A 57,671-nucleotide genomic window follows, 5' to 3' on the forward strand; every position below is an offset into this window, starting at 1 on the left:
TTTCAGTGATGGGTCGGCGCAAAATTGACGTATCTGAGATGCTCTCTAGCAGTGTTTGTGAAGCGTTCCGCACATTTTATATGTTGCACTTGACGTCATTTGTTAGGTCCGCATTTTATTTTTAATAAGTAATGCAATTTCGCGATATGAAAAGCGGGGTTTTCATGCAGGTGTTTTTGTTTACATCGCGCGCGCTCAGAGCCTATCTGACGCATAAATCAGGCGACACCAATTTGTGTCGTCCTTCGCAGCCATGTCATTCAATTACAAACGGGTATCGGGCATTGTTGACCCGCTGTTGACAGGGGGAATGCAGACTTGTCTTTGTCAGCGGCTTGGGAGCAGCGTCTGACCGCTTCTGCGGCCTTTTTACAGCCTGTGGCTTCCAGCGTGAATGCAAGGTTGTTCCAACCCGCGGCGAGCTCGGGAAAGTCGGTCACCAGCGTGCGGAAGTGCTCCACGGCCTCCTGCTTGCGTCCCTGTGCCCAGGCCACGTTGCCCAGACCGAAACGCGCTGTGGCCTGGTCGGGCCAGCGTTGCAGAGCGAGCTGATAAGCGGTTGCAGCGCTATCAAGCCTGCCTGTCTGTTCCAGGTCGCTGGCAGCGAGAAGGTAGGGCAGGGGTTCGGCAGTAGCGGGAAGTGTGTCTGGCGGCACCATGACAAGGGCCCAGCGGTCGGCGCGCTGCCAGGTACGCATGAATACCTCGAACGGTTCACGCTGTGCTTCATTGAGGCCGCTGTGCACAATCATTTCGCGCTCAGTCAGGTCGTAACCTATGACCACTGCATAGTGCCATTGGGGCAGCCAGTCGAGGGCTAGGTTCTGCATGACCAGCACGGGATTGCCAGCATCGATCTCGGCTATTACGTCTTCTAGTCTCCCGGCCAGGGGATAGACCAGCAGATCGCGCTCGCGGCCGGCTGCGACCAGTTCGACCTGTAGGGTGCCTTTGCGCTCGGGAATGTAAACCCGATCCTTGAGGGCTTCGGGTGTTGCTTGTTCGCCTCGGTGGTTGAGAACCATGGCGAGCGCCGCAGGACCGCACTGATAGGCATCCTGGGCATAAAAGGGAACTTGCTGGAGAAGGCGTTTCGCGGGTAGATCAGCGAAGGCTTCAGGTGGGGGTATTGCTATGGGTCGCCCTGCACAGGCTGACAGCAATGCTGTCAGCCCTAGCAGTACGATCAGATGCCTGATACGTGGCACTGGATCAGCGGTTGATGCAGTTAACGAACTTGTAGACGTTGGTGGCGCACAACAGGTCAGTAATGATGAAGATGACGAGGAACAGTACGATCACACCAAGAATGCCGCCGCCTGCACCAGCTGGAGCTTCGTCAAGCTGGGCATTGAAATAGGCCAGTTCATCAGCGGTGAGGCTGTTGATGCGCTGCTCTACCTGTTCGGGAGAAACACCCATGGAAGCGATTTTTTCCTGCACAGCTTCATCGGACAGCATGCCCTTGAGCGCTTCGCGATCAACACTTGCCTGTTCCTGGTTGATGACATCATGGGTACCGATCATGGATGCCTGGGCATGTACGCTGGTCACGGTAGTGAGCAGGAACAATGCAGTAAGCATGATCGAGAGAAAACGTCTGGTAGATGCGGTAAAAGTCATAGCCTGATCCTCGTTATTATCATTGAGTTCGCGTATTCGCTTGCACAAATCGCTCGCCCGAAAGGGCCGAAAGTTCGGCCCTCATCCGCAGCATACTCTTAAAACCGAGCTGCTATCGTGATGATTGATCCTGTAAATCGGCTCAAGTTCCTTTGCGTTCTTTAAAACGTGAAATATGTCACGCCCGTCTACGAGGTACAGCCGTACTCACCAGCCCATCCGGTCGCGCATCTTGTAGTACAAGGCGCCCATCGCAGTGAAGGGCACACGAAACAGGCGACCGCCGGGGAAAGGGTAATGGGGCAGTGTGGCAAAGGCATCGAAACGTTCAGACTGGCCGTGGATGGCTTCAGCAAGAATCTTGCCTGCCAGGTGCGTGTAGGTAACACCATGCCCGCTGCAGCCCTGGGAATAGTAGATGTTGTTATCCAGGCGGCCAACCTGCGGCAGTCTTGAGAGCGTGAGCAGGAAGTTACCGGTCCAGGCGTAGTCGATCTTGACGTCTTTGAGCTGCGGGAAGGTTTTCAGCATGTTGGGTCGCACCAGGGCCTCAACGTTGGCCGGGTCACGCGCGCCGTACACAACGCCGCCGCCGAATATCAATCGTTTGTCGGCAGACAATCGGTAATAGTCGAGCAGATAGTTGCAGTCTTCCACGCAATAATCCTGGGGGAGCAGGGATTGGGCCAGCGCATCGCCAAGGGGTTCGGTCGTGATCACCTGGGTACCGCAAGGCATGGATTTGGCTTCCAGTTGCGGAATCAGCCCGCCCAGATAGGCATTGCCGGCCACAACCACAAAATCGGCGGTCACTTGCCCCTGTTCGGTGTGTACCACAGGCCTGGCACCCTGAACGACTCGAATTACGCGTGACTGCTCATGGATGACTCCGCCCAGGGACTCGACAGCCGCTGCTTCGCCGAGCACCAGGTTGAGAGGGTGTATATGGCCACCGCTCATGTCGAGCATGCCGCCCAGATAAGCGTCAGTGTCGACTACCTCCCGTATGCGCCGGGTATCCATCAGTTCCAACTGCGTATGGCCATAGCGCTCCCAAAGCGCTTTCTGGGCTTCCAGATGCTGCATCTGTTTTGCCGTAACCGCCGCGAAGACACCGCCGTCTTTCAGGTCGCAGTCAATGTTGTATCGGGCCACGCGTTCACGAATGATGCGGGCACCCTCGAAGGCCATGTCGCCCAGCAGCTTGGCCTGCTTGGCACCGACGCTGCGTTCGATGACGTCGATGTCGCGGCTGTAGCTATTGACGATCTGGCCGCCATTGCGCCCAGATGCGCCGAAGCCGACGCGTGCGGCCTCCAGGATGGTTACCTTGAAGCCTTTTTCGAGCAGAAAAAGGGCTGTCGATACGCCGGTGTACCCTGCGCCGATGATACACACATCGGTTTCGTGGCTGCCCTGCAGAGGGGGACGTTCCGGCGTCGGATTGGCGGAAGCGGCGTAATACGAGGAGGTATGGTTCGTCTGAGCCATGGGTTACCCTTTTAGCGAGGCTATATATTTACCAGCAGATGTAGCATATTTTTTACATCAATTGGCAGATGCTAGCTCCTGTGCAGGGGTAATGCCATAGGGCGATCAAAAAAAATTACAATACTCAGCTGGGATCCTGCGGAGCATGGGGTATCGGGCGCACCATCAGGATAAACACCATGGAGCAGGCCAACATGATGCCGATCAGGTGAAATGCATCGTTATAGGCCATGATCTGCGCCTGTTGATGCACCTGGTTATTGAGAACCATGAAAGCTGCCTGGGGGTCACCGAGCTGACGGGTCAGGAGGTCAAGCCGCTCCTGAACTGCAGGGTTGCCTGGCACGATTGATTCGCGCAAAAAATCGAAATAGTACTTGGCCCGACTGTCGAGAATAGTTGCCAGGGCGGCGATGCCTATGGCCCCGCCCAGGTTGCGCAGGATGTTGTAGAGGCTGGAAGCTGAGCCAGCCTGCGATGGCGGGATCATGGCGGTAGCCAGAATGGACATGGGTACCAGTACCATCGGCTGCCCGATGGCCCGGAAAATCTGGATTCCGATGAATTGTTCGCCCGCAAAATCAAGACTCAGGGAGCCGCTGAAGAAACTGGCGAAGGCGAATAGCGAGAAGCCGGTTGCACAGATCAGACGAGCATCCACATGCCGCATTAACATTGGCACCAGGGGGATGATCATTAATTGAGGTAGTCCCATCCACATCAGGACCTGACCGATTTGCAATGCGTTGTAATCCTGAATCTGTGCGAGATATACGGGTAACACGAACACTGTGCCATATAGGCCTACGCCGAGACCGATATTGGCCAGACTGCCAAACAGGAAGTTGCGGTCCTTGAACAGTCGAAGGTTGACCAGCGGGTTGGGTCGGGACAGCTGCAGAATCACGAAGGTCACCAGGCTCATGAAGGCAATGACGGCCAACGCCAGCATCAGGTTCGATTCCAGCCAGTCCTTGCGATGACCTTCCTCCAGAAACACCTGCAGGCAACCGAGGCCCAAGGCCATGGTCAGAATGCCAAGATAATCGCCCTGCTTGAGCAGTTCCCAGCGCGGTGGTGACTTCTCCAGCCCGTAGAGAAGCCCCGCGATCATCAGCAGACCAGGGACGATGTTGATATAGAAGATGTATTCCCAGCCGTAATTCTGCGTCAGCCAGCCACCAATCGTAGGTCCGATCGAGGGGGCGAATGTCGCCGTAATGGCGAACATGGCCATGCCCTTGGGACGGTCTGGCGGAGGCAGCTTGGTCAACACCAGCATGAATGCAAAGGGAATCAATGCCCCGCCGGCCAGACCCTGCAGGACCCGGAACACCACCATGCTTTCCAGGCTCCAGGCAAGGGAGCAGAGCAGTGAGGCAAGAACAAAACATGAAGAGATCACCACCGCAAAACGCCGTGCGGACATCACCATGGTCAGCCAGGCGGCCAGCGGAATGATGATGATTTCTGCTACCAGATAGGAAGTGGAAATCCAGGACCCTTCCTCGATGGTGGCCGAGAGCGCGCCCTGAATATCCCGCAGGGAGGAATTGATTATCTGGATGTCCAGAATCGCCATGAAGGCGCCCAGAATTGCGCTGAGAATGGCTATCCAGTCACGTCGCGACGGTGGCGGAATGACCCGTTCTACGACAGCTTCAGTCACGCAGTGACACCTTCACTTCGGCTGACATGCCAGGACGCAGATTTGTGCTGAGCGGGTGCGCATCGTCGATCAGGATCTTGACCGGAATACGCTGCACTACCTTGGTGAAGTTGCCGGTGGCATTGTCCGGCGGCAACAGGCTGAATTGAGCGCCTGATGCCGGGAACAGGCTATCGATGTATCCGGGTACTTCCTGACCGGGAAAGGCATCGAATGTGAGTATGGCCTCCTGACCGGGGCGAATGCCCTCGATCTGGGTTTCCTTGAAGTTGGCCTGGACCCATAAAGCCTGCTGTGGCACCAACGCCAACAGATGGGCGCCCCGTTGGGCATTGAGACCTACGCGCACGCTACGCTGACCAATACGGCCCGCAATGGGGGCGCGGATCTCGGTACGTTGCAGGTCCAGCTCTGCACCGCGAATGTCCGCTTCAGCGGCCGCCACCATGGCATCCAGGCGGGCGATATCAGCGTTCAGGCTGTCCTTGGTCAGGGTCTGAGTCTGAGCATCGGCAATTGCTCTGCGCACCTGGGCCCTGGCGACGTCCCGTTGCGCCCGATAATTGCTCAGCTGTTCTTCGGAAGCAAAGCCCGATTGACGCAGCGGCGTGATCCGGTCGATATCCAGCTGTATGCGTTTCTGCTCTGCCTGGCGGGCTTCTATATCGGCCTTCGCGGAGGCGATCAGGCTATCTTGCTGCGCCAGTCGTGACTGGGCTTCACGCTGCTCTGCCTGGCGTGTGGCGAGATTTGCCTGTGCATGGGCAAGCGCAATCTCGAAATCCCGCGGGTCCAGGCGGACTAGCAGATCACCGGCTGCAACCAGTTGATTGTCGGCAACCAGTACCTCGATTACCTGGGCATCCAACTGGCTACTGACGCGGGCGATCTCGGCGTGAATATAAGCGTTGTCGGTGCTCTGGTAATGTCGCCCGACAAGCCACCAATTGGCAAAAAAGGCGCCACCAACGAGCCCTGCGACGAGGAAGAATAACAACAGACGCGTGCGCACTCGGGCTGACATGGTTTTTCCTCATTTTTATTCTTGGCCAGCACTCTAGCACTGTTGCACCTCGCTAGAGAGGGGGTAGAATCCGGACACTTTGTTGCACTACAGGAACAGTTGAAAATGGGATTGGATGACGCACTTATTTTTACCCGCGTAGTGGAATGTCACAGCTTCACCAGTGCTGCGCTGACGTTGAACATGCAGAAGTCGACAGTCAGCCGCCGTATAGCCCAGCTGGAAGAGCGCCTGGGTGTGCGATTACTGAACAGAACTACCCGCAAGTTACGTTTAACCGAGGTAGGCCAGGCCTACTATGAGCGCTGCAGGCAGATCATGCAGGAGTTCGCCGAGGCCGAGCAGGCCATCATGCAGTTGCAGAGTGAGCCGACGGGGTTGTTACGAGTCAGTTCGCCCATCGAGTTTGGCCAACTGTTTCTCGGGCGGGTAGTGGGCGAATTCATGTGCCGCTATCCGGCGATTCAGGTGGAAGTGGAGCTGACCACGCGTACTATAGATCCGGTTGAAGAGGGTATTGACGTGGTGATTCACCGTGGACGGCTTCAGGACTCCAGTCTGGTTGCCCGACCGATGATGACCAGCCCTCGACAGCTGTTTGCCAGCCCCGATTATATTGCTCAGCACGGCATGCCCAAGCGCCCCGAGGATCTGACCCAGCATCGTTGCATCAATACCCTCATGGATGGCGGTCGCAAGTGGCATTTCAACGAGCCAAATGTCAGTGTCCAGATAACACCGGTACTCACCGCGAACAATATTACCTTTGCCCGCGAGGTGGCGATCGCCGGAGCAGGCATCATCAATGTGCCAGCTTTTATAGCCGAGCCTTACGTTGAACAGGGCCAGCTATGCCGGGTTCTGGAACAGGTTGTATTGCCTTCGACTGAACTCTACGCCCTTTATCCCTCGCGTCGCTTCCAGGCTATGAAGGTCAAAGCGTTTATCGATTTCATGATCGAGAGTCTGGAGAAATACCTGAGTGAGGAAGTAGAGGCCGGGGCCGAGCCGCTGATATTATCTGCAGCCGAGCAAGACGATTTGCAACCCTGATCCCGGTTAGCCTGGCCCTGACAGCAGAGCCGCCCGCGATTCACTATTACGAGAGAATTCATGACTGTCCGTACCCGTATTGCGCCTTCTCCCACTGGCGACCCCCATGTGGGCACTGCCTATATCGCCTTGTTCAATCAGTGCTTCGCGCGCCAGCACGGTGGTCAATTCATTTTGCGCATCGAGGACACCGATCAGGTGCGCTCCAGCGCAGAATCGGAGAAGCAGATTCTCGATTCGCTGCGCTGGCTGGGCCTGGAGTGGGATGAAGGTCCGGACGTCGGTGGCCCCCACGGCCCGTATCGCCAGAGCGAGCGCAGTGCTATCTATGTGGAACATAGTGAGCAGTTGATCAGTGCCGGGCATGCATTCCGCTGCTTTTGTACCACCGAGCGCCTGGATGCCCTGCGTGCGGAGCAGACGGCCAACAAGCAGACGCCCGGTTATGATGGTTTGTGCCTGCACCTGCCTGCGGCTGAAGTGAGTGAGCGCGTTGCCAGCGGCGAGCCCCATGTAGTGCGCATGAAGGTTCCCGAGACCGGTATCTGCAGCGTTCAAGATATGCTGCGTGGCGAGGTCGAGATTCCCTGGGAGCAGGTCGATATGCAGGTCTTGATGAAGGCCGATGGCCTGCCGACCTATCACCTGGCAAACGTGGTCGACGACCACTTGATGGGGATTACCCACGTGCTGCGCGGAGAGGAGTGGATCAACTCTGCGCCCAAGCACATGCTGCTGTATCAGTACTTCGGTTGGGATATGCCGCAGCTTTGCCACATGCCGCTATTGCGCAACCCGGACAAGAGCAAGCTGTCCAAGCGCAAGAATCCCACCAGCATCACATTCTACGAGCGCATGGGGTATCTGCCCCAGGCATTGCTGAACTATCTCGGTCGTATGGGCTGGTCCATGCCGGATGAAAGCGAGAAGTTCTCTCTGGATGAGATGGTCGCGCATTTTGATATCCAGCGCGTGTCCCTGGGCGGACCGATTTTCGACGTGGACAAGCTCGCATGGCTCAATGGCCAGTGGATACGGGAATTATCCGTTGAAGCATTCGCTGAGGCGGTACAGACCTGGGCATTGAACCCCGAGTACCTCAAGCCGATGATCCCACTGGTACAGAGCCGCGTCGAAACGTTCAGCGATCTGGTACCCCTGGCCGGCTTCTTCATGGCCGGCAAGGTCAATCCCGATGCCGTGCTGTTCGAGCACAAGAAGCTCAATGCTGACGAGGTACGTCAGGCTTTGCAGTTGCTGCTCTGGAAGCTGGAAGCCACCCGCCAGTGGGACAAGGAAAATATTACCGCAAGCATCCAGCAGATTGCCGAGCTGTTGCAGCTCAAGCTGCGCGATCTGATGCCGCTGTTGTTCCCGGCCATCACCGGACAGGCCGCGTCAGTGTCGGTTCTGGATGCCATGGCCCACCTCGGGCCGGATCTTACGCGTTTTCGTCTCAGGCAGGCTCTGGAGCTGCTGGGTGGGACGTCGAAGAAGGAAGCGAAGGCTTGGGAGAAACTCCTGGCGCGCTGAGGCGCCCTAGATAAGCGGCAAGCCGCAAGCTTCAAGCCGCAAGCTGTCCGAGCGCTACAACATATTGTTGCCAGGAGACGGCCCAAGGAGCTCGCGGCTCGCCCGCTTGGTTTTAACTTGCGGCTTGAAGCTTGAAGCTTGAAGCTTAAGTCGCTGTTTTGCGTAAAATTCTGTTGACAGTCTGGTGCACGAATCATAATATGCGCCCCGTCCTAGAGACGGGGCTATAGCTCAGCTGGGAGAGCGCCTGCATGGCATGCAGGAGGTCTGCGGTTCGATCCCGCATAGCTCCACCATTACCAAGGGCCGACATTTATTGTCGGTCCTTTTTTTTGCTTCACATTTGCGTTAAACAATCCACGCAGAATACCTTGCCGCCTTCTTTGTCGTGGATGCTGCGCAAGCCGTGGATGTCGCTCTCAAAACCCGGAAAGTGTGTATCCTGGCGCTGAGCTATCTGTAGAAAATCGGTAATAGCACTGCTATCGGCGGGGAAGCGCTCGCCGGGCATGATCACCGGAATACCCGGCGGGTAGGGCACCAGCATCACTGCACTGATGCGTCCCGCCAGTTGCTCCAGCGGCACCATCTCCACCTGCCCGCGCACCATTTGCTGGTACGCATCGGCGGGTCTCACCACCATCTCCGGCAGTTCGGTGTAGATATGCCGCAGCGTTCGCACCATTCGCTGCTCCTTGTAAAATCCGTGCAGTTGCTCGCACAGCTCGCGCAAACCCAGTCCGCGATAATGGCCGGTTGCAGCCACCCCGGGCAGGGTCGCTGTCAGGGGCGCATTGCTGTCATACAGGCGCTTGAATTCCTGCAACTCCGATACCAGCGTGCTCCACTTGCCCTTGGTAATGCCCAGAGAGAACAGGATGAGAAAGGAGTACAGGCCGGTCTTCTCTACCACCAGCCCGCGCTCAGCGAGAAAACGGGTGACCACAGTCGCAGGAATACCGCTCCTGGCCAGGCGGCCGTGCTCCTCGACCCCCGGGGTCAGTAGCGTGACCTTGATCGGATCCAGCAGGGCATAGTTATCGGCCATATCGCCAAAGCCGTGCCACGCTTCGTCGGCATCCAGTGTCCAGTCGCGTGGTTCGAGCGTGTCCGATTCCAGCGCGTCCTCCGGCTCCCACACATCGAACCACCACTGGTCTTCATCCAGCCGCTCTGCTGTCTGCTGCATCGCGCGGCGGAAGGACAAAGCCTCGTCCAGCGTTTCCTGTACCAGGGATCGCCCCGGTTCACCCGCCATCATGCCGGTGGAGACGTCGATCGAGGCGATGATGCCGTAGTGGGGCGAGGTCGAGGTGTGCATCATGAAGGCTTCATTGAAGCGCTCCAGGTCGAGCTGCTGGTCGATGCTGTTTTCGGCCAGAATGATCGAAGCCTGGGACATGGCTGCCAGCACCTTGTGTGGCGACTGGGTGGCAAACACCAGGGGGTGCCTGGCGCGTTCAAAGCCGCGCTTGCTGCCCATGCCATGGCGGCCTGCGTAAAACTCGTGAAACGCTGCGTAGCCATACCAGGCTTCGTCAAAATGCAATACGTCTACCGCGTCTTCCAGTTCGTCCTTGATCAGTTCCGCGTTGTAGCAAAGGCCGTCGTAGGTCGAGTTGGTCAGCACCGCCAGACGGATTTTCGCCTCACGGCCCTGCAGCAGTGGGTGCTCGGCTAGTCGGCGCTTCAGGTTGTCGGGTGCAAAGGAATCCAAGGTAATCGGGCCGATGATGCCGTAGTCATTGCGCGAACCGGTGAGATATACGGGTATCGCGCCGGTCATGATGATCGCGTGAAGTATCGATTTGTGGCAATTACGGTCCACCAGCACCACATCATCCCGGCTGACGAATGCATGCCAGATGATCTTGTTCGAAGTCGAGGTGCCGTTGACCACGTAGAAAGCGTGATCGGCGCCAAATGTGCGTGCTGTGTTGGCTTCAGCGGCGGCAATCGGACCGTTGTGGTCAAGCAGCGAGCCCAGGCCGGGTACGGAGACCGAAAGGTCAGAGCGCAGCGTGTTTTCGCCGAAAAAATCATGGAAGGCGCGGCCTACCGGGCTCTTGCGAAATGCAACGCCGCCCCCGTGCCCGGGAGAATGCCAGGAGTAGCTTGCGCGGCCGGTGTAATCCAGTAATGCCTTGAAGAAAGGTGGCAGCAGATTGCTTAGATAGGCTTGTGCGGTTCGGGCTATCTGGCCGGCAATAAATGGAAGGGTGTCTTCGAAAAGATAGATGATGCCACGCAACTGATGGAGATCGCGCAGCGCGGTCAACTTGTCGTTATCCAGATTCTGACTGGTACTGAGTGCCATGATAGGCAACTCCGGTGAGCGCGAGTGGGCGGCTTGAAATAGGGCGCGCACCTGCTCCAGATCGCCTTCCTGGTCTGCTGTGAACAGGATGCAGGAAAGGCCCCGATGCGCTTCGGCAATCTGCCGGCCTTCATTGGTAGAGGCGGTAGCCAGTACTTCGAAACCTTCAAGGCGCAGGGCGGTGAACAGTTCCGCGAGCTGCGTGCCGGCTACATCGGTACGCCCGATATGCGGATTAATGACCAGAATCGGAAAATGCAGGTGCTTGAACATTTGGGCGCTTCCATCGAATATTCTCCCCAGTGTCGACTCTGGACCGCCAGGCCGCAAGCCAGTATGAGCCGGCAAAAATGCTATGCTTGCGGCTTTACGGAATAACCGGCTGGAGTGGCTAATTGTGAAATGGGACCTGGATAACCCCTATACCCTGGACATTACTGTTCAGGCAGACGACATAGATGCCCTGGGCCATGCCAACAATACGGTCTATGTGCGTTGGCTCGAAGGTTGCGCCTGGCGTCATTCCATGTCGCTGGGCCTCGGTCTGGACGAGTATCGGCAGCTGGATCGGGCGATGGCAGTGGTGCGTCATGAAATTGATTATCTGGCGGCGGGTTACCTGGGCGACGAATTGGTCATGGCTACCTGGATTATCCACTGGGACCGCAAGCTGCGGATGACGCGGCATTTCCAGCTGTGCCGCAAATCAGATGGTGCCACGCTATTGCGTGCTCGCACCACATTCGCTTGCATTGAATTGTCGACGGGCAAACCCCGACGCATGCCACCCGTTTTTCTCGAGAATTATGGCAAGGCTCTGGTGGAGGAGGCGGTCGGCTGAAGACGACCGCTCCTGGTCAGGCAAGACTCAGCGGTACTCGCACAGGTAGGCGGTATCCTGTTCAACCTTGAGGTTGAATTTGCTGTTGGCCGGTACGGTGAATTGACTGCCACCGGCAAAGTCTTCCCACTGCTCGCTTCCCGGCAATTTTACCGTCAGCTGTCCGGTGATTACGTGCATGATTTCCAGCTGGCTGGTTCCGAACTCATATTCGCCCGGCGCCATCACGCCTACGGTCGCCGCGCCTTCGGGTTGCTGGAAACCGATGGATGCAACCTTGCCTTCAAAGTACTGGTTGACGCTGAACATCTTTGAGCTCCTCCGGAGCGTGGTTAGGGCGGGTAGTATGCCGACCTCAGTGTGCACTCGGCAATGCATTCATGCCATGGAATTGCTGCGCGTCAGGCGTCGTCCGAGACCCTCTGCCGTGGCATTGACGATCATGTAAAGGCAGGGTACGACGAACAGCGTCAGGACCATCGACAGCGTCAGGCCACCCACTACGGTCAGTGCCAGAGGACGCATGATCTCGGCTCCTTCACCCAGGCCGATAGCCAGTGGCAGCATGCCCAGAACAGTTGTCAGGGTGGTCATCAGAATCGGACGCAGTCGGGCGCTACCCGCTTTGACTATGGCATCGACTACGGTCAGATCGCTCTCGCGGCGTCCCTGTTCTATATATTCGACCAGAAGGATCGCATTATTGACCACGATACCAATCAGCAGTATCAGGCCTATCAGCACTGGTGATGACACGGGCGTGGATGTGGCCCAGAGGATCAGGCTGACGCCTACCAGAGCCAAAGGAGCCGCAGCCAGAATCACCAGCGGATTACTCAATCGCTCGTATTGCACCGCCAGCACTACAAATACCAGGAAAATGGACAACATGACGACCAGTGCGATTTCCCGGTTGGTCTCCTGTATGGTTTCCCATTGCCCTCCAGTAATAAGGCTGTAGCGCTCGGGAAGCTCGAGATCCGCCAGACGGGCCTCCACCTCAGCCATGACGGTGCCCACATCAGAGATGCTGGTGTTGATATCGCCCACCACCCGCATGACCCTGCTCTGGTTTTCCCGATAGATTTCAGCAGGCCCTTCGCCCAGTTCCAGGGTAGCGACATCACGCAGTAGCACGGGTTCGTCCTGGCCGCGGGAGATTCTCAGGTTTCCCAGGTCCTCGGCGTTTTCAATGGTGTCATAGGGTAGCCGGACCCGGATGTCGTACTCCTGGTCGCCATCTATGTATTGAGTAGTTACCAGCCCGTCTACGGCCTGGCGTATGGCCTCGCCAACCTCGGTTACGCGCATGCCATATTGCGCTGCCCGTTGCCGGTCGACAAACAGGCGTAGCAGAGGAGCCTGATCCTGAGAGCCAGTCTCCAGCCCGACCAGTCCGGGAATACCCTCCAGGCGTTGACCTATTTCACTGGAAATCCGCTGCAGCTCGTCCAGGTCCGGGCCGCTGACGCCAATCACCAGGTCATTGCCGTCGCTGGTGAAGCGCAATCCACGGATCTGTGGTGGCCGCGCGCTGATAGTGGCCCCTGGCAGTTTCAATGCGGCTACAGCCTGTCTGGCTTCGGTTATCCAGATTCCGGCTGATACTCCAGGCCGCTCGCCAGCGGGGATAAGCTGGATCAGGAAAATGGCTGAGCCGGCGCGTTCGCTGACCACGCCTCCCCAAAGGGCGCCCCCTGCCAGCGTAAAGACGGTATCCACGTGTTCGCGCTCAAGCAGTAGTTGCTCTACCTGGCGGGATATCTCCTGGGTTCGGTCGGGCGGCGTACCGGCAGGTAGCGTAATACGTATCTGCACGCTGCCGTCGTCAAGTTGCGGCAGGAATTCGCTGCCCAACTGCGTAAAGGTCCATGCCGATAATGCCAACAACGCGGTTGCCAGAGCCATCACACCCCAGCGCCAACGCAATACGCCAGGGAGTACCCGTGAGTAAGCTGAACGCAGGTACGAGACCAGTCGGCCAAAATGACGAACTGGAGCGCTGGTCTCCAGGCCGCTCTTGAAACTGATTTTCCCCATGAGTGCAGCGAGGGTCGGCACGAGTGAAAGCGCTGCGAGCAAGGTAGCAATGATCGCGAAGGCTATAGTCAGAATCATCTCCCGGAATACCAGCGCGGCAATACCACTGACTAGCAGGAAGGGAAGTACGGCGGCGAGGTTGGTCAGGGTGCCCGCGGTGATTGCAGACACCACTTCGCTGGCACCATCGCTGGCCGCGTCGTCGGGTGACTTGCCAAGGCTATCGCGGTGTCTGTAGATGTTTTCCAGCATGACGATGGCGTTATCCAGCAACAGCCCGACGCCCAGTGCGAGACCACCCATGCTGATGATGTTGAGCGTAAGGCCACTCACTCCCATCAGACTGAAGGTGGCCATGAGTGCGATTGGAATCGACAGGCCGATGACAAATCCCTTGCGCAGGCTACCGAGGAAAAGCAGAACAACAAGCATCGCCAGACTGCCCCCGATCAGCGCCGCGGCGCTGACGCTGGCCAGTGCGCCACGGATGAAATAGGTCGGGTCCTGGGTTGCGCGGAAGCGAATGTCCGGTGGAACGAAGCCGCCGCGCTCCAGGCGGGCGAGCGTATCGCGTACCGAGTCCGCAACGGCTACAGTATTGGCGCCGGGTAATTTGTAGATGGAGACTTGTGATGCGGGGCTTGCGTTCAGTCGAGCGAAAACCCGTTGGCGCCGGCTGCCGTCAAACACGTCGGCTACGTCATCAAGACGAATATTGCTGCCATAACGTGAAACTTCGCGGGGCAGGGGCAGTAACAGGTTCTCGATCTGCTCGAGGGAAGTAAACTGCCCTTCAGTCTTGGCTGCAACGTCAAACAGATCTGACGTCACCCGGCCAATCGCGGAATCCCTGTTCTGCGCCGCCAGACTGGCACCGACGTCGGCCATTGATATGCCGTAGGACAGCAGGCGCTGCTGGTCTACCACGACCTCTATTTCACGCACCATGCCGCCGGTTGCTTCCACTGAGGAAACTCCCGGAATACCGATCAGTTGCGGCGTCAGCGTGTTTTCGATCCAGTCATTCACGGCTGCTTCATTGCGTACGGTCGAACTGAATCCGCCCTGCCAGACAGCCTCCTGGCCGGGGTCGAACTTTCGCACACGTGGCGGATCAATGTTGGGCAGCAACGCTCTTGCCTGTTCCAGACCCCGGGCTACGTCCTGCAGCGCCAGATCCAGGTCGGTGCCGAACTCGAATGTCAGGTCCAGATCCGTCTCGCTATCCTCTACCTCGCTACTGATGCGCACCAGATTCTCGGTCGAAGCCAGACTGCGCTCCAATACCCGTGTCACCTGCTGCTCGATCACTTCCGCCGAGACCCCAGGATACTCAACGCTGACCCTGATCTGCGGATAGTCGATCGCGGGCAGCAGATCAATGGGCAGGCGTTGTAAAAAGTACAGCCCGATCACCAGTACCACTGAAGCGAGAGCCAGGGTGCCAACCGGACGTCTGATAGCCAGGCCGGTTAACCCGGAGCCGCGAGGGGAGTCAGTCATGCTGCGCCACTATCTGTACCTGTTGCCCATCGAGCATGTCGATCGGACTGCTGGCGAGAACCATGTCGCCTGCCTCAACCCCGCCAAGGACCTCGACCCACCTGTCTCGGGTGATGCCGATTTCAACCTCGCGTCTCACCAGGGTGTTATTTTCGATGAGGTAGAGATATTGTTGGATTCCTTCACTGCCAAGTGCCGCTGCAGGAACCACAAGTGTGTTTGGGCGACGGTCAATTGCGCTCTCGATGCGTGCCAGAAAGCCGGGCCGTATGCCCTCATCCCAGGCGTTGCCTGGCAACGTGACCTCCACTGTTATCAGGCGACTGGCGCCAATTGCAGCGGGAAATATGCGCCGTATTCGACCCTCCAGATCCAGCTCGGGCAGGGCATCCACGCTGACGGGCAGTAATTGATCCACCTGCAAGTGAACGACATCCAGCTCGGAGATACCCGGCCGGAGTACCAGGTGATCTAGGTCAGCGAGATCAAATAGGGTGTCTTGCGCTTCGACAGCCTCGCCGGGTTCGATGTGTCGCATGACCACCGTACTGTCGCGTGGAGCTTCGATACGTCCGTAGTCAACGCGGCTCTGCCACAGCTCACGTTCGCTGCGAGCAACCTGCAGTGCCACATCGGCTGCCTGATACTCGATCTGGCTGGCCACACCTCGGCGCTTCAATTCCGTGGCTCGGGTAAAGTCCAGCTGGGCAGACGCCATCACAGCTTTAGCGCGACTGAGCTCGGCTGCGGCTTCGGCGACGTCCAGCTGAGCCATGAGTTGTCCCGCCTCCACCCGGTCTCCTTCCTCAACCAGAATCTCCCGCACGGTACCTTCCGTCCTTGCGGCGAGGCTTATCACTACGGCAGGTTCGACGGTCGCCGCCAACCGGAGGGGCCGAGACAGGTCACGCCTGGTCACTTCAAATGCGGCAATGGGTGTGGCGGTCTGCTTTCGCTGCTCCGGTGGCTCTGGGCTGCAGGCGATCAGGCTAGAGGCAACGATGCCTAGTAGGATGCCCTGGAGCGAGGGAGAGAGGCGGCGCATGAACTAGCCTTTTTTGAGAAATATTCTCATATGGTAGCCTGCAAATCGTGGCGTTGATATGAACAACGGGCGACCTTGGCGTACAGATTGTTAGCAAGACATGTCACCTTCGCAATTTCATTTGCAGTGAACAGCAAAACAGCCGGTGCCCTCTTGTTGACTGCTATCATGCGCAACACAACCTAATATCCCGCAGGGGCGGCCGTGACTTTTCTCCGGCCTGAAACTTGCGGCAATTTCCGGAGGCTTTATGGCCAACATTGCATTCATCGGGCTCGGTGTTATGGGTTACCCCATGGCCGGGCACCTCAAGCGAGCGGGCCATGAGGTCTGCGTTTACAATCGTACAGCCTCCAAGGCTGACGCCTGGGTAGCCGAATATGGTGGTAGAGCTGCTCCGACCCCCGCCGAAGCGGCTGCCGAGCAGGACTTCGTGATGCTCTGTGTGGGCAACGATAATGATCTGCGCGAAGTGATGACGGGGGAGCAGGGCGTTTTACAGGGTGCGCGCAGCGGCACTGTGATTGTCGACCACACTACGGCATCTGCAGATGTCGCGGTAGAGATGGCCGGGTTGGCGCGGGAGCGCGGTCTGGGGTTTCTCGATGCGCCAGTTTCCGGCGGGCAGGCGGGCGCCGAGAGCGGCAAGCTGACGGTCATGGTAGGGGGTGAAGAATCGGTGTTCGATTTTGCCCGCCCGGTGATCAACAGCTACGCCAAAATGCTTAAGCTGATGGGGCCTGCCGGTTCAGGCCAGTTGACCAAGATGGTCAATCAGATATGCATTGCCGGCTTGGTGCAGGGCCTCGCCGAAGCGCTGCATTTCGCCCAGTGTGCTGGTCTTGATGGAGAGGCTGCCATGGAAGTGATAAGCAAGGGAGCGGCGCAATCCTGGCAGCTGGAAAATCGTCACAAGACCATGTTGGCAGGAGAGTTTGATTTCGGTTTTGCAGTGGACTGGATGCGCAAGGATCTTTCCATCGTGCTCGATGAGTCACGGCATAACGGCGCACGTCTGCCAGTGACCGCGCTGGTTGATCAGTTTTACGCTGACGTGCAGGCGATGGGTGGCGGGCGTTGGGATACTTCCAGCTTGATCGCCCGCCTGGATCGGGAAAAGTAAGACTCATGTCCATGCTCTGCCGACCTGGCTGCGGGGCCTGCTGCATTGCGCCCTCGATTACTTCCCCGATCCCGGGTATGCCTGCTGGCAAGCCCGCGGGTGTCGTCTGTATTCAGCTGGATGAGCAATACCGCTGCCGCATCTTCGGTCACCCTGACCGGCCAGCGGTGTGTTCCGGGTTTAAGGCAGATGAAGAGGTCTGCGGTGATTCGCAGGTTGAGGCGTTGCGTATTATAGGATGGTGGGAGTCGCAGACGGGGTAATCCCAGCGGCAAGCGGCAAGCCTCAAGCTTCAAGCTTCAAGAAAAGCAAGCCCCGGCTATTCCACGGACATATGCTTTTTCTTGCCGTTTGCCGCTTGCCGCTTGGAGCTTGGAGCTTGGAGCTTGGAGCTTGGAGCTTGGAGCTTGGAGCTAAAAAAACCCGCCTGAGCGGGTTTTTTTAGCTGCGGCCTACTTCTTTGGGTAGTCGCGCTTGGTGGCGCCGGTGTAGAGCTGACGCGGACGGCCGATCTTGTAGGGGCTGCTGATCATCTCGTTCCAGTGCGCGATCCAGCCAGGCGTGCGGCCGGTGGCGAAGATCACGGTGAACATCGAGGCCGGGATGCCGATGGCCTTGAGGATGATGCCCGAGTAGAAGTCGACGTTCGGGTACAGGTTGCGCTCGACAAAGTAGGGATCGTTACGCGCGATCTCTTCCAGCTTCATGGCCAGCTCCAGCTGCGGATCATTGATGCCCAGCTCGGCCAGCACCTCGTCACAGGTTTCCTTCATGACCTTGGCGCGCGGATCGAAGTTCTTGTATACGCGGTGACCGAAGCCCATCAGCTTGAACGGATCGTCCTTGTCCTTAGCCTTGGCGATGAACTTTTCGATGTTCGATACATCACCGATTTCGTCCAGCATGGTCAGAACTGCTTCGTTGGCGCCACCATGAGCGGGGCCCCAGAGTGCCGCGATACCGGCAGCGATACAGGCGAAGGGGTTGGCACCGGAGGAGCCGGCCAGGCGTACGGTCGAGGTCGAAGCATTCTGCTCGTGGTCGGCGTGCAGAACGAAAATGCGATCCATGGCCTTGGCCAGAATCGGATTAACCTTCTTTTCCTCACATGGCGTGTTGAACATCATGTGCAGGAAGTTTTCCGAGTACGACAGGTCGTTGCGCGGGTACATCATGGGCTGGCCCATGGAGTACTTGTAAACCATCGCTGCCAGGGTGGGCATCTTGGCAATCAGACGGATCGCGGAGATTTCGCGATGATGCGCATCATTGATGTCCAGCGAGTCATGATAGAAGGCCGAGAGGGCTCCGACTACGCCACACATGATGGCCATCGGGTGAGCGTCGCGGCGAAAGCCATTGAAGAATGTCTTGAGCTGCTCGTGCACCATGGTGTGATTCTTGATGGTGCTGACAAATACTTCCTTTTCTGCATCGTTGGGCAGTTCGCCCTTGAGCAGCAGGTAACAGGTTTCCAGGAAGTCGGCATTTTCAGCCAGTTGTTCGATGGGGTAGCCGCGGTGTAGCAGCACACCTTTCTCACCATCAATAAAGGTAATCTTGGATTCGCAGGACGAAGTAGCCATGAAACCGGGGTCAAAAGTGAAGAACCCTTCGGCGGTCAGTCCACGCACATCCACAACATCGGGCCCGAGAGTGCCTGAATATACTGGCAGGTCGATTGGGGCATTGCCCTCGATCATCAACTGCGCCTTCTTGTCAGCCATTTCGGCCTCCTGTTTGCTGGTATCGAAAGGATGCGCCCCCCCTAGGCAGGGCCCGCATCACTATAAGGTGATAAATCGGTTTGTCAATTCTACAGATAGTGAATGGATATCAGGAGGATAAAAAGGTTTTATTTGCGCACTCGAAACATGCGCCCAACGCCGGGAGTGTTGTAACAAGGGCCTTCCAAGGGTGCGGTTGCATTGTAATCAGGGGGTCAAGTCTCTATACTCCACCACCGGCAAAGTGGCTTATTGGCTCTCCTTGAGAGTCATGCAACAGGCCGCTGGGGTACCCATAATAGTGCACCTTCCTATAATCCAGCCCTGAGTTATAAAAGGGCCATGAGTGTGAATATAGCCGTGAATAGCAAAAGACCTGTAAACCTGGATCTCAGGACAATCAAACTGCCTGTCACCGCCTGGACGTCGATTGCTCATCGTATTTCGGGAATCATCATGTTCATCGCCATTGCATTTATGCTGTGGTTGCTGGATGTGTCACTGGATTCCGAAAGCGGATTTGAGCAAGCCCAGTCCATCCTTCAACACCCTCTCGCCAAACTGGTGACCTGGGGTGTGTTGTCTGCGCTGCTTTACCATCTGATTGCCGGTGTTCGTCACCTGGTAATGGATGCGGGCGTGGGTGAGGGCCTGGAGAGCGGCAAGCGCGGCTCGCAGGTAGTTATTGTGATTTCCGTCATCGTGATTGTTCTTCTGGGGGTATGGATATGGTAACCAATGTCACCAACCTGTCGCGTAGTGGTCTGTATGACTGGATGGCGCAACGCGTCTCGGCGGTAGTGCTCGCGCTCTACACGCTGTTTTTGCTGGGTTATCTTGTATTCAATCCGGGTCTTGGCTATGAAGAGTGGCGTGGTCTGTTCAGTCAGAACTGGATGCGCATCTTCAGTCTGCTCACACTGGTGGCCCTTAGCGCTCATGCCTGGGTCGGAATGTGGACCATTTCAACTGACTACCTTACTCCCATGGCATTGGGCAAATGGGCAACGACTGTGCGCTTCCTATTTCAGGCAGTGTGCGGGCTTGCGATGTTTGTCTTCTTCGTCTGGGGCGTACAGATTCTTTGGGGTATCTAAATGGCTAACATTCGTACACTGACTTTTGACGCCATCATCATTGGTGGCGGTGGCGCCGGTATGCGCGCTGCATTGCAACTGGCTCAGGGCGGTCACAAGACTGCCGTGGTTACCAAGGTATTCCCGACCCGCTCGCACACGGTTTCCGCCCAGGGCGGCATCACCTGTGCTATTGCCTCAGCCGATCCGAATGATGACTGGCGCTGGCACATGTACGATACCGTCAAGGGATCCGACTATATCGGTGACCAGGACGCAATCGAGTACATGTGTTCGGTAGGTCCGGAAGCAGTCTTCGAGCTCGAGCACATGGGGCTTCCGTTCTCACGTACCGAGCAGGGTCGTATCTATCAGCGCCCCTTTGGTGGTCAGTCCAAGGGGCCGGACAATCCCACTCAGGCTGCCCGGACATGTGCTGCCGCCGACCGTACTGGTCACGCTTTGCTGCACACGCTCTATCAGAATAACGTCAAGCACAACACCACATTCCTGAACGAATGGTATGCGGTCGATCTGGTCAAGAATCAGGACGGTGTGATTGTCGGTGTGGTCGCTATCTGTATTGAAACTGGCGAGACTGCCTATATCAAAGCCAAGGCCACTGTTCTGGCGACTGGTGGCGCGGGACGTATTTATGCCTCCACCACCAATGCTCTGATCAATACCGGCGACGGTATCGGTATGGCGCTGCGCGCAGGTGTCCCGGTTCAGGATATCGAGATGTGGCAGTTCCACCCCACTGGTATTGCCGGTGCCGGTACGCTGGTAACCGAGGGCTGCCGTGGTGAAGGTGGTTATCTGATCAACAAGCACGGTGAGCGTTTCATGGAGCGTTATGCGCCCAACGCCAAGGATCTTGCTGGTCGTGACGTTGTTGCCCGTTCCATGGTCAAGGAAATCCTCGCCGGTAACGGTTGCGGTCCAGACGGCGATCACGTGATGCTCAAGCTTGATCACCTGGGTGAAGAAGTGCTGCATAGCCGCCTGCCTGGTATCTGCGAACTGTCCAAGACTTTCGCTCACGTGGATCCGGTTACTGCGCCTATCCCCGTTGTACCAACCTGCCATTACATGATGGGTGGCGTTCCCACCAATATTCATGGTCAGGCAATCACACAGGACGCCAACGGCCAGGACCAGATCATCGAAGGTCTGTTTGCGGTAGGTGAAGTGGCCTGCGTATCGGTACACGGTGCGAACCGTCTGGGCGGTAACTCGCTGCTGGATCTGGTGGTGTTCGGGCGTGCTGCGGGTCTGCACCTGGAAAGCGCCCTGAAGGAAGGCATCGAGCATCGCTCCGCTTCCGAGTCTGATATCGAGGCATCACTCAAGCGCCTTGATGCACTCAACGGTCGTACCACCGGCGAAGAAGTAGCGCCGCTACGTAAAGAGCTGCAAAACTGCATGCAGAACTATTTCGGTGTGTTCCGCACCGGCGAGTTCATGGAAAAAGGCATCAAGCAACTGGCCGATCTGCGCGAGCGGATCAACAACGTCAAGATCGATGACAAGAGCCAGGCGTTCAATACTGCGCGTATCGAAGCATTGGAACTGCAAAATCTTCTGGAAGTGGCCGAGGCGACAGCTGTTGCTGCCAACCTGCGCACAGAAAGCCGGGGTGCGCATGCCCGCGAAGACTATGAGGATCGTGATGATGAAAACTGGCTGTGTCACAGCCTGTACATGCCCGCGACCAAAGAGTTGAAAAAGCGGGCGGTGAACTTCACACCGAAGACAGTTCCGACATTTGAACCTAAGATCCGGACTTATTAAGGGTGACCGATATGCTGCAAGTAAGCGTCTACCGTTATAACCCCGAGAGCGACAACGCTCCCTACATGGAAGACTTCCAGATCGACACTGGCGGCAAGGACATCATGGTCCTTGACGTGCTGGCACTGGTCAAGGAGAAGGACGTGGGTATGTCCTATCGTCGCTCCTGCCGTGAGGGTGTTTGTGGCTCTGATGGGATGAATATCAACGGCAAGAATGGCCTGGCCTGTATCACGCCGTTGTCTGATGTCGTTAAAAACAACAAGCTGGTGTTGCGTCCATTGCCTGGTTTGCCGGTCATACGTGACTTGGTAGTGGATATGAGCATCTTCTACAAGCAATACGAAAAAGTTCAGCCGTATTTGCAGAACGACACGCCGGCGCCCGCTATCGAGCGCCTGCAGTCGCCTGAAGAACGTGAGAAGCTGGATGGTTTGTACGAGTGTATTCTCTGTGCTTGCTGTTCAACTTCCTGCCCTTCATTCTGGTGGAATCCGGACAAGTTCATCGGTCCAGCGGGACTGTTGCAGGCCTATCGCTTTCTGGCGGACAGCCGCGACACCCATACCGAAGACCGTCTGGCTACCATGGATGATCCCTTCAGCGTGTTCCGCTGCCGTGGCATCATGAACTGCGTCAATGTGTGCCCCAAGGGTCTGAATCCGACCCGTGCTATCGGCCACATCCGCAACATGCTGCTGCAGAGCGGTACCTGATTCTTCAGAGTCTGCATAACGTTGGGCCCAGGCCGGTCTCTGCTACAAGAGGCCGGTCATAATTTAATCGAACCGCAGCTCACAAAGCCGCGGTTTGCGTACCTAAACCAACAGGGGCTATCGGGTAACACCCGAACTATCTGTCGGGGCCGGCAATATTCCGGTTTCGCAGGACATGGCATTTCAGGTCAATTGGCAGCGATTACGCCTCCAGGCCTTCGCATGTTTTGCACGGATGGCAGTTTTCTTGCCAGTTAATGGTCTTTGCGCCAGATGGTATCCCCTTATAGAGGGTGACCAAGCATGCCAGACAGCGAAATGCAGCAGCTGTGGAGCACTTCCCATTTGTCGGGCGGGAATGCCTCCTATGTTGAAGAGCTCTATGAGCTCTACCTGCACGATCCGAACAGCATCGCCGACGAATGGCGCAGCTATTTTCAAAAGTTGCCACAATCCAACGGCTTTGCAGGATCTGATGTTTCTCATTCCACGATCCGCGAACACTTCCAGCTTCTAGCCAAACATCAGCGGCGCCCTGTCGCAGCGGTTGGCGGACAAACCAGCAGCGCTCACGAAAAGAAACAGGTCGACGTACTGCGTCTGATCCAGGCTTTCCGTATGCGTGGCCACCAGGGTTCCAACCTGGATCCTTTGGGCTTATGGAAACGGGATGAAATTGCTGATCTGACTCTTGCTGACTATGGTCTTACCGATGCCGATCTGGACACGTCCTTTCGTACCGGTGAGTTGCATATTGGCAAGGAAGAAGCGCCCCTCAGGGAAATTCTTGACGCTCTGAAGTCGACCTACTGCTCGACCTTCGGTGCAGAATACATGCACATTGTCGATTCCGATCAGCGCCGCTGGTTCCAGCAACGTCTGGAAAGCGTGCGAGGCAAACCTCAGCACTCAGCCACTACCAAGCGGCATCTGCTCGAACGCCTGACAGCGGCTGAAGGCCTGGAAAAATACCTGGGCACCAAGTTTCCGGGTACGAAGCGTTTTGGTGTCGAAGGCGGTGAAAGCCTGATCCCGATGCTCGACGAAATCATTCAGCGTTCCGGCTCCTACGGCACCCAGGAACTCGTTCTGGGCATGGCCCACCGTGGTCGTCTGAACGTGCTTGTGAATATTCTGGGTAAGAACCCCCGCGAGTTGTTCGATGAGTTCGAGGGGAAAAAGAAGATTGATCTGAGCTCGGGCGATGTCAAATACCACCAGGGTTTCTCATCCAACGTGATGACTTCCGGTGGGGAGACGCACCTGGCGCTGGCATTCAATCCTTCGCACCTGGAGATCGTATCTCCGGTGGTCGAAGGTTCGGTGCGTGCCCGACAGGACCGTCGCCGCGACGGCTCCGGTGATCGCGTCGTACCCATCAGCATCCATGGCGATGCGGCCTTTGCCGGACAGGGTGTGGTCATGGAGACATTCCAGATGTCCCAGACCCGCGCGTTCAAGACCGGCGGCACTATTCATATCATCATCAACAACCAGGTAGGCTTCACGACCAGCCGCCAGGATGATGCGCGCTCCACTGAATACTGCACTGACGTTGCCAAGATGATTCAGGCGCCGATTTTCCACGTCAACGGCGATGATCCGGAAGCAGTATTGTTTGTGACTCAGCTGGCGGTCGACTATCGCATGCAGTTCAAGCGTGATGTGGTGATCGACCTGGTTTGCTATCGCCGTCGTGGCCACAACGAAGCTGACGAGCCTTCCGGCACCCAGCCGCTGATGTATGACAAGATTACCAAGCATCCAACCACTCGTGAGATCTATGCCGAACGTCTGGTGAACGAGGGGACCCTCAGTTCCGATGAGGTGCAAGGGCAGGTAGAGGAATACCGGACAGCTCTGGATAACGGTGACCACGTGGTCAAGAGCCTGGTCAAGGAACCCGATACCAGTTCGTTCGTAGACTGGGCTCCTTACCTTGGCCATACCTGGACAGCACGCCACGATACGCGCACCGATCTGAAGACTTTGCAGGATCTTGCGAACCGTCTTAATGATCTGCCCGATGGCCTGGTTATCCAGCGCCAGGTCGGCAAGATCGTCGAGGATCGCCGCAAGATGGCTGCCGGCGCTTTGCCGCTGAACTGGGGCTTTGCCGAGACAATGGCCTACGCGACGCTGTTGCATGAAGGCCATCCGGTGCGTATCACCGGCCAGGACGTGGGCCGCGGTACCTTCTCGCACCGCCATGCGGTTCTGCATAACCAGAAGGATGGATCCACCTACATTCCGCTGGCCAACCTGGCAGAGAACCAGCCGCGTCTGGATATCTACGACTCCCTGCTATCGGAAGAAGCTGTATTGGCATTCGAATACGGCTACGCGACCACCACGCCTAATGCGCTGGTGTTGTGGGAAGCCCAGTTCGGTGACTTTGCCAATGGCGCCCAGGTGGTGATCGACCAGTTCATTACCAGTGGCGAGCACAAGTGGGGCCGTCTGTGTGGCCTGACCATGCTGTTGCCACACGGTTATGAGGGGCAGGGGCCAGAACACTCTTCTGCCCGTCTTGAGCGCTTTCTGCAACTTAGCGCCGAGCACAATATCCAGGTATGCGTACCCTCCACGCCGGCACAGGTCTACCACATGCTGCGCCGTCAGGTGATACGCCCGCTGCGCAAGCCGCTCATTGCTCTTACGCCAAAGTCGCTTCTGCGTCACAAGTTGGCCGTATCCAGCCTCGAAGATCTTGCAGATGGCTCCTTCCAGACGGTAATTCCAGAGTACGACAGCCTGGATCCCAAGAAGGTCGAGCGCGTCATCCTGTGCAGTGGCAAGGTGTATTACGATTTGCTCGAGAAGCGTCGCAAGGATGGTTTGGAAGATGCTGCAATTATTCGTATCGAGCAGCTGTACCCGTTCCCGGAAGACGATCTTGCTGAAGTGCTGGCACCTTACAAGGCATTGAAAAAAGTCGTCTGGTGTCAGGAAGAGCCGATGAACCAGGGTGCCTGGTACTGCAGCCAGCACCATATGCGTCGGGTGGTTGCCCAACATAAGGTCAAGAATTTGTATCTCGACTACGCTGGACGTGAAGCCTCTGCATCACCTGCTTGTGGTTACCCGTCCCTGCATGCCGAACAGCAGGAAAAACTATTGCAAGACGCGCTTACCGCTTGAGCATCTGGCAGATAACAGAGAATTAATTTAAGGATCGACAATGGCTATTGAAATCAAGGCCCCCACTTTTCCCGAATCGGTTGCCGACGGCACCGTAGCAACCTGGCACAAGCAACCTGGCGACGCGGTCAAGCGCGATGAGCTGATCGTCGACATCGAAACTGACAAGGTTGTGATGGAAGTTTTGGCCGAGGCTGATGGCGTACTCGGCGATATCGTCAAGGGCGAGGGCGAAACCGTGCTCAGCGGAGAGCTGCTGGGCTCGTTGAATGACGGCGCCAGTGCTACTCCGAAAGAGTCGGCCAAGGAAGAGCCTAAGGCGGCCAGTCAGCCTGCCGATGCAGAGAAATCAGCAGCGCAGGATGCCAAGCCAAGTGGCGAAGAGCCGATGCTGTCGCCTGCTGCGCGCAAGATTGCAGAGGAAAACGGCCTGGCTCCAGCTGATATCGAAGGCACTGGCAAGGGTGGTCGCGTCACCAAGGAAGACGTGATGAACGCGGTGGAGGCGAAGAAGAACGCACCGGCCAAGGCACCTGCCGAGGCTGCCAAGCCTGCCGCCAAGGCCGGCGCTGTTGACAATGCGGCGTTGGCTGAAGGTGATCGTGTCGAGAAGCGCGTACCCATGACCCGTTTGCGTGCCCGTATCGCTGAGCGCCTGGTTGATGCCCAATCGAGCATGGCCATGCTGACCACGTTCAACGAAGTCAACATGAAGCCAATCATGGACTTGCGCAGCAAGTACAAGGAACTGTTCGAGAAGAAGCACAATGGCGTCCGCCTGGGCTTCATGTCTTTCTTCGTCAAGGCCGCTACCGAGGCGCTCAAGCGCTATCCAGCTGTCAACGCGTCAATCGATGGCGGCGATGTTGTGTACCATGGATACCAGGACATCGGCGTGGCTGTATCCAGCGATCGCGGTCTGGTTGTGCCGATCCTGCGCAATACCGAATACATGAGTCTTGCGACTATTGAAGGCACCATTGCCGACTTCGGCCGCAAGGCGAAGGATGGCAAGCTGTCGATGGAAGATATGACCGGCGGTACTTTCACCATTTCCAACGGTGGCGTATTCGGCTCCCTGCTCTCATCACCCATCGTTAATCCGCCCCAGGCGGCCATTCTGGGCATGCACAAGATTCAAGAGCGTCCTATGGCCGAGAAGGGGCAGGTCGTGATCCTGCCCATGATGTATCTGGCCTTGTCCTATGATCATCGTCTGATTGACGGCAAGGAAGCGGTGAGCTTCCTCGTAGCGATCAAGGAACTGCTGGAAGATCCGGCCCGCTTGCTGCTGGATATCTGATTTAACAGCTGCACGCTTCAAACGGCACGCGGCGAGCTGCCCCTGAACGTCACGAGCGTTGGGGCAGCGACACCCTAACAGCTGCAAACAGAGGAATTGGGTTATGAGTGATAAATACGATGTGATCGTCATCGGAGCAGGCCCTGGCGGCTATGTTGCCGCTATTCGCGCCGCCCAGCTTGGTCTCAAGACCGCCTGTATCGAAAAATACGTAGGAAAGGATGGCAAGCAGGCACTCGGTGGAACCTGTCTGAACGTGGGTTGCATACCCTCCAAGGCTCTGCTGGACAGCTCCTGGAAATTCCATGAGGCCCAGGAAGGCTTCAAGATTCACGGTATCGAGACCAAGGGCCTGAGCATCGACATCAAGACGATGATCGAGCGCAAGGACAAGATCGTCAAACAGTTTACCGGTGGTGTTAGCGCGCTGTTCAAGGCCAACGGTGTAACCAGCATCGAAGGGCACGGTAAGCTGCTGGCAGGCAAGAAGGTCGAAGTGACCGATGCCGAAGGCAAAACCACTGTGTACGAAGCCGAGAACGTGATTCTGGCGTCTGGTTCACGCCCGATCGATATTCCCCCTGCGCCCCTGACCGACGACATCATCGTAGATTCCACTGGTGCTCTAGAGTTCACCAGCGTGCCGAAGAAACTCGGCGTGATCGGCGCAGGTATCATTGGGATGGAGCTGGGCTCGGTCTGGCGTCGCCTGGGTGCCGAGGTCGTGATATTCGAAGCCCTGGACAAGTTCATGGTCGCTGCGGATGATCAGATCGCCAAGGAAGCCTTCAAGACCTTTACCAAACAGGGTTTGCAGGTGCGCCTGGGTGCCCGGGTAACCGGTACCGAGGTCAAGCGCAAGCAGGTAACTGTGTCCTTTACTGATTCCGAAGGCGAGCAACAGCTGACCTTTGACAAGCTGATTGTCGCTGTAGGTCGTCGCGCCTATACCGAGAATCTGCTGGCAGCCGACACGGGCGTGGACATGGACGAGCGTGGCGTAATCTTCGTTGACGATTACTGCACTACCAGCGTCCCGGGCGTATATGCCGTTGGTGACGTAGTACGTGGCTCGATGCTCGCGCACAAGGCTTCGGAAGAGGGCGTCATGGTCGCCGAGCGTATCGCCGGTCACAAGACCGCGATGAACTACGATCTGGTACCTGCCGTTGTCTATACCCATCCGGAAATCGCCTGGGTCGGCAAGAACGAGCAGCAGCTCAAGGCTGAAGGCGTTGAAGTCAATGTCGGTGTCTTCCCCTTTGCCGCCAACGGCCGAGCGGTCGCAGCCAACGAGACCGGCGGTATGGTCAAGGTGATTGCCGATGCCAAGACCGATCGGGTACTTGGCGTACACGTTATCGGTCCCGGCGCAGCCGAACTGGTTCAGCAAGGCGCAATCGGCATGGAGTTCGGCACCAGTGCCGAAGATCTGGGCATGATGGTGTTCTCGCATCCGACCGTTTCCGAAGCTCTGCATGAAGCAGCGCTGGCGGTGAATGGTCACGCAATACATGTCGCCAACCGTAAGAAGCGGTAATATAGCGTCCCCGTGACTGGCAGGTCTGCTTTGTACCTGTCAGTCCCCCGGACATTATTTCGAAGCGGCAAAACCGACCGAGTAATCGGTCTGGTCACCAGTGGCGGTTCTGAACAGGGCGCGGGTAGTTTCGGACGCAACGGCGCGATTCCACGACCCAGGCAACTGTTCAGAGCCCCCATACCGGTGATAAGGGTAATGCAGGCAGGCGACCGGATTGTTTCCGGTGGTAGTCCCGCGTTATGAACGCAAGTCCTACACGATCAAAACGGTAGATACGCATGAATCTTCACGAATATCAGGGGAAGCAGCTGTTCGCTGAGTACGGCCTTCCTGTTTCAAAAGGCTTTGCAGTAGACACTCCCGAAGAAGCAGCTGAAGCCTGCGACAAGATCGGCGGTGACATGTGGGTTGTAAAAGCCCAGGTTCACGCTGGCGGCCGCGGTAAAGCTGGTGGCGTCAAGCTGATCAAGAGCAAAGAGGAAGCCAAGGCATTCGCCGAAAAATGGCTTGGTCAGCGTCTGGTGACCTATCAGACTGATGCCAGTGGTCAGCCGGTCGCGAAGATCCTGGTTGAGTCCTGCACCGATATCGCCCAGGAGCTGTACCTGGGGGCGGTCGTCGACCGCTCCAGCCGTCGTATCGTTTTCATGGCGTCTACTGAAGGTGGCGTGGAAATCGAGAAGGTGGCGGAAGAGACCCCTGAGAAAATCATCAAGGCGATCGTTGATCCCCTGGTCGGTCCGCAGCCTTACCAGGGCCGCGATCTGGCATTCCAGTTGGGCCTGAAGGGCGACCAGATCAAGCAGTTTACCCAGATCTTCGTTGGTCTTGGCAATCTGTTTGCCGACTACGATCTGGCTCTGCTGGAAATCAACCCGCTGGTGATCAAGGAAGACGGTAATCTGCATTGTCTGGATGCGAAGCTGGGTATCGATGGCAACGCCATGTACCGTCAGCCCAAGCTGCGCGCTATGCATGATCCGTCCCAGGACGATCCGCGTGAAGCCCACGCGGCCAAGTTCGAGCTCAACTATGTTGCGCTGGAAGGTAACATTGGCTGCATGGTCAACGGTGCTGGTCTGGCCATGGGCACCATGGACATCGTCAATCACCACGGCGGCAAGCCGGCCAACTTCCTGGATGTGGGCGGCGGCGCGACCAAAGAGCGCGTGACCGAGGCCTTCAAGATCATTCTTTCCGATACCAATGTGAAGGCCGTTCTGGTCAACATTTTTGGCGGCATCGTTCGTTGCGACATGATTGCCGAAGGCATCATCGGCGCGGTGAAGGAAGTCGGTGTAAAGGTACCTGTCGTCGTCCGTCTGGAAGGCAACAACGCTGAACTGGGCGCCAAGGTACTGAAGGAAAGTGGTCTGAACATCATCGCAGCAACCAGTCTGACCGACGCTGCCCAGCAAGTCGTCAAGGCCGCGGAGGGTAAATAATGAGCATCCTGATCAACAAAGACACCAAGGTTATCTGCCAGGGCTTTACTGGCGCACAGGGTACTTTCCACTCTGAGCAAGCGATCGAGTACGGCACCAAGATGGTTGGCGGCGTAACGCCGGGCAAGGGTGGTACCACTCACCTGGGCCTGCCGGTATTCAACACCGTGCGTGAAGCAGTCGAGCAGACTGGCGCCACCGCCAGCGTGATCTATGTACCGGCTCCGTTCTGCAAGGACTCGATCCTGGAAGCGGCCAATGGCGGCATCCAACTGATCGTGTGCATCACCGAAGGCATCCCGACTCTGGACATGCTCGACTGCAAGGTCGTCTGTGATCAGCTGGGTGTGCGCCTGATCGGCCCCAACTGCCCGGGTGTTATCACCCCCGGCGAATGCAAGATCGGCATCATGCCCGGTCACATTCACCAGCCTGGCAAGGTGGGTATCGTTTCCCGCTCCGGCACCCTGACCTATGAAGCGGTCAAGCAGACCACTGATTCCGGTTTTGGTCAGTCTACCTGCGTAGGCATCGGTGGTGACCCGATTCCGGGTTCCAACTTCATCGATATCCTGCAGATGTTCCAGGACGATCCGAAGACCGAAGCGATCGTCATGATCGGCGAGATCGGTGGTAGCGCGGAAGAAGAAGCAGCGGCCTACATCAAGGCCAACGTGACCAAGCCGGTTGTGTCCTACATTGCTGGTGTTACCGCGCCTGCGGGCAAGCGTATGGGTCACGCTGGTGCGATCATTTCCGGTGGCAAGGGTACTGCGGACGAGAAGTTCGCTGCACTGGAAGACGCCGGTGTCAAAACCGTACGTTCGCTGGCAGACATCGGTTCGGCTCTGGCTGAGCTGACTGGCTGGCCACTGAAGTAACGCTTCACTGGCTGTCCAATAGAAACCCTGCTTCGGCAGGGTTTTTTGTGTCTGCTGCCGGAACAAGCGATGCTGGCTATACTGCTAAACACGGTATGCGAATCTATTGTACCGTGCTGATAACTTTGGTTCTGAAAAGGTGCCTGAATGCTTTCGCAACTTTCCCTGCCTGATGCCGGCTCTACATGGCTCAACATGCTTGCTTTTGTCTGGTTTCTGCTGTGCTGGGTGGGCTATACCCATTATGCGCGTCACAGGGCCCGGGATACGGCTTGCCTTGCCAGCGTCCTGCATCTTTATCGCCAGGACTGGATGTCACGGCTGTTGATGCGTGAGCAGCGCATTGCCGATGCCAGCGTAATCGGCAACCTGGAGCGCAACACGGCGTTCTTTGCTTCCAGTACCCTACTAATCCTTGCCGGCATTATTACGGTAATGGGGGCTACTGATCGGGCTCAGAATCTGCTCCATGATATCCCCTTTGTTGCCAACGTCAGTCGACAGATGTCCGAGATGAAGCTACTGGTTATGCTAGGCATCTTCGTCTATGCCTTTTTTACCTTCTCGTGGGGAATGCGCCAATACAACTTTGCCTCGGTGTTGCTTGGATCGGCGCCTCTGGTAGGAGAAAAGCAGGTATCCGAGATAGAGCGCAAGGCCTATGCAGCGAGAGCGGCCACAGTTCTTTCGATGGCAGGGAACGAGTTCAACCTGGGGTTAAGGGCCTACTATTTTGCCTTGGCTGGCCTCACCTGGTTTATCAATCCGCTACTATTCATGCTCACCAGTGCGGGCGTTGTATGGGTGTTATACAAGCGGGAGTTTCATTCGCGGATACTTGCGGCAATGATGTACAGCCCAACGGGTGGCTTGCTGCAGCAGGACAAAGTGGACTAAACGCAGGCAGAGCCAAGAATCGCAACGCAACGAAAGCGTGAAAAAAAATCAAGGCTGATACATAGACGAGAGGCGCGCCAGTGCAGGCGCGCCTCCTACAGCGTCAGAGTGCAAGCTGTAAAAACGCGGATCAGGTCTGCGGGCATCCTGATCGGTCGTGACCTCGCAAGGTCATAGGTGTGATCAGTTCACTGCATCATCGTAGGCTTCGCCCATTTCCTCGCCAGCGTCTTCCATGCCGTCTTCCATTTTCTCGCCAGTGGTACGCTCATTCCCCGTAGCCTCGCGGGCCTTGAGTTCAATGGCTTCGCCGGCTTCTTCAGCGGCATCACCCATTGAGTCTGCGGCTGATTCCATCTTGTCTTCGGGCTCCTGTTCGCACGCGGCCAGTAAACCCAAGCTCGCCAACAAAACCGCTGTCATGGCTATCTTCTTCATTACAATCTCCTTGATTTGAATGTGTGATATTGATTTCACACCTCTGGTTTGGGGGGTACAGTCTGTGAGCTACAGTGTCTCCCTCATATGCGTGAGAAGGCCTGGTAGCCCTGGCTTTCCCCTGTGCTAGCGAGTGAAGCGGGGTCGATTATGCGCGTACCCCCTCAATCTCCAATTTATTCCAACTATTAGTCACATATGTCAGGGAATAGTTCCGTTGCGGTATGGCGGCTACAAAGATTCCCCGCGCTGGAGTCTATGCTGCGTTATGGGTACTATGCCGCCCATTCCCTGTGCTCAGATTGAGAATCCGGATGACTGATATCGAAAAACGTTGCCAAAACTTCCTGTCGGTACTGCGGCATTGCCAATTGCTGGGTATGAGTGTCGAACATGCCGATGAGAAAGGCCTTGTTCTCAAGTTGCCGTATAGCGACTCGATCATTGGCAATCCCGTTACCGGTGTTGTCCACGGGGGTGCGATTACTACCCTCATGGATACCTGTTGCGGGATTTCGACCGTGTGTTTTTTGCCCGACTTCGAGATTTGCCCGACGCTTGATCTGCGCATTGACTACATGCATCCGGCTGAGCCGGGAAAGGATATATTCGGCTTTGCAGAGTGCTATCGACTCAGCCCAACCGTTATTTTTACTCGTGGCATAGCTTATCAGGACGACCGCGAACAGCCGATTGCTCACGTGGTAGGCACCTTTATGCGCATGGGTAGACCGGCCTCCGACGGAACGCTGGCTCGCAGCATCGATGGAGAAAAGGTATGAGCGACCAGCCGGTTCACATAGAACAGTTGATGCGTGAAGGACATGATTCTGGCGACTACGCACCCTTGATCGAAGCCATTCCCTATGCGCGGATGATTGGCCTGGAGCTCAAGCACCTCGGTGAGGAAGTGATTTTTCATCTGCCGATCAGCAAGGACAATATCGGTAACCCGGTCTTGCCTGCGCTGCATGGTGGAGTAATTGCGGGTTTCATGGAGCAGTCGGCCATGCTGCACCTGATGATTGCGATGAACAGTTCTGTTTTCCCCAAGATTATTGATTTTTCAATTGATTATCTGCGTGCAGGACTGTTCAAGGACACTTATGCCACCTGCCAGGTATGGCGTCAGGGGCGGCGAGTGGGTAATGTGGCGATAACGGCTTGGCAAACCCGATCGAGTGAGCCCATTGCGACTGCAAGGGCGCATTTCAAACTGGGTTGACCGGGTAGCTGGTCTTCGAATTTCTGGTCCGGAGCGTCACGTATTCATGCCAGCCTTGTTGATCATCAGCGGTCTTCTCTTGATAGTGCTTGGCTGGCTATGGGTGGCGGTGGCTGCCAGAAAGCTCCCCATTGGTCGCCTTTTGCTGGCAATACTGGCCGCTCCGCTAACATTGATCATGCGTGGCCGTGGATATGCGCGTACGCCGCGGTTGCTCATGTTATCGGGGCTGCTACTGGTTCTTGCTGGCGCTGCCTTGTTGCAGCGCGAGCAACCGGAGCGCTTCGCTCAGTTGCTGGCAGGCGAGTGGGCGACGCCGACCAATAAAGGCGCAGGTATCGAGGGGGAGTTGATGGGCCAGCCTTTCAACCCCGAACGGATCTTCTGGCGCGGCAATGACCTGATCATGGAAGAAGGCCCGCCACAGCGCATACGTCGTGCGCTGACAGTGCGCTTCGACCCTGCCACGCTTCAGGCCGGTCTGCGAACCATCGATCGCTTACCGGGGGATACAGGCCCCTGGCCCGAACTACTGCTGCAGTGGCATACAGGCGCGTTGACCCAGCCGGGCCTGCTCAGGGTTACCGAGGATTACACCCTGAGCCTGGACTTGATACCTCTGCCTGGAGAAGCAGTGCAATTAGGGTTACGTCTGCACCTTCCTACCAAGCCCGCTACGCTGCTCAACGGCGAGGCCAGGCTGACCGCAACACCCGACTGGTTAGCTCGTCTGCAGCAGCCTGCAGCGGTTCCAGCGCCCGCTTCACAGCCCGAATTGACCATTACGCGGCCGCTTCAGGATGTGCAGAACAGCCCGCAATGGCAGGATGTCAGCGTACTGGCGGTGCTGGATGAGCCAGAATTCTTCATTGGTCAGCAACTGCGGCTGACTACCCAGGCTGGACGTCGCTACGAAGGGCGTTTGAAGGCGGTCAGCGATGACCGACGGATAGTGCTGGCGCAGAACAGTGGCGCCAACCAGGTGGATTATCATTTTCGCCCGACGGATGTTGCCCAATTACAAGTTCAGTACAGATCCTCCCGATAGTCGCCCCGACCTTGAAATCCTCGCCAATGTCCCCATTAAAGGCACATCGGCGCGACCCTGCCGTCGCGCGTTTTGCCTGAAGCCTTGCCAGTAAGGTTTCTAATCGATCTATAGGGAGACAACCAAAGATGACTGTGGAAGCCCAGAAGGAAACGCTTGGATTTCAGACCGAGGTCAAGCAGCTGCTGCATCTGATGATCCACTCGATGTATTCGAACAAGGAGATTTTTCTCCGGGAGCTGATTTCCAATGCGTCCGACGCTTCGGACAAACTGCGTTTTGAAGCCATTGCCAAGCCGGAGTTGCTCGAAGAACAGCCAGACACCGTTATCCGGATCAGTTCTGATGAAACGGCCAATACGCTGACAATCGAAGATAACGGCATCGGCATGTCCCGTGACGAAGTCATCGAAAATCTGGGTACCATTGCCAAGTCGGGCACCGCTGCGTTCATGCAGCAGCTCACCGGTGACCAGAAGAAAGATGCCAGTCTGATTGGTCAGTTCGGTGTGGGTTTCTACAGTGCCTTTATCGTTGCCGACAAGGTTGAAGTCTTTACCCGCCGTGCCGGTGCCGACAAGACCCAGGGCGTGCGCTGGGAGTCGGCGGGTGAGGGCGAGTTCACCATCGAGACCGTAGAGAAAGCCGAACGCGGTACCCGTATTGTGCTGCACCTCAAGTCGGCCGAGTCCGAATTCGCCGATGGTTTCCGTTTGCGTAATGTGGTCAAGAAATACTCCGATCATATCTCCCTGCCGATTGAATTGCCCAAGCAGAAACAGGGTGAGGACGAGAGCCAACCGGCCGAGCTGGAATGGGAAACCGTCAACCGTGCCAGTGCGCTCTGGACCCGTCCGCGCACCGAAATCAAGGATGACGAGTACCAGGAGTTCTACAAGCACGTAGCCCACGACTTCGAGAATCCGCTGAGCTGGAGCCACAACAAGGTCGAAGGCAAGCTGGAGTACACCAGCCTGCTGTATGTACCTGCCCGCGCGCCCTTTGACCTGTACCAGCGTGAAGCGCCCCGCGGTCTGAAGTTGTATGTTCAGCGTGTCTTCATCATGGATGAAGCAGAGCAGTTTCTGCCCCTGTATCTGCGCTTCATCAAGGGCGTTGTCGACTCCAACGACCTGTCACTGAACGTATCGCGGGAGATTCTGCAGAAGGATCCGGCCATCGACAGTATGAAGTCGGCGCTGACCAAGCGTGTACTCGACATGCTTGAGAAGTTGGCCAAGAAAGAGCCTGAGCAGTACGCCACTTTCTGGAAGAACTTCGGCAGTGTGATGAAGGAAGGCCCGGCTGAGGACTATTCCAACCGCGAGAAAATCGCCGGCTTGTTGCGCTTCGCCTCGACGCAGCAGAACGATGACTCCGAAGTCGTCAGCCTGGATGCATATATTGAGCGGATGCAGGAAGGCCAGGACAAGATCTACTACCTGACCGGAGAGCGCTACAATCAGGTGAAGAACAGCCCGCACCTGGAGATCTTCCGCAAAAAGGGTATCGAAGTGCTGCTCCTGACTGACCGCATCGACGAGTGGTTGATGAGTCATCTCAACGAGTACAGTGGCAAGGAGTTTGTCGACATTGCCCGTGGCGACCTGGATCTGGGCAAGCTGGATGCCGAAGAAGACAAGCAGGCTCAGGAAGAGGCCGCCAAGGCCAAGGCCGATCTGGTCCAGCGTATCAAGGATGTGCTCAAGGACAGCGTTGATGACGTCAAGGTCTCCCATCGTCTGACTGACTCTCCGGCTGTTCTGGTGGTCACTGAAGACGGCATGGGCCTGCAGATGCGCAAGATACTCGAAGCGACTGGCCAGAAAGCGCCCGAGAGCAAGCCGATCATGGAAATCAATCCGGCGCACCCGCTGTTGGAGAAGCTCGATCAGGAGCAGGATGAGGCGCGCTTTGGCGATCTCAGCCACATCCTGTTTGACCAGGCAGCTCTTGCTGCCGGAGAGAGCTTGCAGGATCCCGGCGCCTACGTGCGTCGCTTGAATGCGCTGCTGGTTGAACTCAGCAAATAGCATTTGGCACTCGTCAAAAAACCCCGTCTGATCACATCAGACGGGGTTTTTTGCTGTCTGGACGGATAACAAATAGTTTTCGACATTATGTGAAAACCTCCATCAGTCGGCCTTCACAGGCTATCCTCTTGCGATGCTTATATTCCGTCCAAGGAACTGACCGATGAAAAAGACGCTCAGCACGCTAATGATTGCTTCTGCCGCAGGTATGGCAGCACACGCCAACGCCGAAATGGTGTCCACGCCTGTCGCCTATGAAATCGGTGGTCAGGCTTACGAGGGTATGCTGGTGTATGACGACTCGGTAGATGACAAACGTCCGGGTTTGCTCATGGTACCCAACTGGATGGGCGTGACCGAAGGCGCCGTAGAGAAAGCCCAGCGTGTGGGTGGCAGTGAATACATAGTCTTTGTTGCCGATATGTACGGCAAAGACATTCGACCGCAAAATGCCGATGAGGCCGGAAAGGCTGCCGGTAGTGTTCGGGCTGACCGGGCAATGATGCGTGATCGGGTCAATGCTGCTCTGGATGTGTTCAAGGCTCAGGCAGATGGAGTCTCGCTGGATGTGGACAATATCGCGGCGATCGGTTTCTGCTTTGGCGGAGGCACGGTACTGGAGTTGGCGCGCTCAGGCACACCAGTGCAGGGTGTGGTTTCGTTCCATGGAAACCTGGATACCCCCGACCCCGAGAATGCCAAGGCTATACGTACCCCGGTGCTGGTCCTGCATGGCGCTGATGATCCCTATGTGCCGCAAGAGCAGGTACAGGCTTTCCAGGAGGAAATGCGCAATGCTGGCGTGGACTGGCAGTTGAACAGCTACGGCGGTGCAGTGCATTCCTTTACAGACCCCACTGCAAAGATGCCTGGCAAGGCCGAGTACAATCCCGTTGTAGCAGAGCGTGCATTCGGCGCAATGCATCGTTTTCTAGCCGAGAGCATGGATAAATAGTTCAAGCGCAGACGAAAACTCCAGGCAACTCAATTAAGACAGGAAATACAGGATGTTGACTCTCAGACAGACAGTGCTGGCGATTCTGACCAGCGTCTGGTCTATGGCCGGTTTTGCCCAGCAGGCGCCCTTGCCGGTGATAGCGGTGAAGGCAGAAACCCGGCAGATCGCCAACCCCATCGAGGCGCTTGGAACACTCAATGCCAATGAGACGGCCGTGGTGAGCGCGAACATTACCGCCACAATCTCACGCATTCGCTTTGAGGATGGCCAGCGAGTCAAGGAAGGCGATGTATTGGTCGAGCTGACTAATCGTGAGCAACTCGCCCAACTGCAGGAGGCCGAAGTCAGCCTAGCCGATGCGGAGCGTCAATTGGCACGGGCCAGGCAACTGGTCGAAAGCCGGGTACTGTCCCGGCAGGAGCTGGATGATCGCACTCGTACCGTGGATATAGCGCGGGCTCAGCTGCAGGCCGTCCAGGCGCGACTGGCAGACAGATTGATTCGCGCACCCTTTGACAGCGTGGTTGGTCTGCGGCAAGTCAGTGTAGGTACTCTGGTGGCCCCGGGTATGCAGGTCGCAACACTGCATGACGACTCTGTTATGAAGCTCGATTTCAGTGTTCCGGAGACGCTGATGGCCCAGATTGCCCCTGGTCAGAAATTGGCGGCAACCAGTCGTGCCTATGGCGATGAGCCTTTCAGGGGTGAAGTGGCCAGTCTCGATAACGAGGTTGACCCGGTTACTCGTTCTATCCGTGTGCGGGCCTTGATTGACAACGCTGACGGCCGGCTCAAGCCAGGCATGTTGATGACCGTCGACCTGCGCAGTGACCCGCGTGATGCGGTCATGATCCCCGAAGAGGCGTTGCTGCCCTTGGGGCGTGATCAATTCGTGATGATTGTCGAAGCGCAGGATGACGGTTTCGTGGCGCGCCGCCAGCAGGTGCAGACTGGGCTCCGGCAGCCAGGCCTGGTTGAGATTGTCGAGGGTCTTGATGGTGGTCAGAGCGTGGTGACGCATGGCAATTTCCGCCTGCAGCCGGGACAGGCGATCAGCATCAAAGCCGAGCTTGAGCCTGGCGAATCTCCCCGGGCCGTGATTTCGGCCGCCCCCTGATCCTCCCCGGAGTCCTGCAATGATTCTTTCTGATACATCGGTCAAGCGGCCGGTATTTGCCAGTGTTCTGGCGCTATTGCTGGTAATCTTCGGCCTCGTTGCGTTCAGCATGTTGCCACTGCGGGAGTATCCCGACATCGACCCGCCGGTCGTCACAGTGGAAACCAACTACCGGGGCGCCGCGGCCAGTGTCGTGGATTCACAGATCACCCAGATCGTTGAAGAGCGAATCGCTGGCGTGGAAGGTGTCGAGTACATCGAGTCCCAGAGCCAGGACGGTCGTTCACAGATCACCATCCGTTTTGCCATCAACAAGGATGTCAATGAGGCCGCCAACGACATACGTGATCGAGTATCGGGCATCCTTGACGACTTGCCCGCCGAGGCCGATCCACCTGAAGTGCAGAAGCTGGATGCCAACCAGGAAGTCATTATCTGGTGGAACCTGACCAGTGAGCGCCTGACCCTGCCGGAACTCACCGATTACGCAGAGCGCTATCTGGTAGACCGTTTCTCCACCCTGGAAGGGGTTGCCCGCGTGCGTGTGGGCGGGTCACAGCGCTATGCGATGCGGGTCTGGCTGGATCGGCAGGCGCTCGCAGCAAGGGACCTTACGGCCTCGGATGTAGAGGCCGCGTTGCGCGCCGAAAACGTCGAGCTGCCAGCCGGTTCGATCGAATCCCGTACACGTCAGTTTACCGCGCGGGTGGCGCGCTCCTTTCAGACCGCCGAGGATTTCGGTCGGCTGGTCATCGCGCGGGGGCCAGATAATTATCTGGTGCGTCTGGGCGATGTGGCGCGGGTTGAGCGCGGCACCGAAGAGGATCGCAACCTGTTTCGCGGCAACACGGTACCTATGGTTGGTATCGGTCTGGAGCGCCAGTCCACGGCCAACACCCTGGAGGTGTCCCGTGTCTCATCGGCTCTGGTAGAAGAGCTCAATGGCACGCTACCCGAGGGCATGCAGATTTTGCCCAGCTTCGACAGCTCGGTATTTATCGAGGGTGCGGTAAAGGAGGTTTACACCACGCTGGGCATTGCGCTGGTGCTGGTGGTGCTATCGATTTTCGTGTTTCTGGGTAGCCCACGGGCCATTCTGATTCCCGCGGTCACAGTTCCGGTGTCAATGACGGCTACCTTTATTGCATTGTTGTTTTTCGGCTTCACGGTCAACCTGCTGACGTTGCTGGCCCTGGTGCTGGCTATCGGCCTGGTAGTCGACGACGCAATCATCGTCCTGGAGAACGTGCGCAGGCGCATTGATGAAGAGGGTGAAACGCCCCTGGTAGCAGCCTACCGGGGGTCGCGCCAGGTAGCTTTTGCAGTAGTTTCTACCACACTCGTTCTGGTGGCCGTGTTTGTGCCGATTGCTTTCCTGCAGGGCGATATAGGTCGGCTTTTCTCCGAGTTTGCGCTGACCATGGCAGCTGCCGTGGCTTTCTCCAGCTTCGTAGCACTGACCCTGTCACCCATGCTGGCCTCCAAGGTATTGAAGTCCCGTGGTAGTGAAAATCGGCTGAGTCGCTGGGTGGACAATACGCTGCTGACCAGCAGACGCCTGTATGCCCGCGTTCTGGTGGTAGTGTTGCGCTGGCGCTGGTTGTCTCTGCTGGGTGTGGTGGCGCTGTTCGGTTTCAGTGGCTGGTTGTTCAGTCAGTTACCGTCGGAATACACACCCCGCGAAGACCGCGGTGCGTTCTTCATTATCGTTAATGGCCCTGAAGGGGCGACCTACGAGTACATGACTGATTACATGGATGAGATCGAATCGCGGATGATGAAGTACGTGGAGGCGGGGGAGGTCACCCGTCTGCTGGTACGCGCACCGCGCTCCTTTGGGACCGTTACCACCTTCAATACCGGCATCGTTATCGTTGTTCTCGAGGACTGGGCGCAGCGACGGGGCGGCTGGGAGATCATGGGCGACGTGCAAAAGGACCTCGCCAACCTCACCGGAGTGCGTGCCTTTCCGGTCATGCGCCAGGGCTTCGCCGGCGGCCAGTCGCAGCCGTTCCAGCTGGTCATAGGTGGTGCCGGAGACTATCAGCAACTAGCGGAATGGCGCGCCACGCTCCTGGAGAAAATAGAAGAAGACAACCCCGGGTTGGTCAATATCGATTCCGACTACAAAGAGACTCAGCCCCAGCTTGAAATAGCTATTGATTACAACAGTGCCGCCGATATGGGTGTCAATATCAGCAATATAGGTCGGACTCTGGAAACCATGCTCGGCTCACGGCGGGTTACGACCTACATCGACGATGGTGAAGAGTACGACGTGATACTTGAGGGCGAGCGCTCCGAACAGCGCAGTGTCAGTTCACTGAGCAATATCTATGTCAGGTCGGATACCACTGGGGAGCTGATACCCTTGTCCAACCTGGTGAGCATTGAAGAGTACGCCGGCTCCACCACCCTCAATCGCTACAATCGCAACCGGGCTATCACTATCGAGGCATCCCTGGCCGACGGTGTTGCACTAGGGGACGCCCTGGATCACGTGGAAGCCTTGGCCCGTGAACATCTTCCCGAAACCCTGGTGATCGATTACAAGGGCCAGTCTCTGGATCTGCGCAAGGCAGGCGGCTCCTTGTTGTTTGTCTTCATACTCGGGTTGTTGGTAGTTTTCCTGGTGCTTGCCGCCCAGTTCGAGAGCTTTGTCCATCCTCTGATCATCATGTTGGGTGTTCCAGTTGCGATCGGCGGCGCGCTTTTCGGCCTGTGGATCACCGATAACAGCCTGAATCTGTATAGCCAGATAGGACTGGTGATGCTCATCGGCCTGGCCGCCAAGAATGGCATTCTGATTGTCGAGTTCGCCAATCAATTGCGCGATGCGGGTCGTTCCTTTGATGATGCCCTGGTAGAGGCCAGCACCCTTCGCTTGCGCCCCATTCTCATGACCGGCGCGACTACCGTGGCGGGCGCAATCCCTCTGGTTATTGCCTTTGGCGCCGGAGCTGAGACGCGCTCGGTCATCGGGATTGTGGTCGTGTCCGGAGTAAGTGTTTCCACGGTGTTGACTCTGTTTGTGATTCCCTTGCTGTACAGCCTGTTGGCCCGCGGCACCAATTCACCGGATGCAGTGCGCCAGAGACTGGAAAAGGAGGAGGCGCAAGCTGATGCGGTGGTCGAGAATGGCCGTTCTTGAGCCCGTAACGCTGTGATATTCATGCTGGTGATGATGCGTGAACAGGCCCGGGAGTCTCTTTGAATTGCCACTCAAACTTCGAGGCTGACGTTGGAGCCTGCATGCTGTGGGCCTTCTAGCGGCAGACGCAACGCAAGCCAACCGACTCTGGCGATTTGTTAGGTTTTTTTTGTAGTGAGTGAAGCTATGCCCATTTTGCAGGAGTGACTGCATAATGGGCACGATACTGACAACGCCCAAGCCGGCGATTGTTGAAAACAATAAAATTCGAGCCCATGGAGTCTGTAATGTCAAAACCCGAACAGCCAGGTTGGCACTGGGGTCCGTTTACCTTTCGCGTGCCGTTCTACCACACACGTTTCTACTGGCAGGAAGCCATGCAGGGGCTATTTGTTGCCGCTGCAACCGGCCTGGCGCTGGTTCCGCTGATGATGGAATTCTTTGGGCTGGGATTTGAAGAAGCCGTTGCCGTCTCGATGATCCACTCCGCGATTATTGCCTCAGCCATCATTGTGTTTGGTGAGCCCTATGCGCCCGGCTGGATCACGCCGGCATTGCCTCTGGTGCTGGCCTATGTGCTGGGTGGCTATGACGATCCGGTCTCTCGCTGGCAGGCAATGACCGCACTGTCGCTCAATTTTGCTGTGTTGTTGTTCTTTCTGGGTATAACCGGCCTGGGCAAGAAGTTCGTACTATGGCTGCCGGACACGCTCAAGGCGGGCATTATTCTGGGCGCTGCGATAGCCGCACTTAAAAGGGTGTTTATCGACGATGCCGAACGCTTTCTCTTGCAGCAACCTATCGCGATTACCCTGGCCTGTGCTGTTTGTCTGATCTTCGCTTTTTCTCTGCCGATGCAGAAACTCAAGTTGAAATACAAGGCATTCGCCATCATTGGTGCGCTTGGCCTGTTGCCAGGCTTTATTATTGCAGCGGTGGTGGGTCCGTTGGTCGGTGAAGTGACCTACGATATCCAGTGGGGCATTCTATTCCCACCGGTAGCTGATGCGTGGGCGCAAATGTCACCCTTCGCAATTGGCTGGCCGAGCCTGGAAATGTTCCTGCAGGGCATCCCCCTGGCCATAATCACCTATGTGATTCTGTTTGGTGACATGGTCACGGGTAATGAAGTCATTCGTGATGGCCTGACCGCCCGGCATGACGAGCATATTGATATCAACCCCACCCGTACGCATTTGTCCGTAGCTATCCGTAATGCGGTAATGGGTATTACTGCACCGTTCTTCCCGACCCAGGGGGCCATGTGGACAGGGGTTCAGGTGATCATCGTGCAGCGCTGGAAGCAGGGCAAGGAGAACATGAATAGTCTCCACAGCGGTCTGGCTTCCTACTATCTGATGGGTATTCCAGTTCTCTTCTTCCTGTTGCCATTGCTCACGGGTCTGCAGCCATTGCTGGGTATCGCGCTCTCGCTGACCCTGGTATTAACCGGCTTCGCCTGTGCCTATGTGGCAATGGCTATTCCGCAGAACAATACTGCCCGGGGTACGGTTGTGCTTATCGGCGCAGCGCTGGCGTTCTTCGAGCCCTGGATAGGCCTGCTGTTCGGTGTGCTTGCCACCATTCTGCTGGTGGGTTGGGACGTTAATCGCGACCCTATTCCGCACGAAGACTGATACAGCAAGCGGCAAGCGGCAGGACTCAAGCCGCAAGCTTCAAGCTTCAAGCGGCAAGTTGTCCGAGTTGTTGAAGTGCTGGGTGTGATGGGTTTGGCTTTCTTGGCTTGAAGCTGGAAGCTAGACCCCTGTTTTGTGTCAGCAGCTGAACTCTCCCACACTCGGACAGCTTCCAGCTTCCAGCTTCCAGCTTCCAGCTTCCAGCTTTTAGCTTGCCGCTTGCCGCTTGAAGCTTGAAGCTTGAAGCTTGCGGCTTGCAGCTTTTACGAAGGAAACCCTGTGCGCCCCAATTCAGATAGCCAATATGCCGGTGGGCCAGTCAACTGGCGGATTATTACCAGTCTGATCCCCTACCTTACCGAGTTCCGGGGCCGTGTAGCGCTGGCGATGGGTTTTCTGTTGCTTGCCAAGCTGGCCGGTGTCGCGGTGCCATGGGCGCTCAAGCTGATTGTCGAGCATTTCGAAGATGCTTCGGATGCCCTGGTGCTTGTTCCTGTGGCCTTGTTGGCAGGCTACGGTTTGCTGCGTTTTGGTTCGGTGTTCTTTTCGGAAATGCGCGATGCGGTATTTGCCCGGGTAGCAGAACGGGCAATGCGTCGAGTGTCACTGCGGGTGTTCGAGCATCTGCACCGGCTGGATCTGGGTTTCCATTTATCTCGGCGCACCGGCGGCCTGGCCCGTGATATCGAGCGTGGTACCAGTGGTATCAGCTTTCTGCTGCGCTTCATGGTCTTCAATATTCTGCCGACATTGCTGGAAATCGGATTGATTGCGGTCATCCTGTTGATCAATTTCAGTCCGATGTACGCATTGACTGTGTTGGGCTCGGTATTGCTGTATGGCGCTTTCTCTATATGGTGCACTGAATGGCGCAACCGCTTTGTTCGCGAAAGTAACAAGCTTGATAACAGTTCCAATACCCGTGCGGTGGACAGCCTGCTCAACTACGAGACCGTAAAGTATTTCGGCAACGAGCGTTTCGAGGCCCGGGAATACGATCACCATCTGGAGGGGTGGGAAGCGGCGCGGATGAAAAACCGCCTGTCCCTGGCAGCCTTGAATTCGGGCCAGGCTTTGATAATTGCGGGTTCGGTAACGCTGATGATGGTGTTGGCCGCCAATCAGGTGGCTGCCGGAGACATGACCCTTGGCGAGTTGGTCATGATCAATGCCTACATGCTCCAGTTGTTCATTCCCCTGGGTTTTCTGGGTTTTATCTACCGTGAAATTCGTGAAGCCCTGACCAATATCGAGCGGCTTTTCGGGTTGCTCGAGGCGCCGGTCAAGGTGGCCGATGCCCCCGATGCGGCCGAGCTTCAGGTGAGCGGGGGAGAGGTCGAGTTTGATAGTGTCAGTCATGCCTATCATGCCGAACGACCCATTTTGCAGGGTGTGAGTCTTCGGGTGCCCGCCGGGCATACTCTAGCCATAGTCGGTCCCAGCGGTGCCGGAAAATCCACTCTGGCAAGATTGCTGTTCCGTTTCTACGATGTTTCCGAGGGTGCGATTCGGATTGATGGACAAGATATCCGTCACGTTACTCAGGACAGCCTGCGCCGCGCAATTGGCGTGGTCCCTCAGGATACGGTGCTGTTTAACGATACTATCGGCTACAACATAGCCTACGGGCGTCCGGATGCCAGCCCAGAGGAAATCTGGCAAGCATTGCGCATGGCGCAACTGGAGGAATTTGTCCGAAGGCTTCCTGATGGCCTCGATACGCAGGTGGGCGAACGTGGCTTGAAGCTGTCTGGAGGTGAAAAGCAACGTATTGCGATAGCCCGCGTGCTGCTCAAGGATCCACCAATACTGATTCTGGACGAGGCAACGTCATCGTTGGATACCCACGCCGAACGACTGATACTGGATGCGCTCAATCTGGTGTCGCGTAAACGCACGACCCTGGCTATTGCCCATCGGCTTTCCACCATTGTGCATGCCGAACGCATACTGGTCCTGGACCAGGGACAAGTGGTAGAGCAGGGCAGTCATGCCCAGTTACTCGCGGCTCAGGGTGCCTATGCCAGACTCTGGGCCGACCAGCAGCGTGAATCTGTCGAAGATGATTCCCCCACAGGTACTTGATAGCCATGCGGCACAGTTAATAGAGAGGAGAAGAGTATGGATACGGTGATTGATCGGTGGCACGCGATCGTGCGAACACAGGATGCTGCAGGGCTGGATACGCTGCTCGCTGATGATGTGGTATTTCATTCGCCGGTGGTGCACACCCCCCAGACCGGCAAGAAAATCACTCGCTTGTACCTGATGGCGGCGATGAAGGTGCTTAACGAGCCGGGTCACTTTGTCTACCTGCGTGAAGTGGTGCAGAACAACCATGCGGTACTGGAATTTCAGACGGAAATTGACGGTGTGACTGTCAACGGTGTAGACATGATCGAGTGGAATGACACTGGTCAGATTACCGACTTCAAGGTCATGGTCAGACCCCTGAAAGCGGTGAATGCGATACATGCAGCAATGGGCCGAATGCTTGAGGCGTTCAAGGCCGGACACTGATAGAGCCTGTTCTGGACAGTGATATGAAAATTATCGGCAAACCCTGAATCATTGATGGCGTCGCTTGATAGCACTTTGGTACATTGGCGGTAATATGGCGTCATAATTTGGTTGGCGTCATTGCCATGCTACCAAAAGCTACTGTTGCAAAGACTGCGGAGTCCAATAATGAAAACTATATCCGCACGCGTGCTCTCGCCCTTGGCGCGGCACCTTGAGAAAGAAACAGGACTGCCCATCGGGAAGTCGCTGTGATCACCCGCGTCATTCTCATCCAGACATACCTTTTCATGCTCGGCTGCGGTCTTGTCGTGCTGGGTATGTTTGCGGGCGGTGATTTTCTACTTCAGTCCGACCCTGGGCTTGCCAGTGTCATGCTGCTACCTGACAGCTCACTCCTGGCAATATTGATTGGTATTCTGCTGCTGGGATGTCTCAGCCGGTCCGTCTGGCTGCAGACTTTGCCAGCGTTAGGTGTTGCAGCGCTGTGCCTTTACACGCTCGCTCACAGCTGGCTTGCTGGGGGGGAGGACCAGGGAGTCTCGGTACTCAGCGGTTTCATGCGTATGCGTAGCGGTCTGGCAATGGTCATGCTGTTGCCTGCACTGGCTATGCTCGTCCGCGGCAATCCGGGCCGCTGGGCCATGCGCGTTACTACGGCAATGATGTTGTTGGTATGCTCATTTCAGATCCTGGGGATGCTCGGGGTCACAGTTATTCCATTCTGGGTCGGATTCAAGTTCTCTGCCAACCTGATGGCAGTGCTCATGACTGGGCTGATCGGTCTGGGCCTACTCGGACAGAGCTTGCTGCCCCCTGATACTTCGCTTTCGTTGTCACGTCTGGGCCTGTTTTTGGGTTTGATCAGTGCGCTCGCCGCCGGAGTTGCCTGGCATCAGACATCCCAGAGTAGTATTCGGCATCTTCAAGCCAGCAGCGAACATCTGCTCGATGCTGCAGAGCAGCATTTGCAGCGTAGCCTCAATGCTCGGATGCGCTTGCTGCAGCGTATGGGCGAGCGCTGGGAGCTACGTGGTGAGCTGCCTTCAAGTGCAGTGTGGGAGCAGGAGGCCTATGGATACCTGCGCGACCATGGGGATCTGAGTCAGATCGCTCTCGTGGACCAGCAATTACGCCCCGTGTTTCTCAAAAGTGCAGTCGGCGGTTCTGCGCCGTCAATTGAACAGATGCTGGCTGATGCGGGGCCGCTGACGCGGCAGCTCAATGGCAGCGGGTTGACCGTGGAGAATCGAGCATTCCTGACGGGTCGACAACCCGAACATGGTGTTCTGATAATGCCGCTAAGACTGGAGGGGCAAGCCTGGCTTCTAACTGCCGGTGTTGCTTTGCGCACTTTGCTCGAAGACGCTCCTACCAGTCATTTGCAGCCTTTTGCGCTGAAGATCGAACGTGCTGGCCATGAACTCTTCGGGCCGCCTGAAAATGGCACGTTAATGCGTATGCATACCCGCACCATCGAGCTGGCGCAAAGCGAGTCGTGGCAATTGCACTCCCTGATCAGCCGCAAATTCGCAATGGATGGCAGCGATGGTCTGGCCGCGGGTGAATTCGTTTTCCTGTTGCTGGTTGGCATGTTGCTGATGGTTACCCAGCGTATGACTAGCCTCGCCATGTATCGCAACCAGCTTCTGCGGCGGCTGACAGGAACACTGCGCAGCAATATGCAGCACCAGGCGGAATTGCACGCGTTCAACGAACAGATCATGCGCCATTCTCTGGATCTACTCTGTGCGCTCGATGCCCAGGGTCGATTCCTGCGGGTCAGTGAATCTGCTGGAATGATTATTGGCCATCAACCCGAGGAGATGCAGGGCCGATCAGTCATGGAGTTTATTGTTTCTGATGATGATGCCCGCACGCTGAGAATGATCAGCAAGATGCATGAGGTCAAAGTGTTGCGTAATTCACGCAACCGCTTCTGGCACAAGGATGGCCGTCAGATTGACATGATGTGGTCTGCAGCCTGGGATTCCGAGTCGGAAACCTTGTTCTGTGTCGGTCGGGATATAAGCACACTGGTTGTAGATGAGCGTTTTGCCCAGGATCAGAAAGAAGTGCTGGGTATGATCTCGGCCCTGCAACCTCTGTCGCAGATTCTCGACGCAGTATGCCAGATGGTCGAGAGGCGTTTGCCGGGCTGCCGTGCGTCCGTAACCATGGTTCGTGCCGAATCCGGCACTCTTGCAGTGCTGAGTGCGCCAAGCCTGCCAGATGAATACCGTTTGATCGTTGATGGCATTGCCCTGGAGGAAGGATCCTGCGCCTGCGCCACTGCGGCCTGGAGGGGTGAAGCAATACGCGTCGATGACGTCGCAGAATCGGAGCTCTGGGCCAACTATCGCGAGGTGGCTCTGAAGGCTGGATTGCGCTCGTGCTGGTGTATGCCAATGATGAGCAAGGACAATTCGGTGCTGGGGACCTTATCGCTTTACAGTGATGAAGTCGGGCTGCTTGGCGTCGATCCAAAAGTCATGCTGGCGTGCACGCAACTGGCAGCTCTTGCTCTTGAGCGTGAGCAGGACCAGTCTCGACTGATGACTAGCGAGCAACGCTATCGCTCGCTGTTTACCCACAACCCTGATGCGGTATTTTCCTTCGATCGTACGGGTGCTTTTACCAGCATGAATGCCGCGGGCCTTGCGCTGACAGGCATGAATCTGGAGAGCCTCTTGGGTGTCCACTTCAGTGGCATCGTAGCGCCGCAGGAGCTGCCAGCATCGCTGCAGTATTTTGACCGCAGCCTGGCGGGCGAGCCCCTGCGTTATGAAACTCGGCTGCTCAGTGAGAGTGGAGAACTGCTCGAGTTGGATATTTCCACGCTGCCGGTGGTTGTTGACGGCGAAGTAGTAGGTGTATTTGGTATCGCAAAGGATCTGCGCGACATCAAGGCCGCTCGATATGACCTGGAGCGGCAATTGGGATTCACTCAAGCGGTCACCGACAGCCTGCAGGAGGGGTTGATCGCTATCAACGTACGGGGCGTCATTGGTTTTGCCAATCCTGCGGCACTGGCGTTGTTGGGAATCTCTGCGGGCAGGGAAATGGCGCTGTTGTCAGAAGTCGCGCCACTTGACCCGGAGAGTTGGGAGCAACTGACAGATGCTGGTCTGAACGGGGAGTTCGAACAGCGAGTCGGGCAAGACATAAGGCATTTTGCCTACCGCGCCGTGCCGCTCCGCGGGCGAGATGACAGTGATGGCTGGGTGATCACACTTCGCGACCGCACGGCCGAACTCGAGGCCGGTCAGGCTCTGGCCGAAAGGGACCAGTTTTTCAGTCTGTCCCTGGACATGTTCTGCATGATCAGCCTCAAAGGCTTATTCGTGCAGTTAAATCCGGCGATGATCAAGGCACTGGGTTACCGCCCGGGCGAAATTATCGATCAGCCGTACATGGATTTTCTGATTGCGGCTGACCGCCCCAAGGCGGAGGTCGCGATAAACCGGCTGGCTCGAGGTGAGCGCGTGGCACATCTGGACTTGCGGGTCAGAAACGCCTCGGGCGCAGTGATGATGCTGGAACTGAATGCCGCTCTCGGCGATGACCGGGTGATTTACGTGGTTGCCCGTGATGTAACCGAACAGCGGGCAATGGACCGGGTGTTTGAACAGCATCGCGTCATGTTTGAAATTGCTGGCAGCATTGCCCGCATCGGGGGCTGGATAATCGACCTGCAGACTAGCAAAGTCGTATTGTCCGACGAAGTGTGCGCTATCCACCAATTGCCTTTTGGCAGCGTCATTGACATAGAGCGAGTAGTTGACCTGTACGCACCCGAATATCACAGGGCACTGCGTGAAAAGCTCAAGCACTGCATGCAGAGCGGAATACCCTACGAGCTGCGCTGTGAGGCGCTTAACGCCTCTGGCGAGCGCATCTGGGTACGCCTTATGGCCAAGGCTCTGCATGGCAGCGACGGTAAGATTTCCCACGTACAGGGTGCGGTGCAGGACATCAGTGATTCAGTGCAGGCCGAGAACGAGCTCAAGCGGTTGGCAGCCCGGATGCGCAGCACCCTCGATAGCATTACTGATGCCTTCTACTCAGTTGATTTCACGTGGCGGTTTACCTACGTCAATCCGCGCGCCGAAAGCCTGTTGGAACATACAGCCGAAGAGCTACTGGGGAACAATTTATGGGAGACGTTTCCTGAAGCCCGTACCTCGGACATATATCAGTATTACCACCAGGCGGTTGAAACCGGCCAGAGTCAACACTTCGAGATCTACTATCGGTATCTCAAACGCTGGTTCGAAATCAGCGCTTATCCATTCGATGAGGGTGTGTCGGTATTCTTTCGCGATATAAGCGAACGCAAACAGGGTGAAGAACGACTGCGTGCAGCCATGGTTGAGTTGGAACGCAGCAACCGGGAATTGCAGGATTTTGCCTTTATTGCTTCCCATGATCTGCAAGAGCCTCTGCGCAAGGTGCAGGCATTCGGCGAGCGCTTGGAAAAGCGTTCCGAGCAGCTTGATGACACCGGCAAAGACTATCTGCAGCGCATGCGACAGGCATCCGGGCGTATGCAAAACCTGATTCAGGATCTGCTCAGCTACTCGCGCGTGACGACTCAGGGCGGAGCCCTGCAGCCGGTATCGCTGGACAGGGTCCTCGATGGTGTTCTGCTCGATCTGGAAGCGGCAATTGAAAGTAGTGGTGGGGTCATCGAGCGCCAACCTCTGGCGCGGGTGCAGGGCGACGGTCGGCAGCTCGGACAAATGCTGCAGAACCTGCTCAGCAACGCCTTGAAATTTCACCGCGAGGGCGAGCCTGCACGGATCAAGGTGTATGGCGAAGCCGGGGACAATGGTAGCTGGACGCTATGTGTTGCCGACAATGGCATCGGCTTTGACGAGAAATACCTGGATCGGATCTTTAACCCTTTTCAGCGGCTGCACGACCGCCAGCAATTCAGTGGTACCGGCATAGGTCTGGCAATTGTGCGCAAGATCGCCGAGCGACATCAGGCGGAAATTACCGCACATAGTCGGCCGGGGGTCGGCAGTATCTTCCGGGTCAGTTTCCGGTCGGAGGACGTTCTGAATGTTGGCGACGAGCAGTCGCCCGATGCAGGAAGGGTATCTTGAGCGCCGTTGCATACCAGTTCCGTGCGAGGAATGTCGGGGCTGAGCCAGCGGACGTCTACACTAAGAGTTTAACGGGCCTTGGAGCTTGCCAACCCATGAGCACTACAGATACAGCCCAGCGACTGCTTCATATCCTCGTGGCCGACGACGACCAGGATGATTGTCTGCTGGTGCGTGAGGCTTTCGCAGAAATCCGGCCCCAAAGCCCTATGAGTTTTGTGCATGACGGCGAGCAGTTGATGGCTTATTTGCTGCGCGAGGCACCCTATGACGACAGTACACGTTATCCGATGCCGGATCTGATTCTGCTCGACCTGAATATGCCACGCATGGACGGTCGAGAAGCGCTCGGTGCTATCAAACAGCATGCGCAACTGCGTCGCATACCGGTTGTAGTTCTGACAACGTCCTCAGCCTGCGAGGACGTGGATGGCAGTTATGATCGCGGTGCCAATTCCTTTGTTACCAAACCGGTGACCTACAGTGAACTAACCGGGCTTGTAGGGAAGCTGGGTGACTACTGGCTGGAGCTGGTTACCTTGCCGGCGTCGCAACGGATCAGGGAGGCTTGATGCTTCAGGGTGAGACCTTAAGGCTACTACTCATCGAGGACGACGAAGATGATTATCTCATTCTTCGTGAGCTTCTTGCGGACGTACCTAATCAGCATTTCCGCCTGGATTGGGTTGCCCACTACGAAGACGGCTTGGCTCGTGGTTTGTCCCGCGAGCATGATGTGTTGCTGGTCGATTATCGCCTAGGTGCAGACTCCGGTCTTGCTTTGATTGGTGACCTGAACGCACGGGGCGTGCAGATACCGATGATATTGCTCACTGGTCTTGCCGACAGTGAGCTTGATGCCCGTGCCATTGAGCTGGGTGCTTCCGACTATCTGGTCAAGGGTGAGTTCAGCGGTCCGATGTTGGCGCGTAGCATTCGCTATGCCCGCGATCGTGCCCAGATCAACAACCGGCTGATCGACAGTGAGGCGCGCTATCGTTTGTTGTTCGAGTCCAACCCCGAGCCGATGTGGGTGTTCGGTCGCGACAACATCCGCTTTCTTGCGGTCAATGATGCCACGGTAAAGTTGCTGGGTTACAGCCGTGCAGAACTGCTCGGTATGAGTATTCTCGACATACGCTCTGAGGAGGAGAAGAAACGCTTCGTCGAACTGTATCCGCGTTTGCGCGACGGCGATCTGACCGGACGGATGGGAGTCTGGAGCTATATTCGCAAGGACGGCTCACTGTTCCATGCGGAGGTACATGCCCACCCCTTCGAATATATGGGCGGTCCGGCCTATCTGGCATTGGCACTGGATGTCACCGGTAAGTTTCGCGCGGAAGCTGCGCTCGAACAGAAACAACAGGCCTTTCATCAATTGCTGGAAGACTCCCGTGATGCCCTACTGGTAGTTGACTCACGGGGTGACGTGCATTACGCCAACAAGTCAGCCGAGAGACTTTTCCTTGGTCGGCCGGACTGTTCTCCTGTTGCGTTGCCCCATGATGGCCCTGTCAGATTCGAGAGCCGGTTGACGCTGGCTGATGGTGACCAGATCGAACTCGAGGTACAACGCTCGCCCACCGAATGGAATGGACAATCGATGGAATTGATATCGCTTCGTGATATCAGCCGTCGCAAACGCCAGGATGAACAGTTGCGCCTACTGAAGCGAGGCCTTGAAGTGAGCATCGACGGCGTCGTCATTGTTGATGCGATGCAGCCGGACATGCCGATCATCTATGCCAATGCAGCTTTCAGTACGCTTACCGGTTATGCCGAGGAGGAGATCCTTGGGCGCAATTGCCGTTTCCTGCAGGGCGACGACCTGCAGCAGCCAGCCCTAAACGAAGTCCGTAGTGCGATTGGCGGGCTGCGAGACGTACAGGTAGTGCTGCGCAATTATCGCAAGGACGGCAGCATGTTCTGGAATGAGCTCTATGTGGCGCCGGTGCCGGATGACAACGGCGTTGTCACGCATTTCATCGGTGTGCAGAACGACCTGACCGAACAAAAGACCTACGAGCAAGAGCTGGCACACAGTGCAAGTCATGATCGTCTGACCGGCCTGGTCAGTCGTCAGATTCTGGAAGACCGACTGCGCCAGAGCGGAGAAATGGTTCAGCGTTACAAACGCAAGATGGCAGTCCTTTTTGTCGATCTGGACAGCTTCAAGCCGATCAACGATTCGCTGGGTCACACTACGGGTGATCAGGTACTGATTCAGGTGGCGCGCAGGCTTGAATCGGCTGTGCGCCCCGGTGATACCGTTGCGCGCATGGGTGGTGACGAGTTCATAGTGTTGCTCCCTGATCTGGCCCATGCGGAAGATGTGATTATTGTTGTTGATCGAATCATGGACCAGATAGCCAGGCCCTTTGATGTCGATGGAGTGCCCCTGCAACTGACGTGCAGCATCGGCATCACGCTGTCTGGCGACAAGGTCAATGACGATCCTCTGCAGCTGATACAGCAAGCCGATCTGGCCATGTACAAGGCTAAACAACACGGCAGAAACGACTATCAGTGGTACACCGACGATCTGACGCAACGGGTGCATGAGCGTCTGATCCTTCGGGGAGACCTGCAGCAGGCCATCGAATTGGGCCAGTTCGAGCTGTATTACCAGCCACAGGTGGCTGTGCACAATGGCCAGATGTGTGGATTCGAAGCCTTGCTGCGCTGGAATCACCCCGAGCGGGGCATGATTTCGCCAAGCATTTTCATCCCTATGGCTGAAGCGACAGGCCAGATAATTGCCCTCAGCGAGTGGGTATTCAAACGGGCCTGCCGGGATGCGGTGATGCTGTGCACAAAGCTGACGGAGGGCGCTGCCGTTGCTATAAATGTGTCTCCGCTGCACTTTCAACGCAGCAGCTTCGTTGCCTTTATCCAGCGCATGCTGGATGACAGCGGGCTGGACCCTCAGTGCCTTGAGTTGGAGGTTACCGAAGGCCTGCTGTTAAACAATATCGAGGATGCCATCGACACCCTCCAGGAGCTCAAGGACAAGGGCATCAAGATTGCAATTGATGATTTTGGCACCGGTTTTTCCAGTCTCAACTATCTCAAACGCCTGCCAATCGACAAGGTGAAGATCGACAAGGCGTTTATTGATGACGTAAACGAAGACGGCAGGGACGCAGCGATAGTGCAGTCCATCATCAGTCTCGCGCACAACCTGCAGCTTACAGTGATCGCAGAGGGCGTGGAGACTGATGAACAGCTGGCTTTCCTGGCCAAACACGATTGTGACGAGATACAGGGTTATCTGTTTGCCAGGCCTATGCCCTTCGGTGACCTGATTCGATGGATCAGTCAGTGGCGGCAGAGGCCAGAGGGCCGGCTTTAGGCCTGGACGATCTAGACGGCCAGGTTATCCGTGCTCAGGCGCTGATTGTCAGCAGCTTCGCGCTTTTAGGGATTATTTCCGATTCTGGGAGCGTTTCTCCAGCGAGCAATGTTGATGCGGTTGATGCGCTAACCACCTCTCCGATTACCAGTACCGCGGGACTTTGGAGATTGAAAACCTCAGCCTGTGCGCACAACTGATCGAGAGTGCACACATGCTGACGCTGGTCAGGCAAACTGGCCCGCTCGATCATCGCTACCGGTGTTGAGGCTGGCAGTCCGCCAGACAGCAAGCCATGCTGGATATGTGGCAGCCTGGCAACGCCCATATAAACCACCAGTGTGGTGCCGCCCTGGGCCAGCCCTTGCCAGTTCAGATCGCTGTCATCACGCGTATGAGCAGTCACCAGGGTGACGCCACGGCTCAAGCCCCGCAGCGTCAAGGGGATACCGCACTGGGTCGCGCCCGCCAGTCCGGCGGTGATGCCATTGACCGTTTCTGATGTTATACCGCGTGCGGCCAGCCATTGTGCCTCTTCCCCCGCACGGCCGAATATGCACGGATCACCGCCTTTCAGCCGCACCAGGCGCTTACCCTGGCGGGCATAACGCAACATCAGCCGGTTGATGAATGCCTGAGGTGTGGAGCGACATCCGCCACGCTTGCCCACACGAATGATCCGGGCCTGAGGGCAGTGCTCGAGTATGGCCGGGTTGACCAGATCATCGACCATGACTACTTCAGCCCGGGACAGAATTCGGGCTGCCTTTAGCGTCAGCAATTCAGGGTCCCCGGGACCAGCACCCACGAGGTGGATTAAAGGCGCTGTGTGGTTCTGTAATGTGGTCATGGCGTCTTCTCTTCGCAGAACAGATTGTCTGGATAAAGGTTCATATGGTTGATGCCGGCGCGTTGGGTGCGGGTAACAACCTGCGGATCTCCGGCAGGCAGGAGCCACATTCAGTCCCGCAGCCGAGCTCGGCTTTGAGGCTGTCGAGGTTCATGCCACTGTTGATAGCTGCCTGAATACGGCTGTGGCTGACGTTAACGCAGTTGCAGATGATCTTTTCCACCGAAGCGGCAGTAGCGCCCGGGGGCGCGCTCAGCGGCGCAAGCAACCAGCGCTGCAGATTCTCGGTTGACTCACCGTTTCGCCACAGGTTGATCAGCCAGTCACGGGCCTTGGTTTCGCCGCACAGGCGAACCGCTCGAATACGGCTTCCCTCGATCTTGATACGTTTGCTCACAGCCAGGTGGGGGTCGTCATAAGCCAATACCGGTACCTGATCGAGCCCGAGTAGAAGGTCCACCTCCGCCAGCCACTCGGTGTTGCGGGGCTGTTCATTGGCGGCCCGGATCAGCAGGGCTGGCTCCTCGCGTCCGGCCAGACTGAAGCTGGCGTAGGCCAGGTCTTCGAACAGGTCACGCAAAGCACTGAAGCGTGCCTGAATGTCGCCTTCCACCAGTATGAACACGTCCCAGGGGAGTGATACCGGTTCGATCCGAATCGCAGCCTGTTTGAGTTCAGGTTGGCCGGACATCGGATCAAAGGCTGGCTGGGTGAGCACATTGACCCCACCGCCACGCAGAAAGCGATCGCCCCAGTGCATGGGAATATAGGCCTGACCAGCCTGAAGCTGTTCATCTGCGACCACGGGTAAAACCAGTTTGCCTCTGCGGCTGGTAACACGCACCAGTTGCCCGTCATGCAGTTCCAGTCGATCGATGTCCGCAGGATTCAGACTGATCTGTGCTTGATCAACATGGCCGAAAAGTTGCGCGGCGGTGCCAGTGCGGCTCATGCCGTGCCATTGGTCGCGTAGGCGGCCGGTATTGAGGATCAACGGGTAATCTGTGCTCTGTTGTTCCTTCACTGTCTTGTAAGTATCGGCAATAAATCGAGCGCGGCCGTCGATAGTCGGGAATAGCTTGTCGGCGTAAAGCCGTGCGGTACCTCGCTCTGCACCGGGTAGAAAAGGCCACTGCTGGGGGCCAAGGGCATCGAGAAGCTGATAACTGAGCCCGCTGTAATCCAGATCGCGCTTGGCAGTCAGGCCGCGAAACTCATCAAACAGAGTCTGTGGCTGATGGAAGCCAAACACGCTTGGTTGATCTGGCTTTAGCTGTTTTTCCAGTCGCTGTGCAAAGTCGCAAGCAATGGCCCAGTCTGCACGTGCCTCACCCGGCGCGGGAATCGCGGATCGTACCCGGCTGACTCGTCTCTCGGAGTTGGTCACAGTGCCATTCTTCTCGCCCCAACTGCTGGCAGGCAGGAGCAGGTCGGCAAACTGGCAGGTCTCGGTAGTGGCAAAAGCCTCCTGCACAACCACGAAGGGGCAGAGCGCCAGTGCCTCGCGGATCAGAGTCTGGTCTGGCATTGATTGCGCCGGATTGGTACAGGCGATCCATAGCGCTTTGATCTTGCCCCGACGCACCGCCTCGAAGAGCTCGATAGCGCTCAGCCCGGGGGAGTCGGGTAAGGCCTCAATGCCCCAGTAGTCGGCAACCTCCGCACGGTCCTTGGCGTTGGTCGCATCACGATGGCCGGGAAGTAGATTCGACAGGCTTCCGGTTTCACGCCCGCCCATTGCATTTGGCTGGCCGGTTAGCGAAAAAGGTCCGCTCCCGGGCTTGCCTATCTTGCCTGTGGCCAGGTGCAGGTTAATCAATGCGCTGTTCTTGGCGCTGCCGGCGCTTGATTGATTCATGCCCATGCACCACAGGGACAGAAAGCTGGGTGCCGTACCGATCATCTGCGCTACTTGACGCAAGGCTTCCGGGTCGATTCCGCAAATACCCGCAACGTGCTCCGGCGTGTATTCGCCAACCAGTGACTGCAGGGCATCGAACCCGCCGGTATGTGTCTGGATAAAGGTTTCATCTATCCAGTCTTGCTGGATGAGCAGGTTCAGGATCCCATGTAGCAGGGCCACGTCGGTGCCAGGCTGAATGCCTAGGTGCACGTCGGCCAGCTCGCAGGTAGCCGTGCGCCGCGGATCCACAACAATAATGCGTTTTGCCGGATCCAGGCTTTTTGCCTGCTCCAGCCGGCGGAAAAGCACTGGGTGCGCATAGGCCATATTGCTGCCAATGATCAGCAGACAGTCGCTCTGCTCGATGTCTTCATAGGAGCAGGGCGGTGAGTCGGCGCCAAGGCTTTGCTTGTAGCCCACCACCGCACTGGACATGCAAAGACGCGAATTACTGTCGATGTTGTTGGTGCCCACCACTGCACGGGCCAGCTTGTTAAACGCGTAGTAGTCTTCGGTGAGAAGCTGGCCCGAGATATAGAA

41 protein-coding genes and 1 tRNA gene (1 of these 42 only partly in view) are annotated in these 57,671 nt (G+C 56.7%); 29 read left to right on the forward strand and 13 right to left on the reverse strand.

The window, feature by feature from the left end:
• Positions 1–260: 260 nt before the first annotated feature.
• The 5 genes from IEV54_RS03560 to IEV54_RS03580 all read right to left on the reverse strand — a co-directional run bounded on the left by IEV54_RS03560 (position 261) and on the right by IEV54_RS03580 (position 5,807).
• A complete protein-coding gene (locus tag IEV54_RS03560) occupies positions 261–1,208 on the reverse strand; it encodes a PA2778 family cysteine peptidase (protein WP_188434306.1) in 948 nt (315 codons plus the stop codon).
• 4 nt (positions 1,209–1,212) lie between these two features.
• The gene (locus IEV54_RS03565; RefSeq protein WP_150277206.1) at positions 1,213–1,623 is read right to left on the reverse strand and encodes a PA2779 family protein; all 411 of its coding nucleotides are present in this window, start codon (positions 1,621–1,623) and stop codon (positions 1,213–1,215) included.
• Between the two features lie 207 nt (positions 1,624–1,830).
• Positions 1,831–3,114: an NAD(P)/FAD-dependent oxidoreductase gene (locus IEV54_RS03570; RefSeq protein WP_150277205.1), complete on the reverse strand. Its 1,284-nt coding sequence runs from the start codon at positions 3,112–3,114 to the stop codon at positions 1,831–1,833.
• Between the two features lie 124 nt (positions 3,115–3,238).
• Positions 3,239–4,783, reverse strand: coding sequence for a DHA2 family efflux MFS transporter permease subunit (locus IEV54_RS03575; protein ID WP_223825414.1), 1,545 nt, complete (start codon positions 4,781–4,783; stop codon positions 3,239–3,241).
• On the reverse strand, positions 4,776–5,807 hold the full coding sequence (locus tag IEV54_RS03580) for an HlyD family secretion protein (RefSeq protein WP_150277204.1): 1,032 nt from the start codon (positions 5,805–5,807) through the stop codon (positions 4,776–4,778). The genes IEV54_RS03575 and IEV54_RS03580 overlap by 8 nt, the downstream gene beginning before the upstream one ends.
• Before the next feature lie 105 nt (positions 5,808–5,912).
• Between IEV54_RS03580 and IEV54_RS03585 the strand changes: the two genes are divergently transcribed.
• From IEV54_RS03585 to IEV54_RS03595, 3 genes are all read left to right on the forward strand, one after another.
• Positions 5,913–6,860 (forward strand): LysR family transcriptional regulator, encoded by a 948-nt coding sequence (locus IEV54_RS03585; protein WP_150277203.1) that lies wholly within the window; start codon positions 5,913–5,915, stop codon positions 6,858–6,860.
• 60 nt (positions 6,861–6,920) lie between these two features.
• Complete coding sequence (gene gltX / locus IEV54_RS03590; protein ID WP_150277202.1) at positions 6,921–8,393, forward strand: glutamate--tRNA ligase; 1,473 nt, start codon at positions 6,921–6,923, stop codon at positions 8,391–8,393.
• A 220-nt stretch (positions 8,394–8,613) separates the two neighbouring features.
• A tRNA-Ala gene (locus IEV54_RS03595) sits at positions 8,614–8,689 on the forward strand.
• Between the two features lie 41 nt (positions 8,690–8,730).
• Here the strand turns inward: IEV54_RS03595 and IEV54_RS03600 are convergent.
• Positions 8,731–10,983: an Orn/Lys/Arg family decarboxylase gene (locus tag IEV54_RS03600; protein ID WP_150277201.1), complete on the reverse strand. Its 2,253-nt coding sequence runs from the start codon at positions 10,981–10,983 to the stop codon at positions 8,731–8,733.
• Between the two features lie 124 nt (positions 10,984–11,107).
• On the opposite strand from IEV54_RS03600, the gene IEV54_RS03605 reads away from it, so the two are divergent.
• On the forward strand, positions 11,108–11,551 hold the full coding sequence (locus tag IEV54_RS03605; protein WP_150277200.1) for an acyl-CoA thioesterase: 444 nt from the start codon (positions 11,108–11,110) through the stop codon (positions 11,549–11,551).
• A gap of 27 nt (positions 11,552–11,578) precedes the next feature.
• Here the strand turns inward: IEV54_RS03605 and ppnP are convergent, their stop codons facing one another.
• The 3 genes from ppnP to IEV54_RS03620 form a co-directional block, all read right to left on the reverse strand.
• Complete coding sequence (ppnP, locus tag IEV54_RS03610; RefSeq protein ID WP_150277199.1) at positions 11,579–11,860, reverse strand: pyrimidine/purine nucleoside phosphorylase; 282 nt, start codon at positions 11,858–11,860, stop codon at positions 11,579–11,581.
• A gap of 69 nt (positions 11,861–11,929) precedes the next feature.
• The gene (locus IEV54_RS03615) at positions 11,930–15,094 is read right to left on the reverse strand and encodes an efflux RND transporter permease subunit (RefSeq protein WP_150277198.1); all 3,165 of its coding nucleotides are present in this window, start codon (positions 15,092–15,094) and stop codon (positions 11,930–11,932) included.
• Positions 15,087–16,139, reverse strand: coding sequence for an efflux RND transporter periplasmic adaptor subunit (locus IEV54_RS03620; protein WP_150277197.1), 1,053 nt, complete (start codon positions 16,137–16,139; stop codon positions 15,087–15,089). Before IEV54_RS03620 ends, IEV54_RS03615 begins: the two co-directional genes overlap by 8 nt.
• Positions 16,140–16,389: 250 nt before the next feature.
• Here IEV54_RS03620 and IEV54_RS03625 point away from each other — a divergent pair, with 250 nt between their 5' ends.
• The gene (locus tag IEV54_RS03625) at positions 16,390–17,262 is read left to right on the forward strand and encodes an NAD(P)-dependent oxidoreductase (RefSeq protein ID WP_150277196.1); all 873 of its coding nucleotides are present in this window, start codon (positions 16,390–16,392) and stop codon (positions 17,260–17,262) included.
• Positions 17,263–17,273: 11 nt separating this feature from the next.
• Entirely contained in the window at positions 17,274–17,525 is a 252-nt protein-coding gene (locus IEV54_RS03630) for a YkgJ family cysteine cluster protein (protein ID WP_150277479.1), read from the forward strand.
• Positions 17,526–17,714: 189 nt separating this feature from the next.
• Here IEV54_RS03630 and gltA read toward each other — a convergent pair whose 3' ends face one another.
• Positions 17,715–18,989 (reverse strand): citrate synthase, encoded by a 1,275-nt coding sequence (gene gltA / locus IEV54_RS03635; protein WP_150277195.1) that lies wholly within the window; start codon positions 18,987–18,989, stop codon positions 17,715–17,717.
• Positions 18,990–19,349: 360 nt separating this feature from the next.
• Between gltA and sdhC the strand changes: the two genes are divergently transcribed.
• From sdhC to IEV54_RS03685, 10 genes are all read left to right on the forward strand, one after another.
• On the forward strand, positions 19,350–19,724 hold the full coding sequence (sdhC, locus tag IEV54_RS03640; RefSeq protein WP_150277194.1) for a succinate dehydrogenase, cytochrome b556 subunit: 375 nt from the start codon (positions 19,350–19,352) through the stop codon (positions 19,722–19,724).
• Positions 19,718–20,086: a succinate dehydrogenase, hydrophobic membrane anchor protein gene (gene sdhD / locus IEV54_RS03645; protein WP_150277193.1), complete on the forward strand. Its 369-nt coding sequence runs from the start codon at positions 19,718–19,720 to the stop codon at positions 20,084–20,086. Before sdhC ends, sdhD begins: the two co-directional genes overlap by 7 nt.
• Positions 20,087–21,859 carry a succinate dehydrogenase flavoprotein subunit gene (gene sdhA, locus IEV54_RS03650; protein WP_150277192.1) on the forward strand — a complete coding sequence of 591 codons (1,773 nt, stop codon included), beginning with the start codon at positions 20,087–20,089 and terminating at the stop codon, positions 21,857–21,859.
• Between the two features lie 11 nt (positions 21,860–21,870).
• The gene (locus IEV54_RS03655; protein WP_150277191.1) at positions 21,871–22,575 is read left to right on the forward strand and encodes a succinate dehydrogenase iron-sulfur subunit; all 705 of its coding nucleotides are present in this window, start codon (positions 21,871–21,873) and stop codon (positions 22,573–22,575) included.
• 303 nt (positions 22,576–22,878) lie between these two features.
• Complete coding sequence (locus IEV54_RS03660) at positions 22,879–25,716, forward strand: 2-oxoglutarate dehydrogenase E1 component (protein WP_150277190.1); 2,838 nt, start codon at positions 22,879–22,881, stop codon at positions 25,714–25,716.
• A gap of 40 nt (positions 25,717–25,756) precedes the next feature.
• Positions 25,757–27,019 carry a 2-oxoglutarate dehydrogenase complex dihydrolipoyllysine-residue succinyltransferase gene (odhB, locus tag IEV54_RS03665; protein ID WP_150277189.1) on the forward strand — a complete coding sequence of 421 codons (1,263 nt, stop codon included), beginning with the start codon at positions 25,757–25,759 and terminating at the stop codon, positions 27,017–27,019.
• A gap of 103 nt (positions 27,020–27,122) precedes the next feature.
• The gene (lpdA, locus tag IEV54_RS03670) at positions 27,123–28,559 is read left to right on the forward strand and encodes a dihydrolipoyl dehydrogenase (RefSeq protein ID WP_150277188.1); all 1,437 of its coding nucleotides are present in this window, start codon (positions 27,123–27,125) and stop codon (positions 28,557–28,559) included.
• Positions 28,560–28,840: 281 nt separating this feature from the next.
• Complete coding sequence (gene sucC, locus IEV54_RS03675) at positions 28,841–30,007, forward strand: ADP-forming succinate--CoA ligase subunit beta (protein ID WP_150277187.1); 1,167 nt, start codon at positions 28,841–28,843, stop codon at positions 30,005–30,007.
• Positions 30,007–30,888, forward strand: a complete 882-nt coding sequence (gene sucD, locus IEV54_RS03680) for a succinate--CoA ligase subunit alpha (protein ID WP_150277186.1) — start codon at positions 30,007–30,009, stop codon at positions 30,886–30,888. The genes sucC and sucD overlap by 1 nt, the downstream gene beginning before the upstream one ends.
• 147 nt (positions 30,889–31,035) lie before the next feature.
• A complete protein-coding gene (locus IEV54_RS03685) occupies positions 31,036–31,785 on the forward strand; it encodes a DUF599 domain-containing protein (RefSeq protein ID WP_150277185.1) in 750 nt (249 codons plus the stop codon).
• A gap of 183 nt (positions 31,786–31,968) precedes the next feature.
• Here IEV54_RS03685 and IEV54_RS03690 read toward each other — a convergent pair whose 3' ends face one another.
• Positions 31,969–32,223: a hypothetical protein gene (locus IEV54_RS03690; protein ID WP_150277184.1), complete on the reverse strand. Its 255-nt coding sequence runs from the start codon at positions 32,221–32,223 to the stop codon at positions 31,969–31,971.
• A 314-nt stretch (positions 32,224–32,537) separates the two neighbouring features.
• On the opposite strand from IEV54_RS03690, the gene IEV54_RS03695 reads away from it, so the two are divergent.
• The 13 genes from IEV54_RS03695 to IEV54_RS03755 all read left to right on the forward strand — a co-directional run bounded on the left by IEV54_RS03695 (position 32,538) and on the right by IEV54_RS03755 (position 54,378).
• On the forward strand, positions 32,538–33,005 hold the full coding sequence (locus IEV54_RS03695) for a PaaI family thioesterase (RefSeq protein WP_150277183.1): 468 nt from the start codon (positions 32,538–32,540) through the stop codon (positions 33,003–33,005).
• Complete coding sequence (locus tag IEV54_RS03700) at positions 33,002–33,448, forward strand: PaaI family thioesterase (protein ID WP_150277182.1); 447 nt, start codon at positions 33,002–33,004, stop codon at positions 33,446–33,448. The genes IEV54_RS03695 and IEV54_RS03700 overlap by 4 nt, the downstream gene beginning before the upstream one ends.
• 46 nt (positions 33,449–33,494) lie before the next feature.
• Positions 33,495–34,496, forward strand: coding sequence for a hypothetical protein (locus IEV54_RS03705; protein WP_150277181.1), 1,002 nt, complete (start codon positions 33,495–33,497; stop codon positions 34,494–34,496).
• Between the two features lie 128 nt (positions 34,497–34,624).
• A complete protein-coding gene (htpG, locus tag IEV54_RS03710; protein WP_150277180.1) occupies positions 34,625–36,529 on the forward strand; it encodes a molecular chaperone HtpG in 1,905 nt (634 codons plus the stop codon).
• Between the two features lie 187 nt (positions 36,530–36,716).
• On the forward strand, positions 36,717–37,484 hold the full coding sequence (locus IEV54_RS03715) for a dienelactone hydrolase family protein (protein WP_373286419.1): 768 nt from the start codon (positions 36,717–36,719) through the stop codon (positions 37,482–37,484).
• 52 nt (positions 37,485–37,536) lie between these two features.
• The gene (locus tag IEV54_RS03720) at positions 37,537–38,604 is read left to right on the forward strand and encodes an efflux RND transporter periplasmic adaptor subunit (protein WP_150277178.1); all 1,068 of its coding nucleotides are present in this window, start codon (positions 37,537–37,539) and stop codon (positions 38,602–38,604) included.
• A 19-nt stretch (positions 38,605–38,623) separates the two neighbouring features.
• On the forward strand, positions 38,624–41,755 hold the full coding sequence (locus IEV54_RS03725; RefSeq protein WP_150277177.1) for an efflux RND transporter permease subunit: 3,132 nt from the start codon (positions 38,624–38,626) through the stop codon (positions 41,753–41,755).
• A 287-nt stretch (positions 41,756–42,042) separates the two neighbouring features.
• Entirely contained in the window at positions 42,043–43,392 is a 1,350-nt protein-coding gene (locus IEV54_RS03730) for a hypothetical protein (protein ID WP_150277176.1), read from the forward strand.
• 279 nt (positions 43,393–43,671) lie between these two features.
• Positions 43,672–45,477, forward strand: coding sequence for an ABCB family ABC transporter ATP-binding protein/permease (locus tag IEV54_RS03735; RefSeq protein ID WP_150277175.1), 1,806 nt, complete (start codon positions 43,672–43,674; stop codon positions 45,475–45,477).
• Positions 45,478–45,513: 36 nt separating this feature from the next.
• Positions 45,514–45,912, forward strand: a complete 399-nt coding sequence (locus tag IEV54_RS03740; RefSeq protein ID WP_150277174.1) for a nuclear transport factor 2 family protein — start codon at positions 45,514–45,516, stop codon at positions 45,910–45,912.
• 251 nt (positions 45,913–46,163) lie between these two features.
• Positions 46,164–51,023: a PAS domain S-box protein gene (locus IEV54_RS03745; RefSeq protein WP_150277173.1), complete on the forward strand. Its 4,860-nt coding sequence runs from the start codon at positions 46,164–46,166 to the stop codon at positions 51,021–51,023.
• A 95-nt stretch (positions 51,024–51,118) separates the two neighbouring features.
• Positions 51,119–51,595, forward strand: a complete 477-nt coding sequence (locus IEV54_RS03750) for a response regulator (protein ID WP_150277172.1) — start codon at positions 51,119–51,121, stop codon at positions 51,593–51,595.
• Positions 51,595–54,378 carry an EAL domain-containing protein gene (locus tag IEV54_RS03755; RefSeq protein ID WP_150277171.1) on the forward strand — a complete coding sequence of 928 codons (2,784 nt, stop codon included), beginning with the start codon at positions 51,595–51,597 and terminating at the stop codon, positions 54,376–54,378. Before IEV54_RS03750 ends, IEV54_RS03755 begins: the two co-directional genes overlap by 1 nt.
• Positions 54,379–54,412: 34 nt before the next feature.
• Here IEV54_RS03755 and cobA read toward each other — a convergent pair whose 3' ends face one another.
• On the reverse strand, positions 54,413–55,228 hold the full coding sequence (cobA, locus tag IEV54_RS03760; RefSeq protein ID WP_150277170.1) for a uroporphyrinogen-III C-methyltransferase: 816 nt from the start codon (positions 55,226–55,228) through the stop codon (positions 54,413–54,415).
• A 40-nt stretch (positions 55,229–55,268) separates the two neighbouring features.
• On the reverse strand, positions 55,269–57,671 hold the 3' portion of the coding sequence (locus IEV54_RS03765) for a nitrate reductase (protein WP_150277169.1). Its footprint extends 306 nt past the window's final position; 2,403 of the gene's 2,709 nt are visible here — the last part of the coding sequence; its start codon lies off the right edge, out of view — the gene reads right to left on this strand; its stop codon occupies positions 55,269–55,271.

It is taken from the genome of Halopseudomonas salina (assembly GCF_014637955.1).
In the GTDB taxonomy this organism is placed as follows: domain Bacteria; phylum Pseudomonadota; class Gammaproteobacteria; order Pseudomonadales; family Pseudomonadaceae; genus Halopseudomonas; species Halopseudomonas salina.

Bases quoted from the DNA above. Each gene is read 5' to 3' on its own strand.
- ppnP (WP_150277199.1), bottom strand. From the start codon at position 11,860: ATGTTCAGCGTCAACCAGTACTTTGAAGGCAAGGTTGCATCCATCGGT.
- htpG (WP_150277180.1), top strand. From the start codon at position 34,625: ATGACTGTGGAAGCCCAGAAGGAAACGCTTGGATTTCAGACCGAGGTC.
- IEV54_RS03705 (WP_150277181.1), top strand. From the start codon at position 33,495: ATGCCAGCCTTGTTGATCATCAGCGGTCTTCTCTTGATAGTGCTTGGC.
- IEV54_RS03660 (WP_150277190.1), top strand. From the start codon at position 22,879: ATGCCAGACAGCGAAATGCAGCAGCTGTGGAGCACTTCCCATTTGTCG.
- IEV54_RS03625 (WP_150277196.1), top strand. From the start codon at position 16,390: ATGGCCAACATTGCATTCATCGGGCTCGGTGTTATGGGTTACCCCATG.
- odhB (WP_150277189.1), top strand. From the start codon at position 25,757: ATGGCTATTGAAATCAAGGCCCCCACTTTTCCCGAATCGGTTGCCGAC.
- sdhD (WP_150277193.1), top strand. From the start codon at position 19,718: ATGGTAACCAATGTCACCAACCTGTCGCGTAGTGGTCTGTATGACTGG.
- IEV54_RS03750 (WP_150277172.1), top strand. From the start codon at position 51,119: ATGAGCACTACAGATACAGCCCAGCGACTGCTTCATATCCTCGTGGCC.
- IEV54_RS03600 (WP_150277201.1), bottom strand. From the start codon at position 10,983: ATGTTCAAGCACCTGCATTTTCCGATTCTGGTCATTAATCCGCATATC.
- IEV54_RS03720 (WP_150277178.1), top strand. From the start codon at position 37,537: ATGTTGACTCTCAGACAGACAGTGCTGGCGATTCTGACCAGCGTCTGG.
- IEV54_RS03570 (WP_150277205.1), bottom strand. From the start codon at position 3,114: ATGGCTCAGACGAACCATACCTCCTCGTATTACGCCGCTTCCGCCAAT.
- IEV54_RS03700 (WP_150277182.1), top strand. From the start codon at position 33,002: ATGAGCGACCAGCCGGTTCACATAGAACAGTTGATGCGTGAAGGACAT.
- IEV54_RS03580 (WP_150277204.1), bottom strand. From the start codon at position 5,807: ATGTCAGCCCGAGTGCGCACGCGTCTGTTGTTATTCTTCCTCGTCGCA.
- gltX (WP_150277202.1), top strand. From the start codon at position 6,921: ATGACTGTCCGTACCCGTATTGCGCCTTCTCCCACTGGCGACCCCCAT.
- IEV54_RS03565 (WP_150277206.1), bottom strand. From the start codon at position 1,623: ATGACTTTTACCGCATCTACCAGACGTTTTCTCTCGATCATGCTTACT.
- IEV54_RS03615 (WP_150277198.1), bottom strand. From the start codon at position 15,094: ATGACTGACTCCCCTCGCGGCTCCGGGTTAACCGGCCTGGCTATCAGA.
- IEV54_RS03695 (WP_150277183.1), top strand. From the start codon at position 32,538: ATGACTGATATCGAAAAACGTTGCCAAAACTTCCTGTCGGTACTGCGG.
- IEV54_RS03715 (WP_373286419.1), top strand. From the start codon at position 36,717: ATGATTGCTTCTGCCGCAGGTATGGCAGCACACGCCAACGCCGAAATG.
- IEV54_RS03730 (WP_150277176.1), top strand. From the start codon at position 42,043: ATGTCAAAACCCGAACAGCCAGGTTGGCACTGGGGTCCGTTTACCTTT.
- IEV54_RS03740 (WP_150277174.1), top strand. From the start codon at position 45,514: ATGGATACGGTGATTGATCGGTGGCACGCGATCGTGCGAACACAGGAT.
- IEV54_RS03685 (WP_150277185.1), top strand. From the start codon at position 31,036: ATGCTTTCGCAACTTTCCCTGCCTGATGCCGGCTCTACATGGCTCAAC.
- IEV54_RS03620 (WP_150277197.1), bottom strand. From the start codon at position 16,139: ATGCGCCGCCTCTCTCCCTCGCTCCAGGGCATCCTACTAGGCATCGTT.
- IEV54_RS03630 (WP_150277479.1), top strand. From the start codon at position 17,274: ATGCTCTGCCGACCTGGCTGCGGGGCCTGCTGCATTGCGCCCTCGATT.
- sucD (WP_150277186.1), top strand. From the start codon at position 30,007: ATGAGCATCCTGATCAACAAAGACACCAAGGTTATCTGCCAGGGCTTT.
- sucC (WP_150277187.1), top strand. From the start codon at position 28,841: ATGAATCTTCACGAATATCAGGGGAAGCAGCTGTTCGCTGAGTACGGC.
- sdhA (WP_150277192.1), top strand. From the start codon at position 20,087: ATGGCTAACATTCGTACACTGACTTTTGACGCCATCATCATTGGTGGC.
- cobA (WP_150277170.1), bottom strand. From the start codon at position 55,228: ATGACCACATTACAGAACCACACAGCGCCTTTAATCCACCTCGTGGGT.
- lpdA (WP_150277188.1), top strand. From the start codon at position 27,123: ATGAGTGATAAATACGATGTGATCGTCATCGGAGCAGGCCCTGGCGGC.
- IEV54_RS03690 (WP_150277184.1), bottom strand. From the start codon at position 32,223: ATGAAGAAGATAGCCATGACAGCGGTTTTGTTGGCGAGCTTGGGTTTA.
- IEV54_RS03755 (WP_150277171.1), top strand. From the start codon at position 51,595: ATGCTTCAGGGTGAGACCTTAAGGCTACTACTCATCGAGGACGACGAA.
- IEV54_RS03585 (WP_150277203.1), top strand. From the start codon at position 5,913: ATGGGATTGGATGACGCACTTATTTTTACCCGCGTAGTGGAATGTCAC.
- IEV54_RS03655 (WP_150277191.1), top strand. From the start codon at position 21,871: ATGCTGCAAGTAAGCGTCTACCGTTATAACCCCGAGAGCGACAACGCT.
- gltA (WP_150277195.1), bottom strand. From the start codon at position 18,989: ATGGCTGACAAGAAGGCGCAGTTGATGATCGAGGGCAATGCCCCAATC.
- IEV54_RS03725 (WP_150277177.1), top strand. From the start codon at position 38,624: ATGATTCTTTCTGATACATCGGTCAAGCGGCCGGTATTTGCCAGTGTT.